59 protein-coding genes and 1 pseudogene (1 of these 60 running past the window's edge) are annotated in these 57,671 nt (G+C 41.5%); 42 read left to right on the top strand and 18 right to left on the bottom strand.

What is annotated here, in order from left to right:
* The 3 genes from ASU00_RS04810 to ASU00_RS04800 all read left to right on the top strand — a co-directional run.
* On the top strand, window positions 1–207 hold the final stretch of the coding sequence (locus ASU00_RS04810) for a TerC family protein (protein WP_057912317.1). It extends 576 nt beyond the left edge of the window; the window shows 207 of its 783 coding nt (coding positions 577–783); its start codon lies off the left edge, out of view; it ends in the stop codon at window positions 205–207.
* Window positions 208–1,015: 808 nt separating this feature from the next.
* Window positions 1,016–1,759 (top strand): RNA polymerase sigma factor SigI, encoded by a 744-nt coding sequence (gene sigI, locus ASU00_RS04805; RefSeq protein ID WP_057912316.1) that lies wholly within the window; start codon window positions 1,016–1,018, stop codon window positions 1,757–1,759.
* Window positions 1,756–3,069 (top strand): anti-sigma-I factor RsgI family protein, encoded by a 1,314-nt coding sequence (locus ASU00_RS04800; RefSeq protein ID WP_057912315.1) that lies wholly within the window; start codon window positions 1,756–1,758, stop codon window positions 3,067–3,069. The genes sigI and ASU00_RS04800 overlap by 4 nt, the downstream gene beginning before the upstream one ends.
* Window positions 3,070–3,125: 56 nt before the next feature.
* Here ASU00_RS04800 and ASU00_RS04795 read toward each other — a convergent pair whose 3' ends face one another.
* Window positions 3,126–3,317 (bottom strand): alpha/beta-type small acid-soluble spore protein, encoded by a 192-nt coding sequence (locus ASU00_RS04795; RefSeq protein ID WP_057912314.1) that lies wholly within the window; start codon window positions 3,315–3,317, stop codon window positions 3,126–3,128.
* A 232-nt stretch (window positions 3,318–3,549) separates the two neighbouring features.
* Here ASU00_RS04795 and ASU00_RS04790 point away from each other — a divergent pair, with 232 nt between their 5' ends.
* The 14 genes from ASU00_RS04790 (at window position 3,550) to ASU00_RS04725 (ending at window position 17,593) form a co-directional block, all read left to right on the top strand.
* A complete protein-coding gene (locus tag ASU00_RS04790) occupies window positions 3,550–4,902 on the top strand; it encodes a TrkH family potassium uptake protein (protein ID WP_057912313.1) in 1,353 nt (450 codons plus the stop codon).
* Window positions 4,903–5,316: 414 nt separating this feature from the next.
* The gene (locus ASU00_RS04785) at window positions 5,317–6,633 is read left to right on the top strand and encodes an ATP-binding protein (protein WP_057912312.1); all 1,317 of its coding nucleotides are present in this window, start codon (window positions 5,317–5,319) and stop codon (window positions 6,631–6,633) included.
* Between the two features lie 97 nt (window positions 6,634–6,730).
* Complete coding sequence (locus ASU00_RS04780) at window positions 6,731–7,960, top strand: acyl-CoA dehydrogenase (protein ID WP_057912311.1); 1,230 nt, start codon at window positions 6,731–6,733, stop codon at window positions 7,958–7,960.
* Complete coding sequence (locus tag ASU00_RS04775; RefSeq protein ID WP_057912310.1) at window positions 7,957–8,730, top strand: SDR family oxidoreductase; 774 nt, start codon at window positions 7,957–7,959, stop codon at window positions 8,728–8,730. Before ASU00_RS04780 ends, ASU00_RS04775 begins: the two co-directional genes overlap by 4 nt.
* 37 nt (window positions 8,731–8,767) lie before the next feature.
* Window positions 8,768–10,378 (top strand): long-chain-fatty-acid--CoA ligase, encoded by a 1,611-nt coding sequence (locus ASU00_RS04770; RefSeq protein ID WP_057912630.1) that lies wholly within the window; start codon window positions 8,768–8,770, stop codon window positions 10,376–10,378.
* Window positions 10,379–10,448: 70 nt separating this feature from the next.
* On the top strand, window positions 10,449–11,012 hold the full coding sequence (locus ASU00_RS04765) for a TetR/AcrR family transcriptional regulator (protein WP_057912309.1): 564 nt from the start codon (window positions 10,449–10,451) through the stop codon (window positions 11,010–11,012).
* A 46-nt stretch (window positions 11,013–11,058) separates the two neighbouring features.
* Window positions 11,059–11,943 carry a 3-hydroxyacyl-CoA dehydrogenase family protein gene (locus ASU00_RS04760; protein ID WP_057912308.1) on the top strand — a complete coding sequence of 295 codons (885 nt, stop codon included), beginning with the start codon at window positions 11,059–11,061 and terminating at the stop codon, window positions 11,941–11,943.
* Window positions 11,943–12,722 carry an enoyl-CoA hydratase gene (locus tag ASU00_RS04755; RefSeq protein WP_201786271.1) on the top strand — a complete coding sequence of 260 codons (780 nt, stop codon included), beginning with the start codon at window positions 11,943–11,945 and terminating at the stop codon, window positions 12,720–12,722. Before ASU00_RS04760 ends, ASU00_RS04755 begins: the two co-directional genes overlap by 1 nt.
* Before the next feature lie 15 nt (window positions 12,723–12,737).
* Complete coding sequence (locus ASU00_RS04750) at window positions 12,738–13,139, top strand: acyl-CoA thioesterase (RefSeq protein ID WP_057912306.1); 402 nt, start codon at window positions 12,738–12,740, stop codon at window positions 13,137–13,139.
* Window positions 13,140–13,173: 34 nt separating this feature from the next.
* Window positions 13,174–14,235, top strand: coding sequence for a phosphotransferase family protein (locus ASU00_RS04745; protein WP_057912305.1), 1,062 nt, complete (start codon window positions 13,174–13,176; stop codon window positions 14,233–14,235).
* A gap of 4 nt (window positions 14,236–14,239) precedes the next feature.
* Window positions 14,240–15,022: a 2-phosphosulfolactate phosphatase gene (locus ASU00_RS04740; protein ID WP_057912304.1), complete on the top strand. Its 783-nt coding sequence runs from the start codon at window positions 14,240–14,242 to the stop codon at window positions 15,020–15,022.
* Window positions 15,023–15,027: 5 nt separating this feature from the next.
* Window positions 15,028–15,807 carry an SDR family NAD(P)-dependent oxidoreductase gene (locus ASU00_RS04735; protein ID WP_057912303.1) on the top strand — a complete coding sequence of 260 codons (780 nt, stop codon included), beginning with the start codon at window positions 15,028–15,030 and terminating at the stop codon, window positions 15,805–15,807.
* 16 nt (window positions 15,808–15,823) lie between these two features.
* A complete protein-coding gene (locus tag ASU00_RS04730; protein WP_057912302.1) occupies window positions 15,824–16,603 on the top strand; it encodes an enoyl-CoA hydratase/isomerase family protein in 780 nt (259 codons plus the stop codon).
* Between the two features lie 12 nt (window positions 16,604–16,615).
* Complete coding sequence (locus tag ASU00_RS04725; RefSeq protein WP_057912301.1) at window positions 16,616–17,593, top strand: quinone oxidoreductase family protein; 978 nt, start codon at window positions 16,616–16,618, stop codon at window positions 17,591–17,593.
* Between the two features lie 68 nt (window positions 17,594–17,661).
* Here ASU00_RS04725 and ASU00_RS04720 read toward each other — a convergent pair whose 3' ends face one another.
* Window positions 17,662–17,997: a DUF3905 domain-containing protein gene (locus tag ASU00_RS04720; protein ID WP_057912300.1), complete on the bottom strand. Its 336-nt coding sequence runs from the start codon at window positions 17,995–17,997 to the stop codon at window positions 17,662–17,664.
* A gap of 122 nt (window positions 17,998–18,119) precedes the next feature.
* Between ASU00_RS04720 and ASU00_RS25735 the strand changes: the two genes are divergently transcribed.
* Window positions 18,120–18,278, top strand: coding sequence for a hypothetical protein (locus tag ASU00_RS25735; RefSeq protein WP_061144505.1), 159 nt, complete (start codon window positions 18,120–18,122; stop codon window positions 18,276–18,278).
* A complete protein-coding gene (locus tag ASU00_RS25315) occupies window positions 18,278–18,424 on the top strand; it encodes a hypothetical protein (RefSeq protein ID WP_161809693.1) in 147 nt (48 codons plus the stop codon). Before ASU00_RS25735 ends, ASU00_RS25315 begins: the two co-directional genes overlap by 1 nt.
* A 39-nt stretch (window positions 18,425–18,463) precedes the next feature.
* Here the strand turns inward: ASU00_RS25315 and ASU00_RS04710 are convergent, their stop codons facing one another.
* Together ASU00_RS04710 and ASU00_RS04705 are read right to left on the bottom strand one after the other, a co-directional pair.
* On the bottom strand, window positions 18,464–20,224 hold the full coding sequence (locus ASU00_RS04710) for a B12-binding domain-containing radical SAM protein (protein WP_057912298.1): 1,761 nt from the start codon (window positions 20,222–20,224) through the stop codon (window positions 18,464–18,466).
* A 360-nt stretch (window positions 20,225–20,584) separates the two neighbouring features.
* Window positions 20,585–21,610 carry an acyltransferase family protein gene (locus ASU00_RS04705; RefSeq protein ID WP_057912297.1) on the bottom strand — a complete coding sequence of 342 codons (1,026 nt, stop codon included), beginning with the start codon at window positions 21,608–21,610 and terminating at the stop codon, window positions 20,585–20,587.
* A gap of 270 nt (window positions 21,611–21,880) precedes the next feature.
* On the opposite strand from ASU00_RS04705, the gene ASU00_RS04700 reads away from it, so the two are divergent.
* Complete coding sequence (locus ASU00_RS04700; RefSeq protein WP_057912296.1) at window positions 21,881–24,046, top strand: PAS domain-containing sensor histidine kinase; 2,166 nt, start codon at window positions 21,881–21,883, stop codon at window positions 24,044–24,046.
* 272 nt (window positions 24,047–24,318) lie between these two features.
* Window positions 24,319–24,558, top strand: a complete 240-nt coding sequence (locus ASU00_RS04695; protein WP_057912295.1) for an aspartyl-phosphate phosphatase Spo0E family protein — start codon at window positions 24,319–24,321, stop codon at window positions 24,556–24,558.
* A gap of 200 nt (window positions 24,559–24,758) precedes the next feature.
* Here ASU00_RS04695 and ASU00_RS04690 read toward each other — a convergent pair whose 3' ends face one another.
* The 4 genes from ASU00_RS04690 to ASU00_RS04675 all read right to left on the bottom strand — a co-directional run bounded on the left by ASU00_RS04690 (window position 24,759) and on the right by ASU00_RS04675 (window position 27,585).
* Complete coding sequence (locus ASU00_RS04690) at window positions 24,759–25,490, bottom strand: ZIP family metal transporter (protein WP_057912294.1); 732 nt, start codon at window positions 25,488–25,490, stop codon at window positions 24,759–24,761.
* A 127-nt stretch (window positions 25,491–25,617) separates the two neighbouring features.
* Window positions 25,618–26,841, bottom strand: a complete 1,224-nt coding sequence (locus ASU00_RS04685; protein WP_057912293.1) for an MFS transporter — start codon at window positions 26,839–26,841, stop codon at window positions 25,618–25,620.
* 129 nt (window positions 26,842–26,970) lie between these two features.
* Complete coding sequence (locus tag ASU00_RS04680; protein ID WP_057912292.1) at window positions 26,971–27,297, bottom strand: ATP-binding protein; 327 nt, start codon at window positions 27,295–27,297, stop codon at window positions 26,971–26,973.
* Between the two features lie 105 nt (window positions 27,298–27,402).
* The gene (locus ASU00_RS04675) at window positions 27,403–27,585 is read right to left on the bottom strand and encodes a hypothetical protein (RefSeq protein WP_057912291.1); all 183 of its coding nucleotides are present in this window, start codon (window positions 27,583–27,585) and stop codon (window positions 27,403–27,405) included.
* A 403-nt stretch (window positions 27,586–27,988) separates the two neighbouring features.
* On the opposite strand from ASU00_RS04675, the gene ASU00_RS04670 reads away from it, so the two are divergent.
* The 4 genes from ASU00_RS04670 (at window position 27,989) to ASU00_RS04655 (ending at window position 34,321) form a co-directional block, all read left to right on the top strand.
* The gene (locus ASU00_RS04670) at window positions 27,989–28,426 is read left to right on the top strand and encodes a MarR family winged helix-turn-helix transcriptional regulator (RefSeq protein WP_057912290.1); all 438 of its coding nucleotides are present in this window, start codon (window positions 27,989–27,991) and stop codon (window positions 28,424–28,426) included.
* 866 nt (window positions 28,427–29,292) lie between these two features.
* Window positions 29,293–30,489 carry a M14 family metallopeptidase gene (locus tag ASU00_RS04665; protein WP_057912289.1) on the top strand — a complete coding sequence of 399 codons (1,197 nt, stop codon included), beginning with the start codon at window positions 29,293–29,295 and terminating at the stop codon, window positions 30,487–30,489.
* A gap of 880 nt (window positions 30,490–31,369) precedes the next feature.
* Window positions 31,370–33,064, top strand: coding sequence for a M3 family oligoendopeptidase (locus ASU00_RS04660; protein WP_057912288.1), 1,695 nt, complete (start codon window positions 31,370–31,372; stop codon window positions 33,062–33,064).
* A gap of 216 nt (window positions 33,065–33,280) precedes the next feature.
* Window positions 33,281–34,321 (top strand): YkvI family membrane protein, encoded by a 1,041-nt coding sequence (locus ASU00_RS04655; RefSeq protein WP_057912287.1) that lies wholly within the window; start codon window positions 33,281–33,283, stop codon window positions 34,319–34,321.
* Window positions 34,322–34,372: 51 nt separating this feature from the next.
* Here ASU00_RS04655 and ASU00_RS04650 read toward each other — a convergent pair whose 3' ends face one another.
* Window positions 34,373–34,996 (bottom strand): hypothetical protein, encoded by a 624-nt coding sequence (locus ASU00_RS04650; RefSeq protein ID WP_057912286.1) that lies wholly within the window; start codon window positions 34,994–34,996, stop codon window positions 34,373–34,375.
* A 260-nt stretch (window positions 34,997–35,256) separates the two neighbouring features.
* Complete coding sequence (locus ASU00_RS24335; protein ID WP_064505160.1) at window positions 35,257–35,433, bottom strand: YkvS family protein; 177 nt, start codon at window positions 35,431–35,433, stop codon at window positions 35,257–35,259.
* A gap of 453 nt (window positions 35,434–35,886) precedes the next feature.
* On the opposite strand from ASU00_RS24335, the gene ASU00_RS04645 reads away from it, so the two are divergent.
* Window positions 35,887–36,081 (top strand): hypothetical protein, encoded by a 195-nt coding sequence (locus tag ASU00_RS04645; RefSeq protein ID WP_057912285.1) that lies wholly within the window; start codon window positions 35,887–35,889, stop codon window positions 36,079–36,081.
* 51 nt (window positions 36,082–36,132) lie between these two features.
* On the opposite strand, the gene ASU00_RS04640 is transcribed toward ASU00_RS04645, so the two are convergent.
* Together ASU00_RS04640 and ASU00_RS04635 are read right to left on the bottom strand one after the other, a co-directional pair.
* Window positions 36,133–36,627 (bottom strand): sigma-70 family RNA polymerase sigma factor, encoded by a 495-nt coding sequence (locus ASU00_RS04640; protein WP_057912284.1) that lies wholly within the window; start codon window positions 36,625–36,627, stop codon window positions 36,133–36,135.
* 407 nt (window positions 36,628–37,034) lie between these two features.
* The gene (locus ASU00_RS04635) at window positions 37,035–37,847 is read right to left on the bottom strand and encodes a thermonuclease family protein (RefSeq protein WP_057912283.1); all 813 of its coding nucleotides are present in this window, start codon (window positions 37,845–37,847) and stop codon (window positions 37,035–37,037) included.
* Between the two features lie 176 nt (window positions 37,848–38,023).
* Between ASU00_RS04635 and ASU00_RS26865 the strand changes: the two are divergent.
* From ASU00_RS26865 to ASU00_RS04600, 7 genes and pseudogenes are all read left to right on the top strand, one after another.
* Window positions 38,024–38,652, top strand: a pseudogene (locus ASU00_RS26865) (ABC transporter ATP-binding protein).
* Window positions 38,652–39,431, top strand: coding sequence for an ABC transporter permease (locus tag ASU00_RS04625; RefSeq protein WP_057912282.1), 780 nt, complete (start codon window positions 38,652–38,654; stop codon window positions 39,429–39,431). Before ASU00_RS26865 ends, ASU00_RS04625 begins: the two are co-directional and overlap by 1 nt.
* Window positions 39,432–39,645: 214 nt before the next feature.
* Window positions 39,646–39,912, top strand: a complete 267-nt coding sequence (locus tag ASU00_RS04620) for a phosphocarrier protein HPr (protein ID WP_057912281.1) — start codon at window positions 39,646–39,648, stop codon at window positions 39,910–39,912.
* Entirely contained in the window at window positions 39,912–41,630 is a 1,719-nt protein-coding gene (gene ptsP, locus ASU00_RS04615; protein WP_057912280.1) for a phosphoenolpyruvate--protein phosphotransferase, read from the top strand. Before ASU00_RS04620 ends, ptsP begins: the two co-directional genes overlap by 1 nt.
* Window positions 41,631–41,962: 332 nt before the next feature.
* Window positions 41,963–42,748: an SDR family oxidoreductase gene (locus ASU00_RS04610; protein WP_057912279.1), complete on the top strand. Its 786-nt coding sequence runs from the start codon at window positions 41,963–41,965 to the stop codon at window positions 42,746–42,748.
* Window positions 42,749–42,785: 37 nt separating this feature from the next.
* Window positions 42,786–43,658 (top strand): NAD(P)-dependent oxidoreductase, encoded by an 873-nt coding sequence (locus tag ASU00_RS04605; RefSeq protein WP_269085306.1) that lies wholly within the window; start codon window positions 42,786–42,788, stop codon window positions 43,656–43,658.
* Window positions 43,659–43,723: 65 nt separating this feature from the next.
* A complete protein-coding gene (locus tag ASU00_RS04600) occupies window positions 43,724–44,089 on the top strand; it encodes a hypothetical protein (protein WP_057912278.1) in 366 nt (121 codons plus the stop codon).
* A gap of 388 nt (window positions 44,090–44,477) precedes the next feature.
* Here ASU00_RS04600 and ASU00_RS04595 read toward each other — a convergent pair whose 3' ends face one another.
* Window positions 44,478–45,632: an aminotransferase A gene (locus ASU00_RS04595; RefSeq protein ID WP_057912277.1), complete on the bottom strand. Its 1,155-nt coding sequence runs from the start codon at window positions 45,630–45,632 to the stop codon at window positions 44,478–44,480.
* Window positions 45,633–45,790: 158 nt separating this feature from the next.
* Here ASU00_RS04595 and corA point away from each other — a divergent pair, with 158 nt between their 5' ends.
* Together corA and ASU00_RS04585 are read left to right on the top strand one after the other, a co-directional pair.
* Window positions 45,791–46,765: a magnesium/cobalt transporter CorA gene (corA, locus tag ASU00_RS04590; RefSeq protein WP_057912276.1), complete on the top strand. Its 975-nt coding sequence runs from the start codon at window positions 45,791–45,793 to the stop codon at window positions 46,763–46,765.
* A 569-nt stretch (window positions 46,766–47,334) separates the two neighbouring features.
* Entirely contained in the window at window positions 47,335–48,240 is a 906-nt protein-coding gene (locus tag ASU00_RS04585; protein WP_057912628.1) for a chemotaxis protein, read from the top strand.
* A gap of 49 nt (window positions 48,241–48,289) precedes the next feature.
* On the opposite strand, the gene ASU00_RS04580 is transcribed toward ASU00_RS04585, so the two are convergent.
* Together ASU00_RS04580 and ASU00_RS04575 are read right to left on the bottom strand one after the other, a co-directional pair.
* On the bottom strand, window positions 48,290–48,793 hold the full coding sequence (locus ASU00_RS04580; protein ID WP_057912275.1) for a YkyB family protein: 504 nt from the start codon (window positions 48,791–48,793) through the stop codon (window positions 48,290–48,292).
* 264 nt (window positions 48,794–49,057) lie between these two features.
* Window positions 49,058–49,354: a penicillin-binding protein gene (locus ASU00_RS04575; protein WP_236712604.1), complete on the bottom strand. Its 297-nt coding sequence runs from the start codon at window positions 49,352–49,354 to the stop codon at window positions 49,058–49,060.
* Between the two features lie 162 nt (window positions 49,355–49,516).
* Here ASU00_RS04575 and ASU00_RS04570 point away from each other — a divergent pair, with 162 nt between their 5' ends.
* On the top strand, window positions 49,517–49,897 hold the full coding sequence (locus ASU00_RS04570) for a fluoride efflux transporter FluC (protein ID WP_057912274.1): 381 nt from the start codon (window positions 49,517–49,519) through the stop codon (window positions 49,895–49,897).
* On the top strand, window positions 49,894–50,256 hold the full coding sequence (gene crcB, locus ASU00_RS04565) for a fluoride efflux transporter CrcB (protein ID WP_057912273.1): 363 nt from the start codon (window positions 49,894–49,896) through the stop codon (window positions 50,254–50,256). Before ASU00_RS04570 ends, crcB begins: the two co-directional genes overlap by 4 nt.
* A gap of 173 nt (window positions 50,257–50,429) precedes the next feature.
* On the opposite strand, the gene ASU00_RS04560 is transcribed toward crcB, so the two are convergent.
* On the bottom strand, window positions 50,430–51,290 hold the full coding sequence (locus ASU00_RS04560) for a metallophosphoesterase (protein ID WP_057912272.1): 861 nt from the start codon (window positions 51,288–51,290) through the stop codon (window positions 50,430–50,432).
* 144 nt (window positions 51,291–51,434) lie between these two features.
* Between ASU00_RS04560 and ASU00_RS04555 the strand changes: the two genes are divergently transcribed.
* The 4 genes from ASU00_RS04555 to ASU00_RS04540 all read left to right on the top strand — a co-directional run bounded on the left by ASU00_RS04555 (window position 51,435) and on the right by ASU00_RS04540 (window position 55,631).
* Complete coding sequence (locus ASU00_RS04555) at window positions 51,435–53,291, top strand: SLC13 family permease (protein WP_236712587.1); 1,857 nt, start codon at window positions 51,435–51,437, stop codon at window positions 53,289–53,291.
* 192 nt (window positions 53,292–53,483) lie between these two features.
* Window positions 53,484–54,692, top strand: a complete 1,209-nt coding sequence (locus tag ASU00_RS04550) for an EAL domain-containing protein (RefSeq protein WP_236712602.1) — start codon at window positions 53,484–53,486, stop codon at window positions 54,690–54,692.
* Window positions 54,693–54,765: 73 nt separating this feature from the next.
* Window positions 54,766–54,993, top strand: coding sequence for a hypothetical protein (locus ASU00_RS04545; RefSeq protein ID WP_057912269.1), 228 nt, complete (start codon window positions 54,766–54,768; stop codon window positions 54,991–54,993).
* 164 nt (window positions 54,994–55,157) lie between these two features.
* Window positions 55,158–55,631: a DUF3993 domain-containing protein gene (locus tag ASU00_RS04540; RefSeq protein ID WP_057912268.1), complete on the top strand. Its 474-nt coding sequence runs from the start codon at window positions 55,158–55,160 to the stop codon at window positions 55,629–55,631.
* A gap of 63 nt (window positions 55,632–55,694) precedes the next feature.
* Here ASU00_RS04540 and ASU00_RS04535 read toward each other — a convergent pair whose 3' ends face one another.
* Both ASU00_RS04535 and ASU00_RS04530 read right to left on the bottom strand, forming a co-directional pair.
* Complete coding sequence (locus tag ASU00_RS04535; protein WP_057912267.1) at window positions 55,695–55,928, bottom strand: glutaredoxin family protein; 234 nt, start codon at window positions 55,926–55,928, stop codon at window positions 55,695–55,697.
* 81 nt (window positions 55,929–56,009) lie between these two features.
* Window positions 56,010–56,981 (bottom strand): MBL fold metallo-hydrolase, encoded by a 972-nt coding sequence (locus tag ASU00_RS04530; protein ID WP_057912266.1) that lies wholly within the window; start codon window positions 56,979–56,981, stop codon window positions 56,010–56,012.
* 183 nt (window positions 56,982–57,164) lie between these two features.
* Between ASU00_RS04530 and ASU00_RS04525 the strand changes: the two genes are divergently transcribed.
* Window positions 57,165–57,404, top strand: coding sequence for a YkuJ family protein (locus tag ASU00_RS04525; protein ID WP_034314086.1), 240 nt, complete (start codon window positions 57,165–57,167; stop codon window positions 57,402–57,404).
* The last annotated feature ends 267 nt before the right edge of the window (window positions 57,405–57,671 follow it).

The following is a 57,671-nucleotide window of genomic DNA, read 5'->3' as shown; positions in this document are numbered from 1 at the left end:
TTGATTGTAGGTTGGGTTGGAGTGAAATTGGCGGTACACACACTCGCACACCCTTCACTTGCTGTCATCGACCATCATTTCCCTGAATCAACCCTTTGGAAATCGATTTTCTGGGTGGTATTGATTGGCATAGCGGTAGGTGCGTGGATCATCTCAAGCAAAAAAGAGAATAAAGAGAAAAAAGAAAAACAAATACAAGAAGCATAAAAGCAAGTAGCAAGCTAAGCACAAAAGGGTTTCGGAATGGTCCATTCCGAAACCCTTTTTGATGTCACAAGAATCACTCTTTGCATCGAATTTTGAGGGCAAGTTCTCATGAAATCGCGTTTTTCACATGTTTTTTGTACAGCTTCTCGTTAACTACATGTGGACAATCGGGATTAAATTTTTCCATTATCTTTTACAGGCAGAATGGTATGGAACGCAAGGTAACGAGACTCCTGCGGGAAATGCGGTCTAAGGGAGACACCGCAGGCGCAAGCGCCGAGGAGGCTCCCCGACCGCCCTCTGGATAAGCGAGTGCCTGCAGTGCAATGAAACGGACTAAGTACAAATCGCCAAAAAATCTTCTTCAATAAGGCAGAGTGAAGTGGAAAGTAACAAACCATTTAACTATGACCAAAGAAACTGTAGTACACCCCATTATTACCTATTTTTTTCAAAAGTCTGAAATCCTCTTCTCGAGATATTTTTCACACTTAAAATGGATTTATGGACATTACCCACATACCGCCTAGAACTTTTTCGTATGATATGTTAAAAGCTGTGAATATTAAATTCTGGTTAGAAAAATGACAATTTCCTCATTGATTCGGACGAAGATACGGAAAAAGATATTGTAATGTAACCACACTGTAATAAACGAGAAAAAACTAAGTATTTTGTCATGATGAGCCGTGTTGTGATTTCAAATAATCCGCAAAAATGGTTCTTTTGGTACTGTCTTTTAGACTCCCTCCGCTTAAGATAAGTATGTTGATTCATATTTTTTTATCAACAGGAGCGAGGTGAGCAAATGCTTGGATTGTTGTTTACAGCATTCAAAAAAAAGCGTTCTTTAGAAGAAACCGTATTGAAAATTCAACAAGGCGATATTAGCCTTCGTAATGATACTATAGCGTCATTCAAACCTTTTATAGCGAAAACCGTCTCATCAGTGTGCAGACGTTACATATATGAATCAGATGATGAATTCAGTATTGGTATGATTGCTTTCAATGAGGCAATCGACAAATACTCCCCCGACAAAGGCCGTTCATTATTGGCATTTGCCGAAACCCTTGTTAAACGAAGGGTTATAGATTACTTAAGAAGCCAGTCGAAGCATAAAGAAATCCTTCTGGACATATCGCTTAATGATGACGAAGACCAAAGCCATATATATATCGATAATGAAAATTCCCTTCAAGAATACGAACAACAGAAGGAAGCGGAAAAAAGAAAAGAAGAAATTCACCTATACATAAGCCATCTGCAGGATTTTGGACTGACTTTTGAAGATCTCGTTGAAAACTCTCCAAAACATGCTGATGCCAGGAAGGGAGCTATCTTGATTGCCAAACTGTTGATGGACGACGATGAACTGAAAGAAATCCTGTTTGCAAAAAAACGGCTGCCAGTTAAACAGCTTGAAGGAAAAGTCGATGTAAGCAGAAAAACGATTGAGCGGAACCGGAAGTACATCATTGCTGTGGCAATCATAATAAACGGAGATTTTTTATACTTGAATGATTATATTAAAGGGGCTATCCATGAATGAAAAAAGGAGTTATTCTGTCAGTTAATAAGCGTTTTGTAACCCTGTTGACCCCCGAGGGTGAATTTCTCAAAACAAAAAGAGGCGAACGGTCTTATGAAGTGGGTGAAGAAATCACTTTTTCCCCAGTGAAACAAAAGACGGCTTTCACCATTTTCAGTTTCCATTCAACCTTCAAGAAAACGGCTGTTTTAAGTATCGTCTCTACCTTCTTGATTCTCTTTTCTGTCATGCCGTCTTATTTCACAGGTCATGTGTCGGCATATATGACAATAGATGTAAATCCTAGCATTGAATTGGAGCTTAACGATCACTTGGAAGTGCTCAAACTTACCGGCTTGAACGAAGACGGTAAGCTTGTTATCGGTCAGCTGAAAGATTGGAAAGGCGAGGGAATTAAGACGGTTACAAACCGAATTGTTGAAACGACAAAGCAACTTGGGTATTTGAAAGGAAAAAAACAAATAGTCGTGTCGACAACGTTGTTGGATAAAGATAAAAATCTGGATAAAAATTTAAAAGAAGAGATAAAAAAAATATCCGAGCAGGAAAACGGTTCGAAAACGAAGATGAAAGTGATTCAGGCAACTAAAAGTGATCGGGAGCAGGCGAAGGTACAAGGCATTTCGACTGGCAAATATGTCGAAAAGAAATTGAAAAAGAACCATGACAAGGTAAAAGTGAATAAGAGGGAGCCTGAACAAGAGAAAACAGAAGAAGAGAAAAATGGCACGTCTGAAAAGCAGAGCGAAATACAGGGCAAAGAAAGCGAAACGGACCAAGAAAACATTAAAGGCACTAGTTCGAATGTTAGGAAACAACCTCCTTTAAAAGAAGCTAAACCACAAGCACCGGAAAAATTGGAGACACTACCAGATGAAAAGCAAGTAAAACCGAACCGGGAAGATCATAATGGCAAACGGATGGAGATCAATCGGTTAAAGGAAAAAAGCAAGCAGCCTAAAGGTAAACCCGGCAGCAGTCGAAGCATTCGGAACAAGCAAAGCGTGCAAAGCAACCGAAACAGCCAAAGCCATGAAAGAAATGAAAACAATCATTACAATCCAAGCACCCATAGTAAACAAAGTGGACGTGACAACGGACGTAATTATACAAGGGACAAGCAGAAAAATGAAAGGCCGGATAACAGGTTCGATAAGAACAGATATTCAGCAGACAAAGACGAGAGAAGTGAAAGGGAAAAGGTTAAAAACGATCATTTGAAAAGCGAAAAGAAAAAAGATGAGCCTGAGAGAGAGAAGGGGCAAAAGGGGAAAGGTACTCATGGAAGTGGGCGTGGACATAATAATTAAAAAGAGTCCAGCAAAAAGCTGGACTCTTAGCCATGGATATTCAATTGTGTGATGAATTATTGACCTTTAAGTTGAGATTGAGCTTGTGCTACAAGGCGTTTCGTAATCTCTCCACCAACGGAACCGTTGGCACGCGCTGAAGTATCGGAACCTAGTTGTACACCGAATTCTGATGCGATTTCATATTTGATTTGATCTAATGCTTGTTCGATTCCTGGAACAAGAAGCTTGTTACTGCTGTTAGCCATTATAATCTCCCCTTTACTTTTTCAACGGCTTCTGCCGCTGTAATGATAGTATAAGTAGAATGAGGAGATTTACTTATGGTCGCAGTAGCAAACTTATTGGTAAACCTACCTAATTGATGCAAGTAAGTCAGTTTCAAAAGAGAATGGAAAAAAGACTGAAAAAAGGGTACACTATAGCTTTAATGGGGTTAGAATCCACAAAGTTATAAAAGAGTAAGAAAGGAAACTCTTAATGGTTGCTATCAGAAAAATATTATCGAAGTTAACACCCGCTCAGCTTATCGTCGGTTATTATTTTTTGGCCGTCAGTATCTCGACCCTACTGTTGAGTCTGCCAGTCGCTCTTAAGCCTGGCGTAGAATTTGCATTCATGGACGCTTTATTCACAGCCGTAAGTGCAGTTAGTGTGACAGGTCTAACCGTTGTCAGTTTGCCCGAAGTCTACAATGAGGTAGGCTATTTCATTCTGATGTTCGTTCTCCAATTCGGCGGGATTGGCATCATGACGCTTGGAACGTTTTTTTGGTTGATTTTGGGCAAGAAGATCGGCTTGAAGGAAAGGCAATTGATTATGACTGATCAAAACCAATCGAATCTTTCGGGGCTTGTTAAATTATTGATCCAGATCATTCAGATATTTGTCGTAATTGAAATGATTGGCGCTCTCGTTTTAGGCGTTTACTTTCTGAATTATTTTCCAAACTGGAAAGAAGCCTTTCTGAATGGCTTATTTTTAGCCATAAGCGCCACCACGAATGCTGGTTTTGATATCACCGGTACTTCAATGATTCCATTTAAAGACGATTATTTTATACAGTTCATCACCATTATCCTGCTTACCCTTGGAGCCATTGGGTTTCCTGTCTTGATTGAGGTAAAAGAATTTTTGTCCAATAGAACTCGTACTTATAAGTTTCATTTTTCATTGTTCACAAAATTGACATCAGTCACATTCTTTTGGCTCATCATTGGCGGCACGATCTTGATTTACCTGGTCGAAGCGAACGGTTTCTTTAAAGATAAGAACTGGCATGAGTCATTGTTCTATTCTTTATTCATGTCTTCCAATACGCGAAGCGGCGGCTTAGCCACAATGAACGTGAGTGACTTTTCGGAACCGACCTTATTAATGATGAGTATACTGATGTTCATTGGAGCCTCCCCAAGTTCAGTCGGAGGGGGCATCCGCACGACCACGCTGGCCATCATGATCCTATTTTTATGGAATTTCATGAGGGGAAGGCGTGCCATTAAAGTATTTAAACGGGAGATCCATCCTGATGATATTCGAAAGGCGACAGCCGTAATGATCATGGGATCCCTTCTTTGCATAATGGCGGTCTTCATTTTGTCGATTACTGAGAATTTTACTTTGATGCAAATCATTTTTGAAGTATGTTCTGCTTTCGGCTCAGTGGGTCTGTCGATGGGGATTACACCTGAACTCAGCCATACAGGTAAAATTGTTATTATGATCATCATGTTTATTGGCCGTGTAGGGATAACCTCGCTACTTTATATCATTGGCCACAAAGAAATTAGGGGAAATTATCATTACCCAAAAGAACGTGTCATCATAGGCTAAATGAATAGCAAAGGTTCAGAATGTAGACAAACTCGATGAAAATCGAGTTTGTCTACATTTTTTTCACCATTTAAACGTTCCATTACACTGTGCGTGAAAACGAAGATGGAGTTTCCATTGCCCACAGTTATGGTAAGCAACGCAAAGACATAATAAAAAAGTACGACATGAATGATAAATGGATCAGTCAACATTTTAAAAAGAATATCGTTCGTAAAGAGATTGGTTTTTAAACTGGTACCTCTCCTTTTAGGGAAGGTTTTTTGTGTTGGGAGCAGGAATCAATGATAAAATGTTGAAATTTACCTACAAGAGAGTTATTTCCATTTATTTATATATTTGCTTCGGGCGGACTTCATTATAATCTCATTCGTAAAGGAGGTGGAGAAAATAAAGAAATATACTGGAAGGATTATGGTTCCTGTACTTTTCATCCTGTTATTGGCGCCGTATCTAGCATCGTCTGTTATTGATGAAGGCGGGGTTTCAATCTTGGCAGGAACCTATTTATTTGCCGTTTTATCCATCGCCTGGAGCTTGGGGGCGATTTTTGATGATAAACGGAAAACAATCGCTTTATTGCAGGACAGCGAAGGACGTTATCGGATTTTCTCCAAATACTCCAAGGAATTGGTCAATAGCTTCAACGAGGTCATTTTTCAAACGGATCATAAAGGAAAATGGCTGTATTTAAATCCAGCTTGGAAGTCGATGAGTGGTGCAACCGTTAATGAATCACTCGGGCTGCATTTTTCAAAACATGTGGATAATACATCATATCAAGATGTATTAAAGGCGTTTGCGGAATCTTTTGAACAAGGAAAAAAATATTTCCGGGTTGACATTAAATTACGTGATGCAAAAAAGGGAAGCAGCTGGGTCGAAGCGTTCGTTAAACTGATATACGATGAAGCGGGGAAATTCATTGGGACGGCAGGAATATTATCCGAAATCAATGAACGTAAGCATGCAGAAGAAAAACTTGTAAGTTTGAATGAACATTTGGCAATCACGTCAAGCAAGTTATCCACGGCAGCCCAACTTGCAGCAGGGATAGCACATGAGGTAAGAAACCCGATGACGGCGATATTGGGTTTCGTCAAGTTGATTAGGGATGGAGGGAAAGATAAACAGGAATATTATGATATTATTTTTTCGGAAATAAATCGAATTGAGCAAGTCTTGAATGAGCTGTTGATGCTTTCCAAACCGAGCGGGGCAGTTTTTCTTGAGAAAGATTTTAAAAAAAGCTGCGATCATGTCGTAACGCTGCTGGAGACAAACGCCGTCTTGAACAATATCCAAATCCATAAAAATTATGATGCAGAACCGATATTCATTTATTTTGATGAAAATCAAATTAAGCAAGTGCTAATCAATATCATCAAAAATTCGATAGAGTCGATGCCGGATGGCGGAAATATATTTTTGAGTATATATGAGCAAAATCGGGAAGTTTTCGTAACCATATTGGATGAGGGGGAAGGGATACCGGAAAATTCCCTTCAAAAAGTAGGAGAGCCGTTTTTCACGACTAAATCATCAGGAACTGGGCTAGGACTCTCCGTTTGTTTCAAGATCATCGAAAAGCATGGTGGGAAGGTTTTCATTACAAGTGAATTGAAAAAAGGGACGAAGATTGTCTGTGTATTCCCTGCGGTCCAACCCAAAAATCTTAGCGGTAACGAAAAGGAGGAGGTAAGGGATGAAATGGTTAAGCCTGAAAAATAAGTGTTTTAATTGTTGAAAAAATCGGAAAATTATGTATATACTGTAAGAGTGAGAACATACTAACCGGTCAGTTAGTATTAAAAAGGAGGATTTCAAATTGATCTTTGAACATACTCAAAAGGTAAAAGCTCTGGAAAAGAAGTTAACGGATTTCATGGAAAGGCATGTATATCCAAATGAAGCCGTATACCAAAAACAGCTCGAACAGCAGAAAAGCCGCTGGAGCGACATCCCGCCGATTTTATCTGAATTGACGGCGAAAGCAAAGGAAGAAGGATTATGGAATTTATTTTTACCAGATAGCAGTTATGGAGCAGGTTTAACAAATCTGGAATATGCACCGCTTTGCGAGATCATGGGAAGATCGATGATCGGTCCTGAAATTTTCAACTGTAATGCACCTGATACTGGCAATATGGAAGTTTTGGTGAGATACGGTTCGAATGAGCATAAGGAACGTTGGCTGAAGCCGTTGCTTGCAGGGGACATTCGCTCATGCTTCTCGATGACGGAGCCGGATGTGGCGTCTTCCGATGCGACCAATATTGAGTGCAGAATTGAAAAGTCTGATAATGAGTATGTCATAAACGGCCGGAAATGGTGGTCTTCCGGGGCAGGAGATCCGCGATGTAAAATTGCCATCGTTATGGGAAAAACGGATCCTGATGCTTCAAGGCATGAGCAACAGTCCATGATTCTTGTGCCACTGGACACACCAGGCGTCAAAATCGAAAGAATGCTTCCTGTATTCGGCTATGATCATGCTCCTCATGGACATGCTGAAATCAATTTTGACAATGTAAGGGTCCCGGCAGAGAATATTTTATGGGGTGAGGGCAAGGGATTTGCAATTGCCCAAGGAAGATTAGGACCGGGAAGGATTCATCACTGCATGAGGTTGATCGGTGCTGCCGAGAGAGCACTTGAAGAATTATGTAAGCGCATTCAAGATCGTGTCGCCTTTGGAAAGCCTTTGGCGAGGCAAGGTGTGATCATGGAGTGGGTCGCCGATTCGCGGATTGAAATCGAGCAGGCTAGACTGTTGACGTTAAAAGCAGCCTATATGATGGATACGGTCGGCAACAAGGAGGCGAAGGCGGAGATTGCCATGATCAAAGTAGTTGCACCGAATATGGCATTGAAAGTGCTTGATCGTGCCATACAGGGGTTTGGCGCAGCGGGTATTTCGGATGATTTCCCATTTGCCGCACATTGGGCAAATGCAAGGACCCTAAGGCTTGCTGATGGTCCGGATGAAGTGCACCGGTCACAAATTGCTAAAATCGAGCTTCGGAAATATCAACAAAAGCATGAGGTGAGAATATGAACGTTAAGCACCTATTCGATTTGACTGGAAAAACGGCAATCATAACCGGCGGGGGCAGGGGGCTAGGTGAACAAATAGCGACTGGGTTTGCAGAAGCGGGGGCAAATGTCGTTCTTTGTTCCAGGAAGAAGCAGGCATGCGATGAAGCGGCCGCGAAGATCGAAGGGCTTGGAGTCAGGGTGCTTTCCTTGAAGTGTGATATAACCAATCCTTCAGATGTACAGGAAGTCGTTAATGAAACGGTCCGTGAATTTGGCTCCATTGATATTCTCGTCAACAATAGCGGTGCATCCTGGGGTGCGCCAGCAATCGATATGCCGCTTGAAGCTTGGCATAAGGTGATGAATGTCAATGTAACCGGAACCTTCATCATGAGCCAGACTGTAGGCAGGATCATGATTGAGCAGGGATATGGAAAAATCATTAACATAGCTTCCGTGGCAGGATTAGGGGGGACCGATCCAAGGGTGCTCGATACGGTTGGATACAATACAAGCAAAGGCGCTGTCATTACATTAACGAAGGATTTAGCCGTTAAATGGGGCGAGCACAATATTCATGTTAATGCGATCGCACCTGGATTCTTTCCGACAAAAATGTCGAAAGGGGTGCTGGCCCAGGGAGAGAAACCTATCTTGGATTCCACCCCGCTTAAAAGATTTGGCAGTGATGATGATTTAAAAGGTGCAGCCGTTTTTCTGGCTTCAAAGGCATCGGATTACGTGACAGGGAACATCCTGATTGTCGATGGGGGTTCACATGCAATGTAATGACAAGTAAATGAATATGGCTGGAGGGAATGTAATGATGAATGAAAAAAAATGGCTGTCAGCGTATCCCGATTCAATTTCAAAGGATATAAAAGTACCTGATTTTCCGATGCAAACAATTCTTCAAAATGCATGTCAATCCTATCCGAACAATACAGCCATCACTTTTTATGGGCAAAAAATCAAGTATCAGGAGCTTTTTCTTGCTTCGCAAGTTTTTGCCTCAGCTCTTCAAAAAAAAGGTATCCAAAAGGGAGATCGTGTCGCAATCATGTTGCCTAACTGCCCGCAATATGTCATTGCGTATTACGGGGCCTTGACCACCGGGGCAATCATCACCCAAATCAATCCAATGCTTGTTGAAAGGGAGCTGCAGCATATCTTGCAGGACTCCGGAGCAGTGTCAATCGTGGTATTGGACGGATTATATCCGAAAGTGAAGAGTGTGCAGCGGGATACGAATCTGAATAATATTATCGCGGTGAGCCTGCAGCCATCAAAGGCAGTTTTTCAGCCTGATGTTTCATTTGATCAATTCATGGAGATGGGAGATGGCAACGTCGAGCCAGTAGCCATCGATCCGGAACATGATATCGCCGTTCTTCAATATACAGGAGGAACGACGGGACGTTCAAAAGGGGCAATGCTGACCCACGGCAATATTCTGGCTAATGTCGTCCAGTGCTATGAATTCTTCAAGCATGAATTAAAAGTGGGTTCTGAGAGAACGCTCTCGATCATACCGCTTTTTCATGTTTTCGGAATGACCTCCGCCATGAATTTATCGATATATGTCGCGGGTGATTCAATCATGCTGCCGCGATTCGAAATTGATGAAGTGCTCGAGACGATCAAGCGTGAGCAGCCGACGACTTTTCCGGGTGTACCGACCATGTATGTAGCACTGACGAACCATCCTAAGGCTGACGAATCTGGAATGGGCTCCATTCGGCTATGTAATAGCGGAAGTGCGCCGATGCCCGTCGAACTTTTACGTGAGTTTGAACGAAAATCAGGTGCAAAGATTTTGGAAGGCTACGGGCTTACGGAAGCTTCGCCAACCACGCATTGCAACCCGGCATTTGCCGAAAGAAAACCGGGAAGCGTAGGGATCGGCGTCCCATCGACTGAATATAAAGTCATGGATTTAGGTGACGGGACAAAAGAAGTGGCACCTGGTGAGATGGGGGAATTGGTCATCAAAGGTCCCCAAGTGATGAAAGGGTATTGGAATATGCCAGAGGAAACGGCGGCCACTCTTAGGAATGGCTGGCTTTATACCGGGGACATCGCAAAAATTGATGAAGAAGGATACCTCTTTATAGTAGATAGGAAGAAGGACTTGATCATTGCAAGCGGCTATAACATTTATCCTCGTGATGTGGAAGAAGTCCTTTATGAACATCCTGCTGTGCGGGAAGCGGTGGTCATCGGAGTTCCGGATGCCTACAGAGGAGAGTCGGTTAAAGCTGTGCTAGTCCTGAAAGATGAACAAGTGGCAAGTGAACGGGAAATCATCGATTACTGCCGTGCAAACCTGGCGCCCTATAAAGTTCCGCATTTCGTTGAATTTCGTGAGGAGTTACCGAAAACGAACGTTGGAAAGATTTTGAGGCGCGCATTAAGGGAAGAACTATCCAATAAATAAATGGATCAGAAAGTACGACAGCGTATGATATCGCTTCACTGAAATTTTAACAGATTGCGAGGATGCAAACATGAAGGAAAAAATGACAGAACATAGCATACGCTTATTTGAAAAGAAGGGCTTTAGTGAAACGTCGATTACGGATATCGTCGAATCGATCGGCGTTACGAAAGGGACATTTTATTATTACTTTACGAGCAAAGAACAGTTGCTGATGGATATACATTTAGCGTATATAGATGAATTGCTTAATGAGCAGGAAAAGATCATTTCGACTCCAGGGAAAACCTGCAAGGATATACTGTTTGATATCGTCCATATGCTTTTAAAGAGCATTAAAACGAAAAAATCGAGTGCAACGGTTTTTTTCCGGGAAATGAAAAATCTAAGCGATGAAAAACTTGAACAAATTCTCCCGAAACGAGATGAGTTCCGCAGCAAAATCGAGCAGGTGCTGATTAGTGGCATCGAGAGCGGAGAATTGCGTGCCAATCTCGACGCTTCCATCATCTCCTTTGCCATTTTGGGGGTGGCTAATTGGAGCTATCATTGGTTCGATCCAGAAGGTGAAAAAAATGAGCAGGAAGTGGCAAATATTTTCATGGGGATGATTTTATATGGAATTGAAGCATGATGTATGTGCTACATACTGACTAGTTAGTAGAAGGGAGATTGAAGACATGACAAACAAGCAAATTCAATCGATAACTGTAATTGGAGCCGGCCAAATGGGGCATCAAATCGCGATGCTTGCCGCTTTGGGAGGTTATGAGACGATTCTTCAGGATGTTGAGGAACAAGCATTGAACGAGGCCAAGTCAAAATTGGATGCAATCATGACTAAATGGGTTCAAAAAGGTAAATTGTCAGAAGATCGGAAATTGGCAGCTTTTAGTCGGCTTCAATACACTGCCGACTTGGAGAAGGCTGCTAGTGGAGCTGATTTGATCATTGAAGCGGTTGTAGAAAAACTTGATGTGAAACAAGACGTTTTCGCTAAACTGGAAAAAATGGCACCAGCTGAAACCATTTTTGCGACGAATAGTTCGACGATTGTCAATAGCCTGCTCTCTAGCGTGACGAAACGCCCGGACAAGTTCATTAACATGCATTTCTTTTTCCCCCCTTTAGTAATGGATTGTGTTGAAGTTGTCATGAGTGAACAAACATCGGAAGAAACAGCAAAGCAAGCGATGGAGGTCACACAGAAAATGAATAGGACCGGGGTTTTATTAAGAAAAGAAATTTCCGGATTCGTAGCCAATCGAATATTGGGTGCGCTTCAACGTGAAGCATTATATTTGTATGAAGAAGGAATTGTCGATTATAAGGATGTCGATTTAATTTGCCGAAAGGCGTTAGGCCATCCGATCGGCCCGTTTGAACTGATGGATTTATCGGGAATTGATGTAGGTTATTTTGTTATGCAGCAGCGATACAATGAAACTGGCAATCTTGAAGATAAGCCAAACGCCTGTATCGAGGAAAAGGTGAAGCAGGGTCATTTAGGAAGGAAATCAGGCAAGGGCTGGTATGATTATTCAAATCAAGGGGTGAAGAATTGATGACTAGGTTCATTAAATTGGAAAAGGAAAACAAGCTTGCAATCATAACCATTGATAATCCGCCGCTAAATGTCATTAGCAGGCAGGTATTCGCAGAATTGGGAGAAACCTTCACGAAACTTTCCAAGGACGATGAGACTGTAGCTGTGCTCATAACGGGTGCAGGAAATATGGCATTTGCAGCTGGTGCTGACATAAAGGAATTCCCCAATATGATGGGTAATCCGAATATGAAAGAAACGGTAAAGGAAGGGCATGCTGTATTGGCGATAATTGATCAGTTCCCTAAACCGACGATTGCTGTACTAAATGGCCTTACTTTAGGAGGGGGATGTGAACTCGCTTTGGCCTGTGATTTGCGTGTTGCAGAGACACAAGTCCAAATTGGTCTTCCTGAGGTTAAATTGGGCTTATTTCCTGGAGGCGGAGGGACACAACGGCTGTCCAGACTTGTTGGAAATGCAAAAGCCAAGGAAATAATATTTACCGGTGATCCGCTTGATGCGAAAGAAGCCGAAAAAATTGGGCTCGTCAATAAGGTCGTCGAACAGGGCAGTGGTCTAGTCGAGGCGAAAATGTTGGCCTCAAGAATGACAAGGCATTCGCTGCAAGCACTTTCGAGAATCAAGAAGGCGATCAATGAAGGCAGTGAGGTGAAGCTTGAAGAAGGAATAGAGCTAGAAACGAATCTATTCGAAGAAATCTTCCAAACCGAGGATGTAAAAGAGGGCGTTTCGGCTTTCTTAAACAAGCGTAAACCGTCTTTCGTACACCGTTAATCAAGGAGGGGTCTTATGCATGAATTCGAAGTAAACGTCCGTTTTTCCGAAACGGATGCCTTTGGTTCCATCAACAACACCAGTTATTTCATCTATCTGGAAGAAGCACGCATGAAGTTCTTTGAAGCTTTGGGTATGGCAACGAATACTCAATCACCAAACTTTTTATTGGCTTCGACAAACTGCAATTTTAGTGCCCAAACCAACGTGAATCAACTGTTGACGATTCGGACTTCTTTGACAAAGGTAGGTACAAAAAGCTGTGAATTGTTCCATGAAATTCTTTGTTCACAAACGGGGAAGATCATTGCCAAGGGGCATGCGGTTTTAGTTTGTTATGATTTTTCCAAGCAAAAAAGTGAACCGATACCGGAAAGAATTAAAGATAAACTCATCTCGGAGATTGTCCTTCATTAGCGTGAATTAAGGCGTGGCGAAAGGATTGAAGCATATGGTTGACGATACGATTCCAGTTCGGCCTGGAGAGGAGCTGGATATTAGCGTTTTAGAAAATTTCCTTAGAAATAATGTGAGCGACCTTCCGAACGAGCCGTTAAATCTGCAACAATTTTCGACAGGGTACTCAAATTTGACGTATCAGCTGAAGATAGGGGAGTGGGAAGCTGTACTGCGAAGGCCACCGCTTGGTCCTGTGGCTCCCAAGGCACACGATATGAAGCGTGAACATCATATCCTTTCTTCCATCCATCCCTATTTCCAAGCGGCACCCGAACCTATCCTGTTTTCGGATGATGAATCGATTGTGGGTGCTCCCTTTTTCCTAATGGAAAGGAAACATGGACTGGTCATAGATGGTGAATGTCCCGAAGGAGTCGTCCCTACCTTGGAGCGATGCCGTAAGCTTTCTCATATCATGGTCAATCGGCTCGCCGAACTTCACTCGATTCCATATGAGAAAACGGGCTTAGTGGAAATCTCCAGACCGGAAGGGTTCATCGCAAGGCAGGTACACGGGTGGATTTCCCGATATGAGAGGGCAAAGACGGATGACATTAAGGAATTGATGCCTCTCATTACTTATTTGCAGCAAAATATCCCGAAATATAGCCAAACTTCAATTATCCATTATGACTACAAGATCAACAATGCCATGTTTAATCAAGATCTTACGGAGATGGTGGGATTATTCGATTGGGAGATGGCCACTGTTGGCGATCCGCTGGCCGATCTAGGAGTGGCTTTAAGTTATTGGACAGAAAGCGATGACCCCGAATTAATTAAAATCGGCGTCGGTCAAGCATCGATAACGACTTTAAAAGGGTTTTTGACACGAAAGGAATTTATCGAGACGTATGCAAGCAGAAGTGGAAGGGATGTTTCGAATATCGATTTTTATGTAACATTTGGTTACTTTAAATTGGCGGTCATCCTTCAGCAAATCTATTCGAGGTATAAAAAAGGACAGACGAATGATCCTCGCTTTTCCCAGCTTGGAAAAACGGTAAAAAGCTTACTCACTCATGCAGCAAATGTAGCGGCGAAGGAAGTTTAAAGAAATGGGGCATGTACAAAGCATTCATCTATTATTAAAAAAAGAAGAGATACGGAAGGAAAAGCTATCTGAAGGAGAGAAGGTGGCCGTTGTCCTCGATGTGCTGTTGGCAACCACCACGATCATTTCGGCACTTCACAATGGAGCACGCCAGGTGATACCTGTCTTGGACCCATCTGCTGGCATAGAAATAAGCCAGGAAGAGGGAAACGGTGATTATGTATTGGCAGGAGAGCTTAATGCGGCGCCTGTGGATGATTTAATCTATCCAAGTCCGACGCTGTTGCGTAACATGGTACGCGATAAAACGCTTATACTGTTTACAACTAACGGAACGGTTGCTTTAAGAAATTCCGCTGGTGCCAAAAAAGTGTATATCGCTTCTTTATTGAACAATCCATCAGTTGCAGAAAAAATAAAACGACAGCATCAGACCGAAACGATCATCATCGTGTGTTCGGGAAACTCAGGTGAATTCAGCCTGGAGGATTTTTACGGGGCAGGACATTTGATAGATTGCCTGATGCTTGGCTCACCGGAGAGATTCAATCTCAATGATGCCGCAAAGGCTGCAAGCGCGCTCTATCGCACGAATATCGAAAATGCTTTCGATATCCTGCAAGCATCATATGTCGGCCAGCTGTTCAATCGGCACAGGCTGATCGATGATTTGAAATTGGCTGCGAATAAGGGCTCGGTCCATCTTGTTCCCGAGATGGTGAATGGAAGAATCGAAGCTGAATCAAGCAGGCAGGAAATGCAGCATCAAAATCCGGATACGAGGTGAACGGGATGAGATTTTCACAGTCGATAGCGGTGGTGACAGGAGCAGGTTCCGGTATTGGAAAAGCTACTGCGCAGCGCTTATCGGATGAAGGGGCAAACGTATTATTGGTAGGGAGGACGAAGGCGAAGCTGAAGGAAGCTGCAGCCGAAATCAATGCCAGGAATACCAGGAAAGTAGCCGATATTTTCCCTGCGGATGTGACGGATGAGGAAGATGTAATGGAGCTTGCGATGTATGTGAAGGAACAATATCGTGACCTTCACATTTTAATCAATAACGCAGGAGGATCGAGGTCCTCGAAGCTTTTGGATACTTCTGCGGACGATTGGGACATGGTTCAGCATGTCAACTTGAAAAGTGTGTTCCTTGTGTCCAAGCACTTGGGGAAAATCATGGTTGAAGGAGCGAGCGGGGAAATGGAAGACCCGGTAAACCGGGCGATCGTGAATGTCGCTTCACTATCAGGACATCAACCAGGCGCTGTCATTCCACATTACAGCTCCGCTAAAGCAGGAGTCATCGGTTTAACGAAATCCTTGGCATTGGAGCTTGCTCCTGCTGGCATTCGGGTCAATTCGGTTTCGCCTGGGTTCATTGAAACACCATTAACGGAGAATGGACTGCAAAACGAAAAATTCGTTAAGGCCATCCAGCGAAACACGGTGTTGGAACGTGTGGGGAAAGCGGAGGAAATTAGCAATGTCATTACGTTTGCTGCTTCAAGAGAGGCCTCCTATATGACAGGGACAGACATTCTTGTCGACGGTGGCTGGTTAATTAAATAACAAAGGAGATGAGTTTATGATAAAAGACCATTTATTGACAGAGGTAACCGGAAATGTATTGATCCTGACTTTGAATCGACCTGAGAGCTTAAATGCCTTCAGTCCGGAGATGATTGCCGACTTAACGAAGGAAATTAAAGATGTTAAAGAAAAGCCCCATATAAGGGCAGTCGTCATTAAAGGTGCAGGGCGATCATTTACTGCTGGCGGAGATGTGAAATCGATGGGAAAGGCCTCTGCGGGCCAATTATATGACCACGTCGGCAGGATGAATGAATGCATATTGGCTCTTGATTCTTCTGAGGTTCCCGTGATTGCTGCCGTCCATGGATTTGCGGCAGGGGCCGGCTTCAATTTGGCCCTTGCCTGTGATTTGATCATCGCCTCTGAAGATAGTCAATTTGCGATGAGTTTTTCACAGGTAGGATTGATTTCAGATGGAGGGGGTTCGTATTTTTTACCGAAGTTGGTCGGGCCTCATCTTGCAAAGCAACTCTTCTTCTCAGCTGAACCGATTTCAGCAGAGCGCTTATATCAGTTAGGCATCATAAATTATGTATGTCCACTTGAGCAGCTTGAGGAAGAATCGTTTAGGCTTGCGAAAAAGCTGGCCAATGGCCCGACAAAAGCATATGGAATGATGAAAAAACTCGTTAGCCATTCATTTACGGCGACTCTTGACGAAATGCTCGAGCAAGAGCGAATTACTCAAACGCTGATGGCGTCAACGGAAGATCATTTAGAGGGAATTGCTGCTTTCAAGGAGAAAAGAAAACCGGAATTCACCGGAAATTGAGGAGGTACCATGATGAGAGCGATTCAATTTAAAGAATATGGCGGGCCGGACGTACTGAAAATGACGGATACGGAAAGACCTGTCCCAACTGGCCATGAGGTACTGATTGAAATTGATTGTGTCGGCGTCAATTATGCGGATACTGCCAGAAGGGAAGGGCAATATGTCGTGCCAACGCCGCTCCCATTCATCCCGGGTGCGGAAGTGGCTGGAGTTGTGGTGGAGGTAGGCGGGAAAGTAACCAAAATCAAACCAGGTACAAGGGTGGTAAGCTTAATTGAATCGGGTGGCTATTCTGAATATGCCCTGTCCGATGAATACTCTGTCATTCCGCTTCCAGATGCCATTTCCTTTCATCAAGCTGCAGCCTTGCCTCTCCAAGGGCTAAGTGCTTATCATATTTTAAAGACGATGGGACGCCTGCAGCAAGGAGAAACGGTTTTAGTACATGCCGCAGCTGGGGGAGTGGGAACGATTGCCGTCCAGCTTGCGAAAATCTTCGGTGCAGCTAAAGTGATTGCCACTGCCAGCACGAAGGAAAAGTTGGAGTTGGCTAAAAAACTGGGGGCTGATGTCCTAATCGATTACACCGAGGAAGGTTGGGAAATGAAAGTACGTGAGGCAACAGGTGGTATGGGAGTTGACGTGGCATTGGAAATGGCTGGGGGAGACATATTCACTAAAACATTGAAGTGCTTGGCCCCATTCGGTCGTCTTGTTGTTTTTGGAAATGCGAGTCGTGAAGGCTATACGATGAACCCGCAGCAATTAATGAGGCGCAATCAATCCGTTGTCGGCTTCTTCCTGCCACAAATCATGAAAAAACCGGACTTGCTGTTGCCCAGCATCGAAGATCTTTTTTCTTACGTGGCGTCAGGGAAGCTTAAGCTGACGATCGGCGGTGTTTATCCGTTTGAAAATGCGGCAAATGTTCATGAAGAAATGAACACTCGTCAAACAACAGGAAAATTGATCCTACAGGTTAAATGAAGGGAAGGGGTGTTTATCGCTGGTGCGGTACACCCCTTTTTTTAAACAGAGATCCTTTTGAAGCAATTTCAATCCGTTTCTGCGCTCACATCTTTATCAGGATGCATAAAGGGTGCCTCGGGAGCTCTTTTCGCTTCTAACAGTTCACGGTTTTCCGCTGAATTCCAGCCTATATCATTTGTAGGGTGGATCCATTCGTCCCCAGCCATGATTTCGGGATCTGTTTCTTCACTCCAATTTTCAAGGGGTGAGTTAGCTGATGCGTATTTACTGTCTCCAATCACGACGCCGTAATCATTAACAAATGGGGCTTGTGGTTTTATACCTGTTCCTTTGAAGCTTGGCGCGTTCATTTGGTGTGGCTGCGTATCCGCAATGATGGGTGAATCCAATTTCTTTTTCATAGCCTCTCTCCCTTAATTGTTTACGATTATTTTTCTCGTCTGTCCCTTTATTATCCCTGAATAATTTTTGTCCTATTTACCCCATCATAAACGGTAAACTTTATTGAAAAGGGTGGATGAAAATGAAACGAAAAGCCAATGTGGATGGTGCTGTCAAAGCAAGTAAGACGCCTAAAAGAAACCAAGCTGAAAATGATTTCTCGAATGAGTTTGCAGCAGAGGAAAACCCAATGAAGGGTGCCAACCGAAATTCAAAGCAGGGCAGAAAAGGAAGAAGTTAATGGAGCGGGACAAGCTGATTCCAGAGGATAAACAGTTGGAAGAACATGTACGGACTGAATTCGGAATCGAATTCAGTGGGGACATGAACGCAACCAAGATTTATGAAATATTATCAAAGGAAAATAAAAAGCGGGAAAATAAGTAAAAAAGAAGACGAATCCATTTATTGGATTCGTCCTTTTTCTTACAATACAGTACTTCCTGATTTCGACATAGGAAAGACCGTTGACCCATTGCCGGCCGGATCAAAATAAGCAAGCATGATCGATGGCTTTTCAGTAATGATCCCCTCGGCTAAATAGGTTTCCAAATCAAAAGGAAGGGCCTCAAGTAATGTATGTTTATGAATTTCTTTTTCATTCAGCCCCAGGGCTGTGAAAGTGTCTCCAAGCCGAGCAGGTTCAGATAAAATGGCATCATAAATCTGTTTCCGGCCTTGTTTATCCAATGATGCTTCCCACCAAGGTTTACGTGGCTTGTATTTTTGGTTGGTGAAATAATCCAGCTTCATGAGACCGGTGATATTTTCCAGCTCAGTCGACTCACGGGAGGCTAGAAACTGTTGCAGACGTTTGAATAAGTCTTCCAGTTGATGTCCGATACGGGACCAGCCCTGTTGATCCCAATACGTACCAAAAGCTTGAAAAAAGTCGAATGGCGATGGAAAAACGGTTTTAACCAGATATTCTGTCGTATGATCCATCCTATGATCATTCCAGTATTTTTCGAGGACATCCTCAACTTGCTTGATCCGCACAATATCATCAAACGATAAAACGTTATTCCCGAGAATTTCATAGGGAGCATGCTCACTGTAAATATACCGGTGTTCATCGGCACGTATCCTCAACCCAGTTCCACGGAGCATTTTTAAGAAGCCAAGCTGCATCTCTTCGGGCCTAAGTGCAAAAACATCATTAAAGGTCTTTTTAAAGGTGAGATAATCTTCTTCAGGTAAACCGGCAATCAAATCTAAGTGTTGATCTATTTTTTTGCCTTCTTTTACCATCGTAACGGTCCGCGTCAGTTTTTCGAAATTTTGTCTTCGCATGACAAGGTCGTTCGTATGGTCATTCGTTGATTGTACACCAATCTCAAAGCGGAACAACCCTGCTGGAGCATTGTCGTTCAAAAACTGGATAACTTCCGGACGCATGATGTCGGCGGTGATTTCAAACTGGAAAACCACACCCGGATGATGTTCATCAATCAAGAATTGGAACATGTCCATCGCATAGCTTCGGCTGATATTGAAGGTCCTGTCAACAAATTTAATGGTCTTTGCACCATTTTTCATTAAATACCTAATATCTTCCTTAATCTTTTCACGATCAAAATACCTGACACCCACTTCAATGGAGGAAAGGCAAAATTGGCAGCTGAATGGGCAGCCGCGGCTAGTTTCGATATAGGTGACCCGCTTGGAAAGATCATGACGATCTTCCTCCAAACGATAGGGGGTAGGAAGCGATTTAAGATCAACCTTGCCATTCTGTGGCTGGATGATTTTTTTTCCGTCCTGACGATAAGCAATTCCGCCTACCTTCTTGTAGTCGCGTGATCCTTCAATTTCAGATAAAAGGGACTTGAATGTGACTTCACCTTCGCCAATTACGATAAAGTCAGCTCCGGGAATTTGGTCAAGCCATTCATTAACATCATAAGTAACTTCAGGTCCTCCGAGAATGATCACTAATTCTGGATTGATTTTCTTAAGCATGGCTACAACTTTCATTGTTTCCTCGATATTCCAGATGTAGCAGCTGAACCCGATGACATCGGGTTTTTTGGAATGAAGGTCGCCGACTATGTTCATGATTGGATCTTTTATCGTATATTCAGCCAGCTGCACCTCATAATCCGGCTGCGCATAAGCCTTTAAGTATCGTATAGATAGCGATGTATGGATATATTTTGCGTTTAGAGTACTAATGATAATATTCATAGGAAGAAACGGCTGTCTCCTTTCATGTTCTTTTTAAGACAGTAAACACTAACGAGTAATTTTACCATAGCGTGCTTCATTTGAGAAATGGGATATTTAAGCTCGAAAGCTTTTATCGAAATGAGATAGGTAGAAGTAAGGCACTTGATCATGGAAACAGGTTGAGTAAAGAGTGAAGGGTTAATGGAGAGTTTAGTATAAGTGCAGTGAGAGGAAATGTTATGATACACCCCGGGAAACGTGTGAGTATATAATGCGTTCTGGATTATTCGAGCAGATCCCGCAGAGGGGCAGATAGCCTTAAAGAAAAAAAACTGGGGATGAACTCAATGATTATTGAGTTCATCCCCAGTATGAAACTTAAAATGCTTGTTTTAGATATTCTTTCGTTTTGTACATGAACCGTTTTGTTTTGGTCGCCTTCAATTCGATGATTGGCTGCGCCATCGTGGCGATCATCTCGCTTGATAATAGCACAGTGATCAAGAAAGACAGGCAGGCGAGCATGATGAAGCTTTCTGTATTGCTGAAATAATCGTGTATCGTGCTCTCACGGAAGAAACGAATGAAGAACCCATGCAGCAAATACACATATAAAGTTTGCTTGCCCCAATTGGTAAAGAAATATTGTCTGCGCGGGATGAAGGATAGGAAGCTGAACACCGAGATTATGCTCAATCCATAAAATCCAAGGCGTTTAAACATTGACACGATCGTCGCATCTTCCAGCTCGGAATATGGCTTGGAGCCGAGCAGCCATTTATAATTGATCTCGGTATTTAAATAAAAACCGATAAATATCACTAACATGACACCAAGGGAGGCCAAACGGACTTTAGGTGTGAATAATTTTTTTAAATGATCCTTACTTAAATGGTACCCGATTAAAAACATCGGGAAGAACACGAAGGTCCTTGAGAGACTTAGGTAATTGGAAATATTGTCCATGTAGCCAATCAATAAAGCGATTAATATCGATACGCCTATCCCTACTGAAGGCTTGAGCTTGGAAAATCCTAGCAGCATGATGTTCCAGCAAAATAGGCTGATCAAGAACCAAAGAGACCACTGTGGATCAAGCAGGTCTACTGTGAGGGCAGTACGTTCATATAAAAAGTAATAATAGACGGCATATATTATTTGGAAGATAACGTAAGGTAAGATCAATTTTTTAGTAATTTTTGCTAAGTAGCCCTTTTGATAGAATCCTTTTGCAAAGAACCCCGAAACAAGGATAAAGGCTGGCATATGAAAGGAATAAATGGTTTTATATAAAGCATAAATCGTTTCACTGTCATGTATATACGTATTAAGCAAATGTCCAAAGACGACAAAAGCCATGAGAATGAATTTGGCATTATCAAAGAAAAAATCACGTTGTTTCATAGTTGCCTCCATTTTAGTGAATTTTAAGGTAGCTAGAAAGCATTGTTACTCTTATACCCTAATTTTGTAGTGGAGAAACATAATATTTCACGATCGTAATCTTACCTTAAGCATAACGCTAATTTTTACAGGATTCAACACACTACAATTTGACATATTGGTTAATGACGGATTTGGAATATTGAATTGATTTTCTAAAATACCGAGGAAATTTTAAATGGGCGTCGAATAAAGTTTTGTAAGTATGGGTTTTGATAAGGGGTGTTAATGATGATGAATGTTGATTTAGAAAATGAATTGGAATATAAACAAGAACTTAAAAAAATGAAAATACAGATAGAAGGCTTTCTGGACATTTTCAAATCATTGTCAGAGCCGTATATCAGGGTTGATGAAGAATTAAGGTTCACTTATGTCAATGATGCCGCCTGTGCCATGCTGGAATCCACGGAAAAAGAACTTTCTTCCAAGAAAATATCGGATTTTCTCGATGTCATCCCTTTGATAAATCAGGAAAATTCCAGCTTGCGAGGAAAACCGAAGGAAATTAAGCGGCAAATGATCCGGCTTCATACGGGAGAAATCAAGCAAATTGATTTCGTACCTGTCGGTGCCGTAACGGAGGGCGAGCAAATGTATCGCCTGGAAGATGTGTCGTTGGAGTTGCCTTCATCCGGGGAAAATAGCCTGTCGAAACAGATGTTTTTTGACATTTTTGACACCGCTATGGAGAGTATCGTCCTTTTTGACAGTTCTGGAATTATCATCGAAGTGAACCATGCCTTCATCGAAGTCATGGGCATACCTAAAAAGGAAATTATCGGAAAGGAAATGATGGATTTCATATCCCCGAATTATAAAAGCTATTGGGAACAAAGTGTAAGTAAAGTCTTTGATGTATCGAACTACAAAGGAGAAGTAGAGATGATCATCAGGGACGAAACGTGTCATTTCTCGTTTTCGATAAGTCCAACGATAGGAAATGACTTATACATGTCGGTACTTCAAAGAGTTACGCAATCCAATCTAATAGAAAAACGTTTAGAGACGAGCGAACGGATTTTTGCAGAATTGTTCGATCAGTCAATGGATGCGATCATATTTTGGAATGATGACGGGATTATATTTAGAGTTAATCAATCGGCATGTAAAATATTCGAATCGACGAGGGAGGAATTGATTGGGAGCTTTATTTGGAAATACGTATACAGCAACAACCGACATTTTGGTCAGATGATGGAGACGTTTGGGAGGGACACCCAAGTGAGAGGTGAATTGCTATATAAAATGCCAAACGACCAAATTAAATTACTTGAATTGACGGCAAAAAAACATGAGGGTGATGGGTACAACGTCACAATCTTCCGGAATGTCAGTGAGCGTTGGTTGATTGAAAAGGAATTGAGGGATAGTGAGAAGAAATTCAGGAAGATTTTTGAGGGAACTTTGGACGGCTTGATTTTATGGAATCACGAGGGATTCAAGGATATTAATGAAGCTGGTCAGGAAATATTGGAAATATCGAAGGATCGATTGCTTTCCTTTACTGTTAAGGAGTTCATTGAGAAAATTCCCGGAAATGCGCCAGACTTGAATGACCATATGGAAAATGTATACAAGCACGAGGTGTTCTCATCGATCATCCCGATTACATTCGAGGATGGACGCGTTAAGCATATTGAATTTTTAACAAGGAAAAACGTATATTCGAGTCTCAATCTAAGTATTTTTCGTGATGTTAGTAAAAATCTGGAAATGCAAGCGCAAATTAGAAAATCCGACACATTGAATGTCGTTGGTGAACTGGCTGCAGGGATTGCCCACGAAATCAGGAATCCGATGACAGCTTTAAAAGGTTTTATTCAGTTGCTTGAAGATGGGGTAGAAGGGGATTTTTCCACATATTTTCATGTCATTACATCCGAAATCAAGCGAATTGAAACGATCATCACGGAATTTCTAGTATTGGCGAAGCCACAGGCACTTCAAATCGTTAAACAAGATGTGCATACCATCTTGAGGGAGACTCTCGAATTGCTCGCAGCCCAGGCTATGCTAGAAAATATTCAATTCGATACGTACTTCGAAGAGGTTGAGTTTACTGTTTTATGTGAAGCAAATCAGTTAAAGCAAGTATTCATTAACATCATAAAGAATGCCTTGGAAGTCATGCCGGATGGTGGAACAGTTCGGATTGAAACAAGTCGATACTCAGGAAAATACATTTGTATTTCAATTACTGATCAGGGGGTGGGAATTTCAGCGGAAAAGCTGAAAAAGCTGGGTGAACCTTTTTATACGACAAAGGATAGGGGAACCGGCCTGGGCCTAATGGTCAGCTATAAGATAATTGAAGAGCACAAAGGCTATATTGAGGTCGAAAGTGTGGTTGATATGGGGACGAGCTTTCATATTTATTTACCGTTCGAGTCATGATGATGTGGGCTAAAGCAGGATGAAATCCAATATGTAAGAAGGGAATTGAGAAATGGATTCCCTTATTTTTTTTGCCTTGGATATTGGCTTATGTAATCGGTTTGGAGGGGGACAAGAAATTTTCGTCATATTCTGTCTGCTCATGGGACATGCTTTATCGCAATTTAAGAAGTTTTGTCTTTTTTTGCGAATCTATTTACATATAAGGCATATTTTGTGATACTTCTTTATTATAATGTAACTTTAAAAGGGCAGGAGTAGTGAATGTAGTTATGAAATCTAGGAGTGCAATGAAAATTTGTTCTGAAATTCGCATGAAGCGTTGGGAAATGATGGAGTTGGCAAAAATGTATGGGATAGGTCATGAGTTTACCCTTCGCCAAAGCGAGCAGCTCGATAAGCTTATAAATGAGTATTTAATTCTGCAACACCACCCATCCGTGGAAGTGAGGAACCAACGAGAAGACATGGTTGTTATTGTACAGGAACCATTTAATGATGTTGCTTTGTAAAGGGATCCTTTAAAATGAATGTCAGCTTAAATTCATGATTAGATGCATGAATATTAGCTAGTACGTCTTAGAACATTTGAATAATTCAGGAAAAACAATGTATGGATAGATGTTGTGAAAGCGGTTGTACGGAAACCTGGTCGCTCAGTCAAATGAAATTAAAGTAAGGGCTGACTCACTTATGCGAGCCAGCCGTGCTATTACAAGATTTCCAGTAATAGAACCATGAACAAAAGACCGACAATGAAGGAATAGGTGGAAGTTCGTTCATTGCCATCGCCATGACTTTCTGGAATCAATTCCTTATAGACGATGAAAAGCATCGCTCCGGCCGCAAAAGCGAGACCATATGGAACGAGGAATCCGATGTAAGAGGTTAAATAAAAACCTAAGAGGCCCATAAATATTTCGATGGTGCCGGTTAAGGTGGCGATAAGGAACGCTGTGAATTTACCAATTTTTTGATTGATTAAAAACAGGGCGACAAGTAAGCCTTCAGGAGCATTTTGCAGCCCGATGGCAAAGGCGATCAAGTTACCGGTATCTGCGGTATCCGAGGCGTAACTTACCCCGACTGAAAGTCCCTCAGGAATATTATGGAGTGTGATGGCAGTTATGATAAGCAAAGCCTTTTCATCGAACTGAATCCCACTTTTCGAATGGCTGAGATCAATATGCGGAATGTTTTTTTCCAAGATCGTTAATGTCATGACCCCGAGGAAAACTCCAATGACAAGCTGAATATACCCTCCCGTGGCAAGTGACTCCGGAATAAGGCTCAATAACGAAGCTGCCATCATGATACCGGCGGTAAATGCCAGAAGCGTGTCCCTGAAACGGTGCGTGATTGAACCCTGGATGAAAAGAATAGGTAATGCACCGAACCCTGTAGACATAGCAGATAGGATGGTGCCTAATAATACTTCACTCATTGATTTCTCCTTTGTATGGTGCTTATCGATTTTAATTCGCCAAACTTTAAGGTGAAACAATAATGCATTATATTGAGAGGTTGAAAAATAGGTTCCAGTTAAATGGCAGTCCAGTCTTGATTTATGATCATCCTTCGGCATACCATTTTTTTAAAGTTGAATCAGAAGGAAGCAACATGCTGATGATGCCGAGCAATGGCAAGAATCCCACAAGCTTTATCATCGATTCGATTCCAATAATATCCGCAATGGCCCCCAATGAAACCGATCCGATTGCTCCCATCCCGAAGGCTAATCCTACAGTCAAGCCGGCCATCGTCCCCACCTTACCTGGGACCAACTCCTGTGCATATATGACAGTAACCGAAAAGCTGCTCATGATAATGAATCCCGCAATTAATAACAAGATGAAAGCGGCTGTATGAGGTACGAATGGCAAAAGAGCGGTAATTGGCGTACTGGCAGCGAAAGAAAAGAAAATCACATTTTTGCGACCGAATTTATCGGCAAGCGGACCACCGAAAAACGTACCTACAGCTCCAGCTGCCAAAAAGGCAAACAGGAAAACTTGAGCGGATTTTATCGTGAATGAATGCTGCTCGATTAAATAGAAACTATAAAAGTTGGTCATTGCTGATACATACCAGGAACGAGCAAAGATAATGAACAAAATTAATACCAAGGCTTTCGCCACTTTATGGGAACGATCTTTATTAATTATTTTTGCAGCTAGCTTTTTCGGTTGGAAGGATACGATTTTTTGTGAATACCACTTGGCGATATAGAGCAATAAGATAACCGCGGTTAAGGCAACCAGGGCAAACCAGAGTGCGCCTTTTTGGCCAAAAGGGACAAGCACGATAGCTGTGATGAGCGGAGCAAGGGCCTGCCCGCTGTTACCGCCAACCTGGTAAATCGATTGTGCCAGGCCCCGCTTAGGTCCGCCTGCCATATAGGCAACCCTGGAGCCTTCAGGATGGAAAATGGCCGAACCAAAGCCCATCAGAATCACTGCACCCAAAATTATCGTATAGTTTGGGGCAAGTGCAAGAATGATGACTCCGATTAAAGTGCTTGTCAATCCAATGGGCAAAGCATAAGGAATCGGCTTTTTATCTGTGTAGAAGCCCACAGCTGGCTGTAGCAGCGATGAGACGATATTAAGGGAGAAAGCAATCATCCCAAGCTGGGTATATGTCAGTGACATCGATTTCCCAAGTATCGGGAACATGGCCGGTACAACTGCCTGAAGAGAATCATTCATCAAATGACATATACCAATGAGGACCATGATTTTCAAGGTCATATCTTGTTTTTGTGATTTTGTATTACTGGCAGTGATGCTTCCCATATGTAAATATCCTTCTTCCTGAATAAGAATTTGATCTGTTCCATATATTGTTCAATCCATACTCCCCATCAATTCACAGGCGGCATTTGTCCAGTCTTCCTATAAAAGAGCGAAACGGCAATGAAAGTTTTATGGATGGTCGGTTATTAGTGGCAAGCAGATAGTAACGGTAGTACCGATTAGCGGTATACTTGTAAGCTCGACCGTTCCATGAAATGACTCAATGATTCGTTTGACGCAAACAGCCCTAATCAGGTTCCCTCCTTTTCCTATGTATAAAAGGCTCGAACACCATACCACTTTCCTTTCATTCAAGCCTTGTCCCATGTCGACGATATCGATCTTGGCTTGTTCATTTTCATGGTAAATCCGTATGCTTAACTTTTCGCCAGCCTTCATGGCTTCGAACCCGTTTTTGGAAATGTTAAGAATGACTTGTTTAAGCTGGTCGTGCAATGTACCCTTATAGGTTCCTTCCTGACTTTCCAGGGCAATTCCATATTAAAGTGACGTGCCTCTGATTCTATTATCGGTCTCAATTCGGCCATGATACCTCGAATATCATAATGAGATAAAGTCCTCGACATAGATTTCCCCAGAATTAAAACGGTTGATCCGTCCAATTTCCTTCATGATGACAGAGTAGTAAAACTGATCCTGCACTTTCCCTGATAAGGAGACACCATCCAGGTTTAGCCAATAGACGCCTGCATATCTCGGATCAGTATCCTTGTTCCAGTTCATGAGGTGCTCGGTTTTTTGATCATCTAAATAAAGAACGAAACTGCTTACGCTTAGTAGCTCAAGCTTTTTTTTGTTTCACTGATAACCTGTTCTATGTATTCATGATAAACAGATCCTGCCCATTCAGCTTGTTTCTGCCTTTCCTTTTGGGTGGACCGCTCTAAATGATGCCAATAAATGATGGACAGAATAATTAATGGTAAAATAACAATAAGGAGCTAGGTCTTGATTTTATGCCCTGGTTCTCATGTTCGTCACTACTTTAACTTTTTTTTCAAGTATATCAAACTGTTTGATTAAACAATACATTCAGAAGTCGTAAATTGACAAAGATGTCATGGTGTCATATAATAACTTTTAATTCAAGATATTTTAATTAAAAACACTTTAAGGTTGTGAAATTATGGAGAATAATACCATCCAGCAGTCTTTGAAACTGTTTATTGTGATGTCCAGAGCTCATCGCTCCATTAATGATGTGGTAAATAAACATATAGCAGAAGAGGGTTTGAATCCAACGGAGTTTGCCGTACTGGAATTACTTTATCATAAAGGCGATCAGCCTCTCCAGCAAATAGGCGGAAAAATCCTGCTAGCGAGCGGCAGCATCACGTATGTCGTGGATAAACTTGAGCAGAAGGAATATCTTCAGCGTATAGCCTGTAAAGAGGACCGACGTGTAACCTTTGCCAAAATAACGGACAAAGGAAGGGCCTTCATTGAAGATGTATTTCCTGAGCATGAGAAGAGAATCGATGAAATCATGAGCGTACTTACCCAAGACGAAAAAGCTACCGTAATTGAGTTGCTGAAAAAGATTGGTTATTCCGCACAAAATTAATTTAAGAATCAGCGCCTGATTAACAGGTGCTGTTTTTTTTTATGACATGGAAAAGCCAATTAATAGTTGAAATCCTTCAATAACACGATTGAGATGTTCCTAGCTGACCATAAGGAAGCTTTATTAAAGGAGAACTGGTGGCAATTAAACGCCTAGTAGTTTTCTCTGCGAAGTTTTTAGGTGTGGCCAATGCTAAGATCGGTACAGTCTTTTCACATTTGGACGTATGCTATGGAAGGCGAAAGATTTCAGTATATTGACCGTGAAGAATCCTTTTAAATTTAAGTGTGGAAAGGGTCATAATGTTTTTGTCTTCAACCCAATTGATGTATTGAGAAAACACCGATAAGCCTTGTGAGAGTGAGAATGAACAGCGAGATAACGAATAGGAATCAATTATTCAATCTAGTAATACAAAACAAGAAAGTAATAATATAAACGTTAATAAGATAATAAGGCTGTTTTTAATAGAGTACAAGATGCTATCAAGGAAGGTTCCGCCCTTACCTGCATATCCAGTTACGTTGATAGAGTTTTCAGGATAATGGAACGTCAGGCTTTATATGCTGAAAATAACCGTCAAAACGCATTAAGAAGAAACGCGAGGGTAAGCCGTCAATTTGTAAGGGGGGTGTTACTATGGAAAAAATATGTACAAACTGGGCTAAACGACATGATATATCGGTAAGTGTTACAAGATAATTATTGTCCACTCTGCCTTTGTTACATGAAGAAAATAGTTTGGTTTCTGTGAAGTAAGATGTAGAGCGACGTAGAAATTTGTTTTTTTAAAATAAAAAAAGGATAAAGAAAGAAAAATGCAGAATATATCTTAATATTACATATTTTCAGATGGGGGAATAGATGTGAAAAAGAAATTTTTTAAAGTTTTAAGTTCAACAGTAGTAGCCGCAGCATTACTTGGCCCGAATGTCAGCTTCGCTGAAAGAGGACCAAATCCGACAGGTGGAACGAACCTTTCTACCGAAGCATTCCTTAATTATGACGAGCTTATAAAAAAATTAAATCAACTTGAGCAAGTGAGTAAAGGAAAAGTAAAAGTAGAAGTGGCTGGACAAACAAATCAGGGTCGTTCCATTCAGAAAGTAACGGTCGGTCATGGTGACAAAGTCGTTCTTATTCAAAGTGAAATTCATGGAAATGAAAAAACTGGAACCGTTGCGTTATTAAACATTCTTGAAAACCTTGGTCAAAGTAACTCACCTGAGGTAAAGAAAATGCTTGATGAATTAACAATTGTTGCTATTCCAATGATGAACGTAGACGGCTCAGAGCTTGATCGTCGTGGAAACGAGATGACATGGTCTGAGGTTGTAGGGGAATTCCCTCAACTTTCTAATGCAAAACCTACTTGGAACTATTACACTACTCCGAGATCAGGAGACGACTATGCTAGCAAACCAGGATTTGATGTTAATCGTGACTTTAATCCAAACCTAAACTATGTACCAAATCCTCAAGACTTCCCGGGGGCATCTGAAAAGCCGGGCTGGTTTATTACACCAGAAGCGCAAACGGTACGTGACATATATAAAGGGTTAAAATCGAAATTCGGTAAAGTGGATGTTTTTATCGACCTTCATCACCAAGGGTTCCCATATATCGAAGGAACTGATGATCGTGTAACGATGTCGATATCCGGAAAATTCGTTACCAACCCAAGCACGCCTGCAGGGGCTAAATATGAACAGTATGCAGATAATTTTAAATATGATTTCTCCCGTCAGTTGACTCTTACTGCTTATAACGCACTACAAGCGAAAGGGAATTCTGTGTTTACGAATATTTCATTGTACGATCAATCCATCGATCTGCCAGGTACTGCTTTAGGAACGTTTGCTTTAAACGGAAGTGGTACGGTTCTATTTGAAGTTAGTGGACAAACACAAAACTTTGGGCAAAAAAAGAAAGGCCAGCTAGTAAAAACAGTTGAAACGGGTCTAATGGGAATTATCAATGGCGTAACGGATGGATCGGTTCATAATCTTAATCCATCTGACTATGAAAATATTCCTGAAAGTTCATCTACACCGGGAATTTAATTACAACGAAAGAAGTCCACTTTCTCTATTGATTGAGAAAGTGGGCTTTTTAATATTGGAATTTCCTTAACGTAGCAAAACTTCCGTATTTCCAGTTCTATACTTGGGGGGGAGGCAGCCAAAATGCAAAATAGCCACTGGTAAATACTGCAGCGCATGTCGGTATTTTGGTCATAATCAGAGTCAAATCGATCCGTTGTGATGTAGGTTACAATACAGAGCAACCAACTACCCTTATTTTATTCATAAAGTAAAAAGTAATCTGAGGAAATTTGTAACCGTTGATATTGCAATGTTTACCCTTTTAATTTATGTCCTTAAAGATTTGCAGTTTAATTTTACTTGGTTTGTTAAAATAATAGTGTCAAATCTTTTTATGAATGTTATTACGATGAGACATACAATAGTTAAAATTTATCAGTCATGATACTACAGAATAATTTTAAATTGGGTTTTGTTTAATCTACTTTTTTACATTATAGCGTAAAAGACTTAGATAGCGATTGTTGGATACATTAACCATAATAAAAACCCCAACGTGTCTAAGTGGTATCCTCATACACTTAAACCGTTCCCCCTTAAGTACGCTGGAGAAAAATTTTTTCCAACTAACATATTAGTACATTCATTTTAGTGTATTTTACTGTTAGTTCCAGGGGAAAAAAGGAGGAAATACGATGGTTATCTGGAAGAATTGAGAACTTTAAAGCGGTTCGGAATTGGCAGTAACAGTTTTGTTAAGCGCTTGAAGGTTTTTCATGTTGGGTTGGCGAATTTAACTATATTACAATAACCACCATTGTGGAGGATGATGGAAAACGTCATTTTAGGTTGAAGATGAAAATGTTGGTAGAACGATAAATAAAAGGAGTGTGTACATATGAAATTTAACGAGTATGAATATAAACGTCCTGAAATGGATGAGATTAAGGAACGGTTCATGAAATCGTTGGATAAGCTAAAGGGAGCTGAAGAGGCACGTGACCAAATTCTGGCGATTGAAGAAATAAATGAAATTCGAAACCATGTAGATACGATGTTTAATTTAGTCTATATTCGACATTCCATCGATACGAATGATGAATTTTATAAAGCGGAGAATGATTATTTAGACGACTTCTCGCCTGAAATGGAAGAATTGACTTCGAAGTTTTACAATGAACTTGTCCGCTCGCCACACCGTCAGGAGCTTGAGGGCAGATGGGGCAGTCAACTGTTTGATTTGGCTGAGGCCCAACTTAAAACCTTTTCACCTGAGATCATTCCGAAGCTTCAAAAGGAGAATAAATTATCCAGCCAATATTCGCAATTGATTGCCTCCGCAAAAATCGACTTCGATGGTCAAGAGCTAACTCTAGCCCAGCTCCAGCCATATATGGAATCTGAGGAACGTGAGTCAAGAAAACATGCGAGTGAAGCATATTATGGCTTCTTCGAGAAAAATGAGGACGAATTGGATCGTATTTTCGATGAACTTGTTAAGGTGAGGCATGAAATTGCACGTACGCTCGGCTATCAAAATTTCGTCGAGCTTGGATATTATCGAATGACAAGGACGGATTATGATGCAAAAATGGCTGCTGCATTCCGCAAGCAGGTAAAAGAGGAAGTAGTTCCGCTTGTTACCAAGTTGAAGGACCGTCAGCGTGAACGACTTGACTTGGATACTCTGAATTACTATGATGAGAGTTTTCATTTCAAGACCGGAAATGCAGTTCCTAAAGGGAACGCGGAGTGGATCATTGCAAATGGGAAAAAGATGTATCAGGAGCTTTCACCTGAAACGGATGAGTTTTTCAATTATATGATTGACAATGACCTCATGGACCTTGAGGCCAAGAAGGGAAAAGAAAGCGGGGGTTACTGCACTTTTATTGAAGATTATAAATCTCCGTTCATTTTTTCCAATTTCAATGGAACTTCAGGGGATATCGATGTTTTAACACATGAAGCAGGCCATGCGTTCCAAGTATACCGCAGCCGCAACCTCGATATTCCAGAGTATTACTGGCCTACCTATGAAGCATGTGAAATCCATTCGATGAGCATGGAATTTCTGACTTGGCCATGGATGGAGCTCTTTTTCAAGGAAGATACGGAAAAATATAAGTTTTCCCATTTGAGCGGGGCACTTACATTCCTTCCATACGGCGTGGCTGTTGATGAATTTCAGCATTTTGTCTATGAAAACCCTGACGCCTCTCCTCTTGAAAGAAAGCAGGCCTGGCGTAAGATCGAGAAGGGATATTTACCCGATCGCGTTTATGAAGCGAACGAATACTTGGAGGGAGGCGGGTATTGGCAGCGACAAAGTCATATCTATCAGTCACCTTTTTATTATATTGACTATACATTGGCCCAAATTTGTGCTTTTCAATTTTGGAAGAGGTCTGCTGAGGAGGATGAAACGGCATGGCAGGATTATCTACATCTGTGCCAGCTTGGAGGCAGCCATTCTTTCCTCGAGCTAGTTGCATCCGCGAATTTGAAATCTCCCTTTGTGGATGGCACTGTCCGGTCCGTTGTAAAGGTGATAGACGAATGGCTATCCAATGTCGATGATAAAGCTCTATAATAAATGAACGCTTGAGGATTTTTCCTTAAGCGTTTTTTAATTGCGTTTTTCATCCTAAAAGCAGGTGGTTATTCCAGTTGGATGATTCTGAGGGGTAACTACACGGTTGGCAGCCTTGCAACTTAACGTCGAAAAGTAAACCTGTCGTAAGGAATATCACTTGGCTTGTCTTAAATGTATCTTCCTTACATATAGATGTAGGGAGGAGGGGAGCGTATGCTTTCAAGGTGGTCAGGGGTTTTTCAGATTGCAGCCGTTTATGTAGGCACAGTGGTGGGTGCTGGTTTTGCAACTGGAAAAGAAATCGTTGAGTTTTTTACCCGTTATGGCTTTTATGGCTTTCTCGGGATTTTAATAGCAGGTTATATTTTCATTTTTAGCGGTACGAAAATCATGCTCGTATCTGCAAGAATCAACGCATCATCTTATGAGGAGTTCAATCAATTCCTTTTTGGCAGGAAAGTAGCCGGAATCATCAATATCTTTTTCCTCATCATGCTGTTGGGCGTAACAGCTGTCATGATCTCGGGATCAGGAGCTGTGTTTGAAGAACAACTCGGCATTCCGAAAAGTATAGGAAGCTGGTCGACAATCATCCTGGCATCCTTGGTGTTGATGATGGGAATGCGCGGGGTATTCACGGTCAATTCTTTTGTCGTACCGATCATGATTTGTTTTAGCATCATCCTTTTTTGCTCGACATTGGGAAACGGGGATTTCTTCAGTACCCTTACAAAGGTGCCTGAAGATGCCATCACCTTGAAAACGATTTTATCCCCATTTGCCTATACAGCCTTTAATCTGGCTTTGGCGCAGGCTGTACTTGTTCCTGTTGCATATGAAGTTCGGGATGAGAAAATCATTAAGCATGGTGCAATCCTTGGAGGTATATTTTTGACCATCATTTTATTGACGGGGCATTTTTCACTCATGACGCTTCCTGACGTGAATCGTTATGAAATTCCTTCGGCGGTAATTATGAGGACGGCGGCTTCACAGCTGTATTGGATGTTCATTCTGGTCATTTACGGGGAAATATTCACTTCGGTTATTGGAAATATATATGGATTACAGAGGCAAATAAGCCGTTATATTAAATTGCCAAGCATCTTGATCATTGCGTTGATTTTCCTAGTAGCTTTAGGAATAAGTGAATTTGGATATGGAAGGTTATTAGGCTATATTTATCCGGTTTTTGGATACATCAGCTTGATTTTTTTAATGCTGGTCTGGAAAAGCAAAGGAGGAAAGGGCTAAAGAGGAACGGGGGGATGACTCCAGCCTCAGTCCCAAGATAGGAGGCTGGAGTCATTCTTTCGAAAGCGTCTGGGCCATCTTTAGAAAAGCATCCCGGTAATCCTGATCTTTTTTCGTGAACATCGATAAGCGGACAGGTTCTTTTCCTTTGATCAATATGGATGTAAGGACTTCATCCTCATTTTCCACTTCAAATCCAGTTCCATTCTCTACATCGAGCCCTGGGTCTTTAATCGTTTCAGAGACGCTTTTCAATTGTGCTTGTACGGTTTCTTCTGCTTCATCCCAATCGACGTCCTCCGGAAGCAGCTCGATTCGCATGAATATGGAGTCATCTTCTTTCAACACCACTACATCTTTTCCTGGTTCTTCGGCACTTAACTTAAACGGCTGCAGTACATACAGGCTAAAAGGTTGATTGTTACTTCTTTTTAGAAAGGCCGTTTTTTCTATTGTTCTGCCATTACTCGTATATTGCAAGTGCTGTTCCATCAGTCTTACTTTGTTGTTGCTTCCATTGTCGCCATTCTCTTGATGGGGTGGATGGTTTTCGTTATCTTCTTTCTCTACATCTTCCTTCGGAGCACCTTGGTCATCGTGTGTCGTAGCTCCACAGCCAGTTAACAATAAACCAGCCAAGATGGTACAGCCTGCATACAGTTTCCAATTGTTCATATCATGTTCCTCATCCTTCTTAAAGTATTCTACGATTAATAAGGCTCTTTTCGTTTATAAAATGAAACTATTTAAGGTTGATTGGAGGGGAAATCAACCACACTTCATTACTTGGTGACAACGCTCTTGATAAATTGTTATGAAGGGTATATATTCCCTCATATGAATAGACGGCTTGAATAGAAAAATGTTACAAAGGATGCTGAAAAATGAAAACGGAATGATCGATTTAGTGACCATTCCGCTAGGGTGGGTTGAATTTATCCTATGATTTTATAATTTTTATGATTGACCACGGTTTTTTGTTCAAGTTCCAAATCACGATAATTTTCCATATACGTGACGTCCACGATTACTGAGTTCTCGTTCACTTTCTCGACGATTCCTTTTAAGCCTTCTCTAAATTCAATGATATTTCCAACTTCCGCTTTCTTCATGGTAATCATCCTTTCCCATTTCGTTTCCAATGATCAAAAAAGTAACTATGGAGTAATTGGATTATTCGAACATCTTGCCGTTTAGATTTTGACGTGGGGAGTGCAAGTATGAGAAATGAATATCTCTTCTGTCGGTACAGTAAGCTAAACTTTTTTAAGGAGGTGCCTTTGTTACTTTGATGCAATTGTCATGATAAGGAGTTATTTGGTAGATCTTGTATATGGAGGTGTCCTTGCAAGTATGTATTCCTATGTACAAAAAATGCCAAACATTTTACAATATGATATTTTACTATACAGTTTGCACTATTTTAAAGCATACGTAAAGAATAATGTAGCAAGTATCCCAAAAAATTCTCATTTAAATTTAGTGCCTAGCTTATGATAGAATGGAAGCGGAATTTCTCTTGTCCGGAATGATGGAAAACTATTGAGAAAAAAGGGGATTTTATGATGAATGCAGAAGAAGCGAATGAAGTGCTGAATAAACTTGCAAATCGTGAAATGGATGAATTCAGGATATCGAAGGAAGATTTTTTAGGGTTTCGTGAGGTGCTTGTGAACAGGGAAGACTTTAAGCATTTTCGGGGCAATGCCCACCATAACGGTGAAATCGTCTATACGTACTTAGAAGAAGCAAGAAGTTGATAGGAAATTAAGGGAGGGTGGCTCAGAGTTTGAGCCACCCTCTTTTCATTTTCATTTACTACTTACGATCATTTTCTTTCTTAATTTAGCTAAAGCTGACTTCCTCCACGATTTGACGGCTGAGGGGGATACCAGGTATTTCTCAGCTATTTCAGTCACTGTTTTATTCTGCAAGTACGTCTGTAAAAGCCAGCGCTGCTGATTTAAGGTCAAGCCTTCCGCGTAGCTTACTATATTTTCAATATTGAAGGCCTCCTCATGTATGGAAAAGGTGTCTTCTATCTCTAGGCTGACGGTATCATATAGTTTCGTGTTGGTTTCATATTTATGATGAACCTTCAATTCATTCATGAGTCGGCCTTTGATGACAGTATAGGCGTAGTTATGGAATTGTCCCAGGTCCGCATTGAAATTCTGATAAGATTCCCAGAGGGCGATCAACCCTATTTGGAAATACTCGTCCTCATTTTTGTAAATGGAAAGAGAGCGGATAATGTGATGGATCATCGGGGTGAATTTAGCCGCAATAGCCGAAAAGTCCGTCATTAAGCACTGCCTTTGGAAAGTGCACTTTCAAGTATTCCCGGGTGCTTTTACCATAAAGGATTATGTTGACTTTAGCGAAAGGGCATTATGGGAGAATGACACACCTAAAAAGCATGCTTCCAATATGTAAATATGGAACTTCATGCAGTGAAACTGTCCATTTCGTTATAATGGGATTTCACTTTTTGGATTCAGGGCCAAAAAGTGAATATATATATGGATATTTGAATGAATTTCCGCTATCATCTCAGTTTCTGGGTGATGACATCTTTCTCACTTTCCCCGCTCTTCCAATGAAGTGGGCGAGAACTGAATTGAAATGCTTCATTCCAGTCATATTTCCTAATGAATCTCCATATTTGTTGGTGTTTCCAAAAATCAGGAAAATCCCAAGAGTGAAGTGTGCATTACCTTTGCGATTGACGGAATCCAGCTTCTTGTGCGTCTTGTTCGGTGCAAAACATTTCTTCCGGTTTGGTTATCTCGTAATATTGTCCGGAAGGTAGGTGATAGATTTTATTGCCTTTGGAATTTATATTACCTTTAATTTTTGGATTGCTGCATGCCAGGGTCCCAGTGGGTTTCACCTTTGATGCTTCGTCAGTCTTCGAGTCATCGAATCCTTTTGTAGTGGCATAGTCTTCAAGAGACCAAATGCCGATTCTCGCATTTTGGGCTTGTTTCTGAATAGATTCCAATTCAGCTAGATATTTAGTGTTTGGTGCATAAACATAGGCGACTCTGGCCAGTCCTTTTTCAAGCAGCAGCTTATTCACCATTTTTCCATCCACATAAAAATAGGCAAGCAGCCGACCATATTTGTCTCTTTCCCCGATACCGGTCTCTACCTCCACAGTAGATCCAGCAGGCATTAGATTCTTGGTGAACTTGCTAGCTTCTGGTCCAAACGGCTGAACCGGCTTGGAAGGATGAACCGTTTCAGGTGTATCGATCAACAGAAGCCTGACCGTTTCTTCATTTCCATCCAATAGTTTGATTTTTACTGTATCACCGTCAACAACCTTGTCGATCTTGGCAGTGAAGGTCTTGCCTTTTTCTTCATCGCTAGGAGTATCGGTATAATTGGAAGTCGAAGCTTCTTGTGACGATCCATTACCAAGGCTATCTACTTTATCTTGGCAGCCTGTTAAAATAAACAGGCAGAAGGCACTCATGAGGAGTGCATGCAGGTAAGTATGTAAATAAGAATGGCTGTTCATGAAATTCCCCTCCGTTTTATGGTTCTTTACCATGGCAGTCATGGAAATATGCGGCACGAATAATACTAACCTATAAAAAAGAGAAAGAAAATGAAAAATGTCACCTCATCGCTACCCGAAACAAAGATAGTTTCTTATAATGGCAGGTGGGACAGGAGAGGCAGGCTTGAATAATGATGTTTAGGCTCGAAAACATTAAGTACAAAGGGATACTGCATATTGATGATTTGAAGATAGCTGCTGGGATGGTTACCTGCTTGACTGGAGAAAGCGGAGCGGGAAAGACTTCCCTGTTCCGGTTATTGAACAGAATGGATGAACCGGATAGCGGTTCGATCTTTTATCAAGAGCAGTTGCTCGATAGTCTCAACCCGATAGAGCTAAGGCGTAAAGTCACGATGCTGTCTCAAACGTCATTCACTTTACCGGGAACGATTGAAGAAAATCTTCAGGCGGGCTTGGAAATGACGGAACGGAAAAGAAAAATGAAGCCGAATTGTTGAAAGCGTTGGAAACGGTCCAACTGCAAAAGTCTTTGTCCGAGAATGCGGAGAATCTTTCTGGAGGGGAGAAACAAAGGCTTGCACTTGCAAGATTACTTTTGTTGAAACCTGAAGTGTATTTGCTGGACGAGCCGACGGCAGCTCTTGATGAGGAAACCGAGCTTAAGGTCATGAGCCGTTTTTTGGAAGAAGTGAAGCGGGATAAAGGAACGGTGATCATGATTACCCATTCCAAACAACTTGCGGAAATATGTGCCCAAAAGACGATCATTTTGAAAAAGGCGAAAGAGGGCGAGTATTAATGGAGGGAAATGGAATAATAGATATTGAGTTCTGGCGTCTTTGTGCAGCCTATGCCTTTGTTTTGGTCCTGCTCATCATCGTGAAATGGCGCGGCATTTCAAGGGAAAGGCAAATCATCCTTGCTACGGTGCGGATGACGGTCCAACTCATTCTTGCCGGTTATGTTTTGACTTATATTTTTAAAAAGCCCTTGCTCTCCTTGGCATTTTTATGCGTGATGGCCTTGCTCTCCATCCATAATATTTTTAAGCAAGTTCCATTCACGCCTAATAAGAAAATCAAAAGGATGGTTATCCTAAGTATGTTGTCAGGACCTATGGCGGCCTTGTTTTATTTTAATGTAGTCGTGATTCATTTTACGCCTTGGTATGAGCCTAGGTATTTCATCCCGATCGCTGGAATGATCGTGGGGAATGCGATGACAGGTGTGACATTGGCGCTTAAAAACCTTCATGCGGGGATTACTGATAATCGTGACAAAGTGGAAGCGATGTTGATGCTTGGAGCAACTCCTGCGAGGGCTGTAAAGAGTTATGTGGATGCGGCATTCGACTCGGCAGTGCTTCCGACTTTGAACAATATGCTGGGAATGGGGATCATTTTCCTTCCCGGTATGATGACAGGACAGATCATGTCGGGGATTAGCCCGCTTATCGCAATTGAATACCAAATCGCCATTCTTATTGGGATTCTTGGAAGTGTTTCATTGACTGTTTTCCTTTTCATCATGCTGAGTTTTAGAGCCTTTTTTACAAAAAATGCGCAGCTATCCATTTAATCGTTGAATAATTCGAATAAGTAATAGTTGCAGTTTTATCTATATTTTTGTACTATTTTTTAGGTACTAGTAGTTTTGGTTTGTTTGTTGGGAATGATAATGCTATTCTGTTAAGGAAAAGGGCATTTCTTTTTTTGAATTTTTCCTGATTGGATCGAGAAATTCCCTTACATAACCTATTTTTGTTATTTTATCTTAAAGGAGATTGATTTATATGGTAGAAAAAACATTTACAGTAACTGCAGAAACAGGAATTCACGCTCGTCCCGCTACATTGCTTGTACAAGCTGCCGGAAAATTCGATTCAGAAATTAACCTTGCTTATAAAGAGAAAAAAGTGAACCTTAAGTCAATCATGGGCGTTATGTCCCTAGGAATCGGCAAAGATGCAGAAATCACGATTTCTGCTGAAGGAAGCGATGAAAATGATGCACTAAACACCCTAACTGAAACATTGAACAGAGAAGGATTAGCAGAATAATGTCCACTTTGATTAGTGGAATAGCAGCTTCAAACGGGATAGCCATCGCTAAAGCCTATCGACTTACAGAGCCAGATTTAACGATCGAAAAAAGAAGCATAGAAGACGTTCAGGCGGAAATATCCCGTTTTAAGGAAGCTATTCAAAAGTCCACGGTTGAATTAGAGGTTATCAGGGAAAATGCCGAAAAAGATCTAGGGGCCGATAAAGCCGCGATTTTCGACGCGCACCTGCTCGTATTGGCAGATCCGGAGCTTATAAATCCGATCTCCGATAAAATACAATCGGATAAAGTCAACGCTGAGTTTTCTTTAAACGAGACAGCAAGCATGTTCATTACGATGTTTGAGCAAATGGATAATGAATACATGAAGGAACGAGCAGCCGATATCCGTGACGTAACAAAACGGGTGCTGTCTCATCTTTTAGGTGTTCATATTCCAAATCCGAGCATGATTGCTGAAGAAGTGATCATTATTGCGGAGGATTTGACTCCTTCCGATACAGCTCAGTTGAATCCAGTTTACGTTAAAGGATTTACGACTGATATCGGGGGACGTACCTCTCATTCGGCCATAATGGCTCGTTCATTGGAAATCCCAGCAGTCGTTGGGGCAAAATCAGTAACTTCGTCGATTGAAAATGGAGACTTGATCATTATTGACGGAGCAAAGGGTGAAGTTCATGTTAATCCTACTCCTGAATTGGTGAAACGCTACGAAGATGAACAGGTTGCCTATGCTAAGCAAAAGGCTGAGTGGGCGAAGCTGGTGAATGAACAAACGGTTACAAAAGATGGTCATCATGTCGAATTGGCTGCCAACATCGGGACTCCGAAAGATTTAGACGGCGTTCATCAAAACGGCGGTGAAGGAATCGGGTTATACCGTACTGAGTTTCTTTATATGGGCAGAAATGATTTTCCAAGTGAAGATGAACAGTTCGAGGCTTACAAAGCTGTACTGGAAGGAATGTCAGGAAAGCCGGTAGTCGTCCGCACGCTTGATATTGGCGGAGACAAGGAGTTGCCGTATCTGGAGCTTCCTAAGGAAATGAATCCTTTCCTTGGATACCGTGCAATCCGTCTCTGTCTTAATGAACAGGAGATATTCCGGACTCAGCTACGTGCCCTGCTTCGCGCAAGCATATACGGGGATTTGAAGATCATGTTCCCGATGATTGCCACATTGGCTGAATTCCGTGAAGCGAAAGCGGTCATGGCTGAAGTCAGACAGGAATTGCTTGATGGTGGTGTCCAAGTTGCTGAGAACATCGAAGTCGGCATTATGGTTGAGATCCCTTCAACGGCAGTGATGGCAGACGTGTTTGCTAAGGAAGTAGACTTCTTCAGCATCGGCACCAACGACTTAATCCAATATACAATGGCAGCTGACCGAATGAATGAGAGAGTGTCTTATTTATATCAACCGTATAATCCGGCGATTTTACGTCTGGTAAAAATGGTCATAGATGCTGCTCATAAAGAAGGTAAATGGGCTGGAATGTGTGGCGAGATGGCTGGAGATGAAGTGGCTATCCCGATCCTTATCGGTCTTGGCCTTGATGAGTTTTCAATGAGTGCCACCTCGATTCTAAAAGCACGTTCGTTAATTAGCCAACTTTCGCTTGAAGATATGAAAAAACTATCTCAAGACGTTTTAGAGCTTGATACGAATGATAATGTGAAAGAAGCAGTAGTAAATGCTTTAAAACGATAAATTAAATCGTGATGAACAGCACCCCACCCACGGTTTGTTTGGTAGGGTGCTGACCTGTCACTTTTTACTTTATTATTTTTCGGGAAATATGTTTAGCGAATAAAAATCAGGGTAAATAAGAATCAAGCACAGTTGTTAGCTTCAACTTAAACAGCTGACATTCTCTCATTTCCCCCTTTGACGCCGGTTGGATTATCCAACCGGTCGTTTTTTTTTTTATAAACAAATAAGCAAGTAAAAAAAGCGCATAGGAAGTTTATTCAGATTTTTCACTTTTCGGTTATAACGATATAATGGATTTATATTTGTATATAGAGAATGGGGGATATGAGATGGACTTGAAATTGGGACAGAAAAATGCTTTGGTTTTAGCATCAAGTCAAGGGTTGGGGAAAGCGATAGCGGCTGAGTTGGTTAAAGAAGGTGCAAATGTCATGATTGCCAGTCGCGATGAACAAAAGCTTGCCGCCGTTAAAAAGGAATTATCGTTGCTTGGGCCGGGCAAAATAGCATATGTGGCCACGGACATAACGAAAGCCGAAGATATTAAAAGCCTGGTAAACCAAACGGTGCTTGAGTTTGGGGGTATCGACATTTTGATCAATAATGCTGGAGGTCCTCCAGGGGGAAGCTTTACCGATTTCACTGATCAAGAGTGGCAGCAATCTTTCGAGCTTAATTTACTAAGCTTCATCAGGACAATCCGTGAAAGCCTGCCACATTTAAAAAAACAGGGCGGGAAAATCGTTAATATTGCATCTTCATCCATAAAGGAACCAATCCCAGGACTTATTTTGTCCAATACATTCCGGACCGCAATCGTTGGTTTGTCGAAGACGTTAGCTACTGAGTTGGCCCCGGACCAAATCTTGATCAATACAGTTGGGCCTGGCAGGATCGCCACGGACCGCATACAGCACTTGGATAAAATGAATGCTGAGAAACTGGGGGTCACACAGGAGAAAATTACAGAACATGCTCTTGATAAAATTCCTCTTGGCCGTTATGGGGAACCAGAGGAATTTGCGAAGTTCGTTACATTCCTTGTTTCGGGTGCCAATACCTATTTAACGGGCCAATCTTATTTAGTTGACGGAGGAATGGTGAAATCCATTTAAGCTTATCAAGAAGTAGAACGATTTGGAGGAATTTGCATTGACGCAATCGAACGAAGTAATTGGATTCATAGGTTTGGGAGTTATGGGAAAGAGCATGGCTCGAAATCTGCTTAAAGCAGGATATAAGGTTAATGTATATACAAGGACGAAAGAAAAGGCGGATGAGCTGCTCTCAGAGGGCGCAGAATGGTCCGCAGCACCTAAGGACATTGCCCGGACTGCCAATGTGATTCTTACCATGGTAGGATACCCTACTGATGTGGAAGAGATTTACCTTGGGGAAAATGGGCTTATCGAAAATGGGAGAGAAGGTACTTTTTTAATCGATATGACGACCTCGACTCCAACCTTGGCTATGAGAATCGCCGAGGAAGCCAAGAAGAAAGGCATGGAGGCATTGGATGCACCGGTTTCTGGTGGCGATATCGGCGCACGTGATGCGAAGCTCACCATCATGGTAGGCGGAGATCGTGACGCGTTCGAAGCAAATCGCGGCATTTTTGAAATAATGGGCAGTAATGTGGTCCATCAAGGTCCGCCGGGGTCGGGCCAGCATACGAAGATGTGCAATCAGATTGCCATTGCTTCGAATATGATTGGAGTAACTGAAGCGATATCGTATGCGAAGAAGGCGGGCTTGGATCCGGACCGCGTTCTGCAAAGCATTTCATCTGGCGCAGCTGGCAGCTGGTCGCTATCCAATTTAGTGCCGCGTATGGTAAAAGGAGACTTTGAACCAGGCTTCTATATCAAGCATTTTATAAAGGATATGAAAATTGCTCTTGATGAAGCGGAAAAAATGGGAATGGACGCACCAGGGTTAAGTCTGAGTAAATCCCTCTATGAAGACCTTGCAGAAGCTGGCGAGGGAAATAGCGGTACCCAGGCCTTATATAAACACTATAATTAAGTGCTACCTTTTCTTTTTCATGAATAAGCTGATAGCGACAGCCTTTACAAAAAGGAGTGATCGTTATGGGTGAATTCGATGACATTCATATGAAATTCCAGGAATTAGAGGATGGTCGATATATTGTCAGGATTGAAGACTTTAAACGCGAAAAAACCATTCATCAAACAAAACCCATTCGCTGGGATCTGAAATTGATGAATGAAAGTCCGCTGATCCTGCCGGTCAAATTCAGCCATATCGAAACGAATGCCGGTTTCCAAATCCTGATGCGTGAATTGAAAAACTTAGGCTTTTCAAAACCACGCTCTGCAAAGGAATTTGAAGAAGTAATGGCGGATTTACTCGGATCGATTGTTGAAGTTAGCCTAACGACGACAAATAAGGAAGAAGGATACCGGGAGATACGTTTTTTACGAAGATTATATTAATCACGGCCTTGCCTTCGCGGAGATACACCTTCATGAACCTGGGAACCTCGATATGCATCTGTATTTCGCAATAAACATGCCAAAAAAGCTCCAGAAACCAACAGGCTCTGGAGCTTTAATTTTTCTTGGAAAAAGGCATGGCGATCGGATGAACCACGATCAAGCCCGAATAACTCGAGTGTCAGGTGGATTAATCCGCGTTCCAGGTCGAATAAATGCTTCGGAAGGACGAATTGTACCTGCTTTAGGTCGAATTAATGTGTCGGAAGGACGAATAAATCCCGTTCCAGGACGAATAAATGCTTCAAAAGGACGAATTGTTCCAGCTCCAGGTCGAATAATCCCATCCAAAGTCGAAATTCCTCCGTTGCCTTTACTGTGACACTTCTTAAGATTCCTGTAAAGTTAAAAAAGCCTCTATACGGTCCAAAGCCTTTTCCAAAGTATCCATGGAATAGGCATAAGATAATCTAAAGTACCCTTCGCCAAGTGGGGAGAATGCATCTCCTGGGACTACTGCCACCTTTTCTTTCTTGACAAGTCTGAGGCAAAAGTCTAGCGAAGTGGGATAGCCTTCAGGAAGTTTGATAAAGAAGTAAAAGGCCCCATTTGGCTTCACTATTTCCAGCTTCATTGATTGCAATCGCCTGTAAACGTATTCCCTTCTCCTTGCATATTCTTCCTTCATTGGGATGGCATCATCCTTGCCTGCGGTCAGGGCCGCTAAGGCTGCCCTCTGCGATATGGAAGCGGCACAGGTCACATTATATTGATGGACCTTCAAGATATGCTTAGAGATGGCTACGGGGGCAAACAGAAGCCCAATCCTCCATCCGGTCATGGAATGGGATTTGGAAAGGCCATTCAAGACGATGGTTTGTTCCTTCAGGAAAGTTGCAATTGAAACATGCTCCTGATCAAATACGAGTTCACTGTATATCTCATCGGCTAATATGAAGATATCCTTACCCCGTACTAATTCGGCAATGTCCTGCAGTTCTTTGGCAGACAATGTGACCCCGGTTGGATTCGATGGATAGGGCAAAACAATACAGCGAGTCTGATCTGTTATGTACTTTTCAATGATGTCCGCAGTCAGCCGAAATCCATTTTTGGTTGTATCGGCATAGATTGGAACTGCACCGCACATTTTGATGATAGGTTCGTATCCTGGATATACCGGTCCTGGCAAAATTACTTCATCACCAGGGGTGAGGATCGTACGGAATGTAATGTCAATTCCTTCGCTGGCACCTGTTGTCACGATGACCTCATTAGCGGGATTATAAGAAAGCTTGTATTTATCCATAACATATTCAGATGCAGCTTCGCGTAACTCAAGATAACCGGCATTGTGAGTGTAAACCGTATGGTCCTGATCGATGGCTTGTTTAGCCGCTTCTTTAATATGCATTGGAGTTGGAAAATCTGGCTGTCCTATCGTTAAAGAAATGGTTCCTTCGATTTCAGCGACCATATTGTAGAATTTGCGGATTCCTGAAATTTGAACGTCTTTTACTAAAGGGTTAACTAAGTGTTCCATCTATGAATATCCTCCCTTTTCATACTTCTAAATGATCTGCTTTGTTTAACTGGTTCATCCTATTTTATCATTTAGTATGGTTGGGGGATAATTACTTTTTGAGATTCATGAATTAAAGGTATAATGTAAGATAAGAAAATATTTGAGGGCTGATACATATGATAAGAACCTGCTCAATAACGTCCAACCAAGAAGTTAATTTTGATATACCGTTATCGGAATTGTATGATTCGCATATAGAGTGGTATTGGGTGGATTTTTCCAATCCTACAACTAAAGAAATCGAGCTATTATCCAAGCATTTTCATTTTCATCCACTGGCAATCGAAGACTGCCTCGATGACTTCAATCAACGTCCCAAGATGGATTTTTATGAGAACTATCAATTTCTTGTGATACATGCTCTGAGGCAGAAGATATTCAGAGCAGTTGAGCTTGATATGTTTGTCGGGGAAAAATGGATTGTCACTTTTCATAAGGAAGATATGCTTGAGCTGGAAAAGGTATGGGAAGAAATATCAGGTAATAAAATGCTGAAGCAAGGCCCATTTTTTTTGATGCACAGAATCATCGACAGGATCGTCGATGAATTTTTCCCTCCTGTTTATAAAATGGAGAGCGATTTAGGAAGCATTGAAGACAATACGGAAAATGAAACAATAAATGATTTGATGGATCAGCTATTCGATTTGCGGACAGATATGTCCAAGCTGCGGAGGACCATTTTACCGATGCGAGATTTATTGTATAGGATGATTTCATCAGAGCGGTTGAATTATTTAAAAGATCAGCACCTTTATTTCAATGACGTATATGATCATCTTTTGAAGTTGACCGAAATGCTTGAATCCTATCGGGACTTTTCCTCCGATATCAGGGATAGTTATTTATCGGTGAACTCCAATAATATGAATTCGACGATGATGACGTTGACTGTCATCACGACCATTTTCATGCCGCTGACTTTCATAGTTGGTGTGTATGGGATGAATTTTGAATTTATGCCCGAATTGACCTGGCATTATGGCTATTTCCTCGTCCTTGGAATGATGGGCGGAATTGCCTTGATGATGTTTTTATACTTCGTTAAAAAAGGCTGGCTGAACCCAAGGAAAAAATCACGAAAGAGCTAAAATCCCTACTTAATTCAACTCCAATGCCCACAGTTTTGGAGGATTGTACTTTATGCGTTTCATTGCACTGCAGGCGCTGAGGGCACTGATAAAGTCCTATTAAAGAAAAAAGAAGTTGAATGCCTACTATATGTAGATATTCAACTTCTTTTATTTATTATATGTTGGTGCGCTTGTGGGGTCTCACATAGACGCGAAATTTCCCTCAGGAGTGTCACAACACCCGCTCCAATCCAATCAGCTTTAAAACTACAATATAATTCTGAATAACCCCGTTTTGCAGGAAAGGTACTTTGGAAGTCAGCTTTTCATTTCAGGGGGTCATAGGAAGCCTCCTTGAATGGCTACACTAAAAAACCTATTTTTCTACAACCCTAGCCAATTTTTTTGTTTATCTTAAATGAAGAATCCGCTTAAGGAATCTTTTTTTATCTTTCCTCTAAACAAAAGCGATAATTAACCGAATTATTAGGTATGAGAGTATGGAAGAAAATCATGATAGACTTTTTGCTGGATGGGTAGTTTGGCACGGAAAAAAGAAAAAAGCAAGAGAAGGGCGAGGTAAACCAATGGAAGCAAATAAAGGGATATTACTGGAAAGTGGAACGAATGAGCTGGAGATAGTGGAATTCGGCATCGGCAAGAATAAATTCGGCATTAACGTAATCAAGGTGAAGGAAATCATTAATCCTGTACCGATCACAGTTGTTCCCCATTCCCATGCAAATGTAGAGGGAATCATTGAACTTCGGGGAGAGGTGCTGCCAGTTGTGAATGTGGCCGACGCTCTAGGGTTCCCGCCTTCTGCATCTCCTGAGCAGGACAAATTCATAGTTGCGGAATTCAATCAGCAAAAAGTGGTTTTCCATGTGCATACCGTGACACAGATACACCGTATTTCCTGGTCCCAAATCGAAAAGCCATCGGATATGTATCAAGGCCTTGAAAGTCAGATTATCGGAGTCATTAAACTCAATAGCGAAATGTTATTGTTACTGGATTTTGAGAAAATCGTGGTCGAAATCAATCCGGAATCAGGAATAAACATCCAGCAGGTCAAGAAGCTCGGTATCCGTCAAAATTCAGATAAGAGAATCGTGATTGCAGAAGATTCTCCATTACTAAGGAAGCTATTGTTTGATACATTGTCAGAGGCGGGATTCAAGTACTTGGAGTTTTATGAAAATGGACTTGATGCGATTGGCTATTTAGAGGGTTTGATCGAATCAGGAAAAGACGTAACGGAAGAAGTGCAAATGGTGATTACCGATATTGAAATGCCGCAAATGGATGGCCACCACTTGACTAGGAGAATTAAAGAAAACAGTGAGCTATCCGTATTGCCGGTGATCATTTTCTCTTCGCTCATTACGGATAGCCTGCGTCATAAAGGGCAAATGGTAGGAGCGAACGCCCAAATCAGCAAACCAGAAATAGCGGAGCTTGTAAAATTGATAGATAGATACGTATTATAGTCATGAAAACGGGCCGGGAGGAATCACCTCACGGCCTGTTTGTTTGTCCTTAATACTTTGAACCTTTTCCTAAGAAGGAGGAAGGGAATGGATTGTGAAAAGGCTGCTTGACCGACCCGCGTCCGTAAGCCTTTTTCTCGGTAGTGAGGTTAGGTTGTTTGACTCCGGCTTGTCCAACATAAGATTGCAGGATTTGTTTTGCTTTGGATAAGGACAAAGCTGCTTTAGGATTGCGTATGGATGCTGCCCGGTTGCCGAGATGGGGGAGTTTTTTCAAATCTTCCTTAGTGGGAGGCAGATGAAACACATACGATCCGCATTCGACAATGACATCAGATTGCTGCGCTGCAAAACGGGGGTTATCGGAAAAGTGCAAGCCAATCTTTTTCGCTTTGCCTTCTTGCAGAAGCTTGCTTAATGCGAGCCGTTTTAAATGGTATAAGTTTTTAGGCTCCAACGCGGTCTTTGCATGCTTGTTAACGATAAACACGGCTTGGGCAAGGGAGTTAATCGAAGACTCATCCCTTTCAGAATGTCCTTTCGTTTGGTTCATTATGGGAACTCCTTTTCATAATTGAGTTAGAAGGAGTGAAACATAGTTTCCTTCCGTAAATACCTTATATTGAGATGCGGTGCCATTTAGTCCTATAGCCGTAACAAATGATGAATGTACGTTTTCTAAAGACAGGACAAACTCTCCCTACACTATAACATCTATGCATTTCATATTATACCACTTCAGAATGGATTAGGAAGTAAATTTCCGATTGACGTCGTTTGGCAAAGAAAAAGAAGGCGTATAATTACGCCTTCTGATTTATTGAGTGTATATGTTGATATTTTCAGAAATTCCTGCCTGTGCCTGTGCACCGAATTGTTGCGGGTAACCCTGAAAACCTTGATAAGCAGGATAAGCAGGATAAGGAGGGTAAGCATAAGGTGGGTAGGGAGGAGGATATGGCGGATAAGCTGGCGGACGGTTATTGAATAACAATGGTCCCACCGCCAATCCTGCTACAAAAGCAACAGGTGCTAGTAGAGGAAAGAAAGGAAAAAATCGCTCGTCATTATAAAATTCATTTCCATATCCATTCCTGTATTCGTCCTGTAGCATGAAGGATTGAGGATAGTAGTGGTAAGGCAAATACTGTGCTCGCATAATTGGCCTCCTTTCCTATAATTCCATACATAGTATGGATTTTTTTTAGAAAAGAGCCTGTTTCCCCTCAATCTGTTATAATGAATCTACTTATGTGAAAAATCAGAGGTGACTGCAATGGATTTCCTTAAAAGAATCTTAGTCGTTGGATTTGGTGGGGCAACAGGGGCTTTGTTACGTTATTGTTTAATTTTGGCGACGGCCCATTCCTTCCTTCCGTTGGGAACCCTCTTAGTAAATATAGTAGGTAGCTTTTTACTCGGAATGATCAATGGCTATTTCGCCTCGAAAAAAAAGTCACTCGCTTTTTTAGCATGGGGCAGTGGGTTTTGTGGCGGCTTCACCACCATGTCAACCTTTTCCCAAGAAACGGCCAATTTCCTGCAGACATCGGTGTTATATGCAGGTGTGTATATGGGAGCCAGCGTTTCAATGGGCTTGCTTGCCGGTTTTCTTGGATTGGGTCTTTTCAATAGACAAAGAGGTGATATGCAGTGAATCAGGTTCTTTCAGTTTTTATCGGAGGTTTTTTTGGTTCAGCATCAAGATATGTATTGCAGATGATTTTTAATAGGCTATTGCCAGCCGGCTCAATTCCTATTAGCATTTTATTGATAAACCTGATAGGTTCCTTCGCTTTAGGAATTGTGTTACCTCAGAAAGACGCTTGGCATTCATCCTTTCAAATTTTCCTGACAATAGGTTTCTTAGGAGCGTTTACGACCTTTTCCTCATTCAGTATGGAAACAATCGAGCTAATAAGAAAATACCGCTATATAGATAGTCTCATCTACATAACGGTGTCGGTTTTAGGGTGTATCGGCGCTTTCCTCTGTGGCTATTTAATGTATGCATAATCTCATGATGTTTAACAATAGGGCTAAAAAAAACTAAGTTTTCTCATTTAGACATCTAATGCTATAATTCATAAGAATCCATTACAAATGATCAATGGCAGTCACAAGTCATTCATGTCGCACAGGTTTTGTTAATAAGTCTGGCGGCTTTCCCCTGTATTCTTTTTCTATCACTATTCTACCTTCAGTTCATAAACCGTTAGCTCAGGGCGTGAAAGAAAACGATACGGAAGCCGGGTGGTGCCAAGCCCCCGATTGACATGTAACGTCAAAGAATCAAGTTCATACGTGCCTTCCCGATACTTCTCAGCAAACGGAGGAGTGACAAGGGCTCCGGCAAATGGAATCTGGACTTGACCTCCGTGACTGTGACCGCTTATTTGATACTGGATGTTATAAGTCCGTGATGTATCCGCCAGATCTGGGGCATGCGAAAGCATGATGGTGAATACTTCGTCTGGAATGCTGGCAAGCGCCTTTTCAAAGTCCGGTTTTCCGAGCATCGCATCATCGACCCCTGCTATGAATATTTCTTCACCCGTCAATAACGAAAGCTTGGTGGAGGCATTTTGTAGCATGGTAAAATGGGATTGCTTCATGATGTTGCTGTAAATCGTTGAGCCGTATCCGCCATGATCATGGTTACCGTAGATGCTGAACTTTCCTAGTGGCGCTTTGAGCTGATTTAAAACAAGGGGAATGTCCTGCTGAGCCTTGTATTTATTAGGCTGGTCCATTAAATCTCCGGTAAATAAAATAACATCAGGTTTCAGTTCGTTTATCTTATGGACAATTGCTTGTAAATCCTTTAACTGAAATTGAAAGCCTAGATGCGTATCACTGAATTGAATCATTTTCATGCCATCAAAGCCTCGAGGGATAAGAGGGTGGCTGATAACCTTATACTTGGTTTCTAACCATTTTGGCTCAAGATTGTGGGCATAATAGTTCCCGCCGATGCCTATACCTGTTAAGGCGGCCAATGTACCAAAGCCTTTTTTTAAAAAAGTTCTTCTAGAAATGGGTTTATTCAAATTAATCAACCTATCTGATTTAAAAATGTTACTTCCTCATACTAACAAACAAAATATAAAATATGAAGAAAATATCTTCTTTACCCATTTGAAAAATGTAACCCTATACGGTTTGAAATTGAACATCTATACGGAGGTAACATGATGACCGAGCCACTGTTTATTACACTGATTATACTTCTATGCGCAATTGCGCTTTTTATACAAGGGAAATTTCGCGCGGATTTAATTGCGCTTAGTGCACTTTCCATACTGGGTCTGCTTGGGATACTTACATTGGATGAGCTTGTCGCAAGCTTTGCCAATCAAGTGGTGATCATGCTCGCTGGACTGTTTATTGTCGGAGCAGGCCTCATGAATACAGGGATTGTGGAAAAGGCAGGAAATAAGCTATTAGGTTTATGCGGGGGAAGTGAGTGGAAATCGCTGCTTATCGTCATGATGACGGCTGGAATATTAAGTGCGTTTTTAAGTGGGACGGGCATTGTTTCCATTTTGCTTCCACTCGTTATGAGCATGGCTTTACAACAAAAAACCAGCCCGACAAGGTATTTGTTGCCCCTTGCGTATGCAAGCAGTATTGGCGGGCTTTTAACACTTACTGGCACGCCCTCCAATATGATCGTTGCTGAGGTCTTAAGGCAAAACGGTATGGAGACATTATCATTTTTTGACTTTACACCGATTGGCTTAATCGCTTTTCTAGCAGGTTTATTCTTCATGTTGACTCTTGGGCGCCTGCTGCTGCCGGAAAAAACGATTGCCGCTAACAATAGTGTCAAGGGCTTGTCTGCAGGGGAACTCGCTGGTATGTACAAAGTTTATGATCGACTGCACTATCTGCATATACCACCAACTTCTGATATTGTCGGTGAAAGGCTCTCAGACCTTCAGCTCCCCGTTCAATATGAATTGACTTTAATTGAAATTCAGCGAAAGCCGAAGGATAAGCAATTACCACTATTACAAAGACAGCTTACCATTTCAGCCAAGGCGGATGAAGTGCTTCATCCTGACGACATCATATTGGTATTCGGAGAAGAAGAAGCAGTTGAGAGATTGACACTTAACTATGAACTGGAATTTAAACATTTCAATACGGAACAAATAAAAAAACATTTTCTAAGCAGCAAATTTGGATTGACGGAAATATTGATCGTTCCGAATTCAGATTATGAAAATCAAACGTTGATCGATGTTCATTTTCGGGAGAAATACCAATGTAATGTATTGGCAATCAATCGCAATGGTGAATATATTCAAGCAGATGTCGGTACGGAACGTCTGAAACCTGGTGATGCAATCTTAATTCATGGAGAATGGGAGAACATTGAGAGGATTTCCTCGGATTTGCAGGACGTAATCGTTATTGGGAGCACCTCGGAAGATGGCTCCCATGTTTACTCCAAAAGCAAAGCCTGGATTTCCTTAGCCATCACGGCAATGATGGTCATTCTCTTGTCGCTGGAATCCATTCCTGCAGTGCTATCGGTACTGACGGCCGCCTTGTTGATGATCATTACGGGATGTGTCCGTTCAATGGAAGATGCTTATCAGAAGATTAACTGGGAGCCGATCCTATTGATTGCCGCGATGTTCGGAATTACGGCTGCACTCGATAGTACGGGTGGAGTGAGGATGATTAGCGATTGGCTGGCCGTTATATTCAACAATATCGGTCCACATGGCATACTGGCGGTGTTCTACCTCTTAACCTTGATCCTGAGCCAATTCATTCCGTATGGAGCTACTGTCGTGATCATGACGCCCATTGCGCTAACTTCTTCCATCAATCAAGGAATAGACCCGATTCCTGTGTTTATCTGCCTTGCTGTAGCTGGGAGTTTAGCTTTATCCACACCAAGGGTGGCCACTACCAACGCACTTGTCATGACAGCAGGAGATTACAAATATAAGGACTTTATCGTGATTGGGATTTCTATACAGGTATTCATCGGCGTCATCATGGTAATCACAATTCCCTGGATCTTCCCCTTTTAATGGGTCATGAGGCATTGTTCTAATATGGACAATGCCTTTTGAATGAAGATCGATATGGTTAAAGGAAAAAGTGGGGATATAATTGGCGGTAAACGGAGTTATGCCTACGCAATTAAAATTATTTATTATCAATAATAGAAACTAATGGTATAATTTTTGCATATTGTCGTTTTGTAATTAGGGGGAAGATGCATCTTGGATACAGAAAAAGTACTAAAAAATTTAGACAGGGTGACACCGTTCTTTCAACCGATTTTCAGTGCAGATCAACATCAGGTAATCGGATATGAAATTTTAGGGCGTTATGAAGAACAATCTGAATATAAAAGCCTGGGCTCATTCTTTCACGATCCTACAGTGCCTAAAGAATATAGGGTGGAAGTGGATAATTATGTACTTGAAATAGCCTTGGAAAGGATAAAGGACTATGGTGAAGATTTTCTGATCTTCATTAACAGGGACCCGAATTTGCTTATGCTCGATCATGGCGAAGAATTCATGGAGATTTTACATCGTCATTTTCAGCCTGAGGAAATGCACAGGATTGTACTAGAATTATCAGACACGATCAGCCCGGAAAATTTTGATCCCCTACAGCATGTTCTTGCTTATTTTAAAACATATGGGATTAAAATAGCTTTCGATCATTTAGGTCAAGATACGAAATTGGACCAAATTGCGCAAATTTCTCCGAATATTTTAAAAGTTAACTTAAACCAGCTTCGCATTTCGGGTGGGGATGCTTATCAGGTCATCCTGTTTTCACTAAGCATGCTTGCCCGTAAAATCGGTGCCAATTTACTATTTGAGAACATTGAGTCCGAATACCAGCTTCGCTTTGCCTGGAAAAATGGGGGACGATATTATCAAGGGTATTTTTTGGCCAAGCCCGAAGGTGAGTTCATCAATAAAGATTTACTTCGGGAAAAATTCCATCAAGAATGTCAGTCCTTCATTTCACTTGAAACGAAGAAGCTGGAAGTCGTTTATCAAAAGACCCTGCAATTTAATGAAAGTATCGAAACCTTCTTAAAGCAGCAAAAGCGACACGGATCTCATGAAGAATTTCTCGGACTTATGGCTAAAAAGTGGGATTCCATATGTTTTCGCCTTTATATTTGTGACGAAGAGGGTTATCAAAAATCACCTAATATTCTCCATAAGGATGGGCAGTGGATCGTCCAACCAGGTTATCTGAATAAAAATTGGAGCTGGCGGCCTTATTTTCTCGAAAACATTGTAAAGATGCGCAATGAGAAAAAGGGGATTTTGTCTGATTTATATAGTGATATCGAAACTGGGGAAACCATAAGGACCTTTTCCTATCCCTTGAATAATAAGGAATACATTTTCTTCGACCTTTCTTATAGCTATTTATATGAAAATGATGCCCTATTATAGAAAACGATCCATGTATATTAAATACTGAAATGTGTAACCATAAGCAAAATGATGCGCTTGGAGGAGACATGTTTTGAGCACGTATATCTGGATACTACTCATAATCGTTACAATCATGGCTATATATTTGCTATATTATACGTATTCTGTAGCTAGGGCACAGAAAGTGAAAGCAAGATTCGATTCGACAATCGATGATTCAGTTAAAGAACATCCTTATTTAAAGAACCCGATCTTCGTTTCTCTTATTGTTGGGACGATTTTGGTTGCAGGGTTTATTTTCTACTATGCATTTCGATAGGTATTAGGAGGAGATTTCAATCACATGAAATCTCCTTTTTCATTGTTGTCATACGAATGTGGATTATGTGCCAATTTGTAGTTTCGCTTTGTTCTGGGCGGGTATTGAAAGAACATAGACATTAAGTAATCAGAACCAAATTCTATAGTCAGGGGATGATATGAATGAGGAAATATGTTGTTGCAAGTATGGTCAGTGTCCTTCTATTTTTAGGTGGAGGGTTCACAGCTTCAGCAGAGGGCCTACATAGGGAAGAAGCTCTTAATTTAGTAAAGGGTGCCTTTGAGAGCCAAGGCTCGATAAGCGAGGAAGTACGCACGAAAGAAGCGATTGATACAAAGCTGAAAAAATATTTTACAGATGATTTCATCTCGAAGTTCATGCAAGCGAATGTAGTGAAAGTCGATGGCGGGTATACTGCATTTGGATCGGACTTCGCACCTTATTATATCCCGTTTTTCAGTTATGATGAGAATACAGAAGTTGTATATGGGGATAACGGTAAACTCATTTATGTGCAAGAGGAGTTCAAGAACACAGAGGACGGCCCTGTACTAAGCGGGAAACATGTTGAATCCGTTATGTTGAAAAAAGAAAATGACGTTTGGAAGGTAAAGGATGTGAAGTATGGAAGGTAAAGATTTGTGGATTGAAAGTGAGATGAAAAAGTCTGGAAGGGGCTGCCACTTCCAGACTTTTTGTTATATATTGAGTTCCTTTTTTATTGCATCAAGTTCAAAGCCAATGATGGCCTTCCCATCGATGACGACCGTTGGCGTGGAATAAGCGCCATATTTATTCGTTAATTCTTTACGTGCATGTCCATCTGCTTTAATATCTTTTTCGTGGTATACGACATTATTATCATCAAAAAACATTTTCATGATTTTGCAGGGAGGGCAATCAGGTTGGGTATAAAGCGTGACGTCTTTCATTTCAGTTCCTCCATTTATGCTATAGGTGAGCTATACTCTTTCATTATAGGGAATGCCAAGTCATTTGGATAGATAAAACCTTCAAAAACCAAGCTGATTGTTCTGCTCCTGCTTTAGAAGATAGTCTATCAATCCCATGGAACAAACATCCAGGTCCAAGGATATGATTTCAAAGACAGGGTGATCTGCGCTGATTCCCTTTTCATCCAAGTGGGCTGCCACTTCGGTGAAAATATTTTTGCTGGTTGCTTCAACTCGGTCCGCGAAGGCAGCGTATTCACTAAATGCAGATTTCGCCGCCTCTACAAATATTGGCAGCCAGTAATGAAGCTGCCTATATACTTCCTTAGGATTTTCCGACATCCCGTAATGGCCGAAATATATTCGCTCGACGCCAAGGCTTTCATACAATTTTGCTGCAGCCAGCATGGCTTCCGGGTTAAATTGATTTGGTGATGTCGATGGTAAGTAAAATTCCAAACCTTCTTCATCCAGTTCACGATAATAGATGCCAACGGTGTCACCAGAAAACATCCCTTTTGATATGGAATCGAATATGCTCAAATGATGGTTTGCATGTCCTGGGGTGTCATAAAAAGTCAGTTCGGAATGGTCACCAGTTTGCAGGGTTTCTCTATCGTGTTTACATATCATTCTTTCGGGGGAAATGGGTAGAATAGGATCAAAAAGCTTATTGAAGTCTTCCCCATAAACCGCTTTGGCTCCAGCTATCAAACGTGTTGGATTTTCTAGATGACGTGCACCTTTCGGGTGGACAATCACTTTGGCGTTCGGGCAATGTTGTAAAAAAAGTCCGGCTCCGCCTGCATGGTCCAAATGAATATGGGTAAGAATGATATATGTAATATCCTCGAGGGCTATTCCAAGTTCATCGAGCCCCTTTAGTAAGTGGGGGATGGAAGGACTGGCGGAAGTTTCTACTAAAGTGATATCCGTATCGGCAATTACATATGTTCCCGTTCGATTTCTTCTGTCCAAATCAAAACCATCGATTAAAGAAATGCGATAACCAAGTTCACTAATGCTTTGCAATCGAATCTACCTCCAGAAAATTTTTCGTGTACAAAATTCATTCCTTATTTTATGCTGTTAATAGTGCCATGTAAAGAAGGAAGTTTTAAATTATTCTGAATTTATTTCAGCGTGGCTACTGGATAGAAAAGTATGGTATAGTGAAACCTATCGAAAAGGTTTTATTCAGAAAGGAGAGGGAGTATGTCTCAATTACAGGGCATTCTTACCAGATTAAAAAGTCTTCAAGAGCAAGCGAAGGAATCTGAATCTGCTCAACGTTTTTTTGAAATAGATGGTGTGAAAAAGTGCCAGGTTACATATTTCAGCAAAACAGAAATGTTCGAGCTTGAAGTATACAGTGATAAAGGGAAATCATCGAAATATCAATTTGATAATATTGATATGATTACCATTGAAATCTTTGATCTTCTTCAATCTTAAAAAAAAAACAAGAAAAAAGCTGACCTCCGTTTAGGAGATGCTTTCAGACCGTAGATAAGCTCCAGATTAATGGAGGTTGTCTACGGTTTTTTGTTTTTTGCTATTGGTCGTTGAAAACGAAGAGGGAATTTTCGTTGATTTGTACAAACCGTTTCATTGCACTGCAGGCGCTCCCTTTCCGCGGGCGGTCCTTGAGCATCCTCGGCTTTTGCACTGCCCCCAATAAATTGGACATCTTTTTACTAAGCAGCTTGCTCAAAACTAGTT

The organism is Peribacillus muralis, from assembly GCF_001439925.1.
GTDB lineage: Bacteria > Bacillota > Bacilli > Bacillales > DSM-1321 > Peribacillus > Peribacillus muralis.
The sequence above is the reverse complement of the archived record's forward strand: the minus strand, read 5'-3'. Positions and strand labels throughout refer to the sequence as shown.

Excerpts from the sequence above, each read along its gene's own strand:
- ASU00_RS04540 (WP_057912268.1), top strand. The coding sequence starts at position 55,158 with ATGAGGAAATATGTTGTTGCAAGTATGGTCAGTGTCCTTCTATTTTTA.
- ASU00_RS04600 (WP_057912278.1), top strand. The coding sequence starts at position 43,724 with ATGGGTGAATTCGATGACATTCATATGAAATTCCAGGAATTAGAGGAT.
- ASU00_RS04750 (WP_057912306.1), top strand. The coding sequence starts at position 12,738 with ATGCATGAATTCGAAGTAAACGTCCGTTTTTCCGAAACGGATGCCTTT.
- ASU00_RS04555 (WP_236712587.1), top strand. The coding sequence starts at position 51,435 with ATGACCGAGCCACTGTTTATTACACTGATTATACTTCTATGCGCAATT.
- ASU00_RS04730 (WP_057912302.1), top strand. The coding sequence starts at position 15,824 with ATGATAAAAGACCATTTATTGACAGAGGTAACCGGAAATGTATTGATC.
- ASU00_RS04610 (WP_057912279.1), top strand. The coding sequence starts at position 41,963 with ATGGACTTGAAATTGGGACAGAAAAATGCTTTGGTTTTAGCATCAAGT.
- ASU00_RS04725 (WP_057912301.1), top strand. The coding sequence starts at position 16,616 with ATGAGAGCGATTCAATTTAAAGAATATGGCGGGCCGGACGTACTGAAA.
- ptsP (WP_057912280.1), top strand. The coding sequence starts at position 39,912 with ATGTCCACTTTGATTAGTGGAATAGCAGCTTCAAACGGGATAGCCATC.
- ASU00_RS04685 (WP_057912293.1), bottom strand. The coding sequence starts at position 26,841 with ATGGGAAGCATCACTGCCAGTAATACAAAATCACAAAAACAAGATATG.
- ASU00_RS04525 (WP_034314086.1), top strand. The coding sequence starts at position 57,165 with ATGTCTCAATTACAGGGCATTCTTACCAGATTAAAAAGTCTTCAAGAG.
- ASU00_RS04580 (WP_057912275.1), bottom strand. The coding sequence starts at position 48,793 with ATGAACCAAACGAAAGGACATTCTGAAAGGGATGAGTCTTCGATTAAC.
- ASU00_RS04795 (WP_057912314.1), bottom strand. The coding sequence starts at position 3,317 with ATGGCTAACAGCAGTAACAAGCTTCTTGTTCCAGGAATCGAACAAGCA.
- ASU00_RS04640 (WP_057912284.1), bottom strand. The coding sequence starts at position 36,627 with ATGACGGACTTTTCGGCTATTGCGGCTAAATTCACCCCGATGATCCAT.
- ASU00_RS04650 (WP_057912286.1), bottom strand. The coding sequence starts at position 34,996 with ATGAACAATTGGAAACTGTATGCAGGCTGTACCATCTTGGCTGGTTTA.
- ASU00_RS04585 (WP_057912628.1), top strand. The coding sequence starts at position 47,335 with ATGGAAGCAAATAAAGGGATATTACTGGAAAGTGGAACGAATGAGCTG.
- ASU00_RS04770 (WP_057912630.1), top strand. The coding sequence starts at position 8,768 with ATGAATGAAAAAAAATGGCTGTCAGCGTATCCCGATTCAATTTCAAAG.
- ASU00_RS04645 (WP_057912285.1), top strand. The coding sequence starts at position 35,887 with ATGAATGCAGAAGAAGCGAATGAAGTGCTGAATAAACTTGCAAATCGT.
- ASU00_RS04625 (WP_057912282.1), top strand. The coding sequence starts at position 38,652 with ATGGAGGGAAATGGAATAATAGATATTGAGTTCTGGCGTCTTTGTGCA.
- ASU00_RS04790 (WP_057912313.1), top strand. The coding sequence starts at position 3,550 with ATGGTTGCTATCAGAAAAATATTATCGAAGTTAACACCCGCTCAGCTT.
- ASU00_RS04710 (WP_057912298.1), bottom strand. The coding sequence starts at position 20,224 with ATGAATATTATCATTAGTACTCTAAACGCAAAATATATCCATACATCG.
- ASU00_RS04575 (WP_236712604.1), bottom strand. The coding sequence starts at position 49,354 with ATGCTACAGGACGAATACAGGAATGGATATGGAAATGAATTTTATAAT.
- ASU00_RS04720 (WP_057912300.1), bottom strand. The coding sequence starts at position 17,997 with ATGAAAAAGAAATTGGATTCACCCATCATTGCGGATACGCAGCCACAC.
- ASU00_RS04660 (WP_057912288.1), top strand. The coding sequence starts at position 31,370 with ATGAAATTTAACGAGTATGAATATAAACGTCCTGAAATGGATGAGATT.
- ASU00_RS25315 (WP_161809693.1), top strand. The coding sequence starts at position 18,278 with ATGGAGCGGGACAAGCTGATTCCAGAGGATAAACAGTTGGAAGAACAT.
- ASU00_RS04595 (WP_057912277.1), bottom strand. The coding sequence starts at position 45,632 with ATGGAACACTTAGTTAACCCTTTAGTAAAAGACGTTCAAATTTCAGGA.
- ASU00_RS04695 (WP_057912295.1), top strand. The coding sequence starts at position 24,319 with ATGAAATCTAGGAGTGCAATGAAAATTTGTTCTGAAATTCGCATGAAG.
- ASU00_RS04765 (WP_057912309.1), top strand. The coding sequence starts at position 10,449 with ATGAAGGAAAAAATGACAGAACATAGCATACGCTTATTTGAAAAGAAG.
- ASU00_RS04785 (WP_057912312.1), top strand. The coding sequence starts at position 5,317 with ATGGTTCCTGTACTTTTCATCCTGTTATTGGCGCCGTATCTAGCATCG.
- ASU00_RS04620 (WP_057912281.1), top strand. The coding sequence starts at position 39,646 with ATGGTAGAAAAAACATTTACAGTAACTGCAGAAACAGGAATTCACGCT.
- ASU00_RS04735 (WP_057912303.1), top strand. The coding sequence starts at position 15,028 with ATGAGATTTTCACAGTCGATAGCGGTGGTGACAGGAGCAGGTTCCGGT.
- ASU00_RS04700 (WP_057912296.1), top strand. The coding sequence starts at position 21,881 with ATGATGAATGTTGATTTAGAAAATGAATTGGAATATAAACAAGAACTT.
- ASU00_RS04570 (WP_057912274.1), top strand. The coding sequence starts at position 49,517 with ATGGATTTCCTTAAAAGAATCTTAGTCGTTGGATTTGGTGGGGCAACA.
- ASU00_RS04690 (WP_057912294.1), bottom strand. The coding sequence starts at position 25,490 with ATGAGTGAAGTATTATTAGGCACCATCCTATCTGCTATGTCTACAGGG.
- ASU00_RS04535 (WP_057912267.1), bottom strand. The coding sequence starts at position 55,928 with ATGAAAGACGTCACGCTTTATACCCAACCTGATTGCCCTCCCTGCAAA.
- ASU00_RS04655 (WP_057912287.1), top strand. The coding sequence starts at position 33,281 with ATGCTTTCAAGGTGGTCAGGGGTTTTTCAGATTGCAGCCGTTTATGTA.
- sigI (WP_057912316.1), top strand. The coding sequence starts at position 1,016 with ATGCTTGGATTGTTGTTTACAGCATTCAAAAAAAAGCGTTCTTTAGAA.
- ASU00_RS24335 (WP_064505160.1), bottom strand. The coding sequence starts at position 35,433 with ATGAAGAAAGCGGAAGTTGGAAATATCATTGAATTTAGAGAAGGCTTA.
- ASU00_RS04800 (WP_057912315.1), top strand. The coding sequence starts at position 1,756 with ATGAAAAAAGGAGTTATTCTGTCAGTTAATAAGCGTTTTGTAACCCTG.
- ASU00_RS04755 (WP_201786271.1), top strand. The coding sequence starts at position 11,943 with ATGACTAGGTTCATTAAATTGGAAAAGGAAAACAAGCTTGCAATCATA.
- ASU00_RS04775 (WP_057912310.1), top strand. The coding sequence starts at position 7,957 with ATGAACGTTAAGCACCTATTCGATTTGACTGGAAAAACGGCAATCATA.
- ASU00_RS04635 (WP_057912283.1), bottom strand. The coding sequence starts at position 37,847 with ATGAACAGCCATTCTTATTTACATACTTACCTGCATGCACTCCTCATG.
- ASU00_RS04760 (WP_057912308.1), top strand. The coding sequence starts at position 11,059 with ATGACAAACAAGCAAATTCAATCGATAACTGTAATTGGAGCCGGCCAA.
- ASU00_RS04740 (WP_057912304.1), top strand. The coding sequence starts at position 14,240 with ATGGGGCATGTACAAAGCATTCATCTATTATTAAAAAAAGAAGAGATA.
- corA (WP_057912276.1), top strand. The coding sequence starts at position 45,791 with ATGATAAGAACCTGCTCAATAACGTCCAACCAAGAAGTTAATTTTGAT.
- ASU00_RS25735 (WP_061144505.1), top strand. The coding sequence starts at position 18,120 with ATGAAACGAAAAGCCAATGTGGATGGTGCTGTCAAAGCAAGTAAGACG.
- ASU00_RS04705 (WP_057912297.1), bottom strand. The coding sequence starts at position 21,610 with ATGAAACAACGTGATTTTTTCTTTGATAATGCCAAATTCATTCTCATG.
- ASU00_RS04670 (WP_057912290.1), top strand. The coding sequence starts at position 27,989 with ATGGAGAATAATACCATCCAGCAGTCTTTGAAACTGTTTATTGTGATG.
- ASU00_RS04745 (WP_057912305.1), top strand. The coding sequence starts at position 13,174 with ATGGTTGACGATACGATTCCAGTTCGGCCTGGAGAGGAGCTGGATATT.
- ASU00_RS04675 (WP_057912291.1), bottom strand. The coding sequence starts at position 27,585 with ATGAACTGGAACAAGGATACTGATCCGAGATATGCAGGCGTCTATTGG.